Consider the following 51,664-nt stretch of genomic DNA (forward strand, 5'->3'; position numbering starts at 1 on the left):
GCGATGGGATTGATATTTATCTGCGGGAATTTATATTATGTTTCTGCAAAAATGTTTAAACTAAAATTTTTATTAAGGAAAGAGAGGATGTATGATTTTCAGAAAATATTTATATTCGTAATATAAATAAATTACCATTTGCTTAATTTGTCAAATGCTCTTGTATGTAAGACTTCACGCAACGTCTCCCCATCAGGAAACGCCAGCTCCGGTGCAATCTCAAACAGCGGCCACAGCATAAATCCACGATTCTTCATATCGTAGTGCGGAACGGTCAGGCGTTCGGTATTTATCACTTCATTACCAAACAGCATGATATCGAGATCCAGCGTGCGTGGTCCCCAGCGTTCAGCTTTACGAACACGACCCTGTTGCAGTTCTATGCGCTGTGTATGGTTGAGTAACTCTTCCGGGGCGGGCGAAGTTTCAAGCGCCACGGCGGCGTTGAGGTAATCGGGTTGATCTTGCGGCCCCAGCGGTGGGGTGCGGTAAAACGAAGAAACGGCAAGAATGCGGCTTTCAGGGATATCGCCTAATGCTTTCAGGGCAGCATTGACCTGCTCCAGCGGAGAGGCCAGATTGCTGCCTATGGCAATATACGCCACTGTCATGTGGTACCCTCACGACGCGGTGCGCGTTTGCGTGGACGACGAGTACGACGACGCGGTGACGGTTCTTCATCCAGCTCGTTAAGCATCCCTTTTTGATCTGGTGGTGCGGAAACCTGGAACTCACCCCACCATTTCACCAGACGCTGCAGTTCAGCATTACGTTCAACTTCAGCTCGCAAGGCCAACAGGTCATAAGCCGCACGGAACTTAGGATGCTCCAGCAGTTTCCATGCGCGTTTACCCTGACGACGGGACATACGCAACTGCAACTGCCAGATATCGCGGGTTAACGTCGTCAGACGTTTCGGGATTGCCAGTGAACGGCAGGCTTCGTCCAGCACGTCGTTCATCGCCAGCGCGAAAGCGTCGTGATAGGTCAGGCCGCTTTCCTGGGCGATCTTCTGTGCCGTCTCCAGCAGTGGGTACCAGAACATGGCGGCAAACAAGAACGCCGGGTTCACGCGCATATCGTTATGGATACGCGTATCGGTATTCTTCAGCACCTGTTCAATGATCCGCTCCATCGGGCTGTCGCCATTTTCCGTGAAGTAGCGGGTAATGGTCGGGAACAGCGGCTGGAACAGATGATATTCACACAACAGCTTATAGGTTTCGTAACCGTAGCCCGCTTGTAGCAGTTTAAGCGATTCTTCAAACAGGCGTGCCGGTGGGATATCGTTCAGCAGGGTAGCGAGGCGAGGGATCGGTTCTGCGGTTTCCGGGCTGATGCGCATACCCAATTTGGCGGCAAAACGTACCGCGCGCAGCATACGTACCGGATCTTCACGGTAGCGCGTTTCCGGGTTACCAATCAGACGGATAACGCCGTCCTTCAGATCCTTCATACCGCCAACGTAATCACGGACGGTAAAATCCGCTACGCTGTAATACAGGCTGTTGATAGTGAAATCGCGGCGCTGGGCGTCTTCTTCGATGGAGCCGAAAATGTTGTCGCGCAGCAACATGCCGTTTTGCCCGCGTTGGGAGGTCGTGCGGTCGCTGACGTTACCTTCGTGGTGTCCACGGAAGGTCGCAACTTCGATAATCTCCGGGCCAAACATTACATGAGCCAGACGGAAACGGCGACCCACCAGGCGGCAGTTACGGAACAGTTTGCGCACCTGCTCAGGCGTGGCGTTAGTGGTTACGTCAAAATCTTTCGGCTTTTTGCCAAGTAACAGGTCGCGCACGCCGCCGCCAACCAGCCAGGCTTCGTATCCCGCTTTGTTGAGCCTGTACATTACCTTCAGGGCATTTTCACTGATATCTTTGCGGGAAATAGCATGCTGCTCACGCGGGATCACCGTCACCTGTGGACGGGCGACTGCCTGTTCAGCCTCGCTTTCCTCGCGGCTTAGCACCTTGCGGCAAAAATTAGCGACTCGGGTAAAAATAGTACACCTCGGTAGTGTCAAACATCATTCAGGACAAAAAAATAGCGGCTAATCATAGCTCAGCATGACGCATTTGAGAATGTTGAATTTACAATTGCCGACTCGGGCACGGCGGTCAGCATCCAGTTTTTGACGGCTGACTGAAGGATTTGCTCGACGCTGAAATCCTGCCAGTGTGCTTCTGCCTGCTGCCCCAGAAATTGAAGTGCCGCGATTAGTACCGGGCGTGGATCGCCTTTCGGCAACGCAGGCGCATGATTCTGCTTGGAAAGTTTAGCGCCTTGTGGATTAAGCGCCAGCGGCAGATGAATGTAATCTGGCACTTTCCAGCCAAAAAGCTGGTACAGCGAGATTTGCCTTACTGTTGGTTCAATCAGATCAGCCCCACGCACTATTTCTGTAACGCCCTGGAAATGATCATCAACCACAACAGCCAGGTTGTAGGCGAACAACCCATCACGGCGATGAATGATAAAATCTTCCCGTGCCAGTTTTTCGTCGGCGTGAATAATGCCTCGCAGCAGGTCAGTAAATTGCGTGACCGGATGCTGCTGGCGGATACGCACTGCGGCGTTGTCTGGTCCATGATGCAACACCCGGCAATGACCGTCGTAAATACCGCCAATGCTTTGAATACGCGCACGCGTACAGGTGCAGTAATAACTTAGTCCTTGTTCATGTAACCAGGCGAGTGCTTCACGATAGGCGTCGTGACGTTGCGATTGCCAGAGAACATCGCCGTCCCAGTGCAGACCGTAATGTTCCAGCTGGCGCAGGATAGTTTCTGCGGCACCGGGAACTTCACGAGGCGGGTCGATATCTTCTATGCGCACCAGCCAGCGACCTTGCCGGACGCGAGCCTGCAAATAGCTGCCGAGCGCGGCGATCAGAGAGCCAAAATGAAGCTCGCCGGAAGGAGAGGGGGCGAAGCGGCCAATATACTGTGTGTCTGTCATCTCTTTGAACAAAAAATAAGGCGGGAGCATTTCCCGCCTGTGGTAAACGTGATGGAACGGCTGTAATTAGCCAGCCATCTGTTTTTCGCGAATTTCAGCCAGCGTTTTGCAGTCGATGCACAGATCGGCTGTCGGGCGCGCTTCCAGACGGCGAATACCAATTTCAACACCGCAGGATTCGCAGTAGCCGAAATCTTCGTCTTCCACTTTTTTCAGCGTCTTCTCGATCTTTTTGATCAGCTTACGCTCGCGATCGCGGTTACGCAGTTCGAGGCTGAACTCTTCTTCCTGGGCTGCACGGTCTACCGGGTCCGGGAAGTTGGCTGCTTCATCCTGCATATGTGTAACGGTGCGATCGACTTCATCCCTGAGTTGATTACGCCATGCTTCCAGAATACGACGGAAGTGCGCCAGCTGGGCTTCATTCATATACTCTTCGCCCGGCTTCTCCTGATATGGTTCCACCCCAGCGATGGCGAGAATACTCAGGGACGATGTTTTACGGTTTTGCCCTTCTTGCATGTTGCTTCTCCTTAACACGCACTATCGATCCCCATGTTCGGGGGAAAAATGAGGCCGCTATAAATAGCAGATGCTTTTCCGGATAGCAATTATCTAAACGTAACACTTGACAACTGTGTGAGGAAAAGCGTATTTGCGCACGCGACCAGAATGTAAATTAACCAGTTACTTACTTTACTACAATGTAACCGGCAGTGATTTTTTAAGAGCCATGCCTTCAGCAGAAATTTCCGCTTTGTAAGCCAGAATTTCTACCCCCCTCTGTTGAGCTTCTGACAATAGTTGCGCGTATTTCTCATCGATGTGGCGCGCGGGTGAAAACCGTGTAATGGCTGAATGCAGCACGGCGAAAAAGATAACCGCACGCTGGCCTTCAGCCGCTACGCTCATCAACTCCCGAAGGTGTTTCTGACCTCGTTCAGTGACCGCATCGGGAAAATATCCCTGTTCGTTCTCCGCTAACGTAACCGATTTCACTTCAATATAGCAGTCTGGACGCGAATCCGCCTGCAACATAAAGTCAATACGGCTGCGTTCGGAGCCGTATTTTACTTCGCTTTTCAGCGAGCTATAGCCTGACAGTTCTGAAATTGATTCATTAAGGATAGCCTCTTTCGTCAACCTGTTAGCCCAAAGCGTATTGACGCAAATAAATGCGCCGCTCTGGCTTTGAGTTAATTCCCAGGTGTGTGGGTATTTCCGTTTGGTGTTGTCTGAAGTCGAATACCAGACGGTATCGCCAGGCGTTGCACAACCGGTCATCGCACCCGTATTCGGGCAGTGTAGCGTTAATTCGCGACCATCGGGTGTGATCACATCGGCTAAAAAACGTTTGTAACGCTGAATTAGCGTCGCGCGCTGTAGAGGGGGAGAAAATTCCATTGCGACAATCCTTGTTATTGCGTTAGCGCCCAGCGTTTTAGCGGCGTGTAGCGTGTGCGTCCACGGGCAAACGAGGAGGCGTAAAGGGTGAACTCCGTCACCGCATAAGACCAGTTAAAACCCGGCGGCGGGAATGTCACCGCCTCGCTGGCGTCGCGCAATAAGGTAATATGTGGATGAAACGGACGATTGCTTTGAAAACAACCGCTGCGGGCAGCCTGTGAACGGAGCATATTCGCCAGCTGGATTAAGCCGCGTGGAGGCTGACGCATCCCTAACCACACCACAAGCGAACGCAGCCATTGTCCGGCGTCATCAAGCGTGAGTGTGAAACCAGGTTGACGAATCCGTCCGGCTAAAAGAGAAAGCGCCTTCTCTTTCTCTGCGCTCACTTCGCCTAAAAATGCCAGAGTCAGATGCAAATTATCGGCGGCGACCGGACGTCCCGCCTCAGGTGGGAAGTGTGTGGCGCGCCAATGGATAATCTGTTCGCGGATTTCTGCAGGTAAGTCGATAGCAAAGAACAGACGTTGCGGTTCAGACATGTGAGGCACTCGGTTATGAATTACCGCGATGCTACAATGTGGCGCGAAGAATGTTAACCCTCTGGAGCGTTTTGTGTCGTCGTTGCCCGTTGCTGCCGTCTTACCTGAATTACTTACCGCTCTCGATTGTGCGCCGCAGGTATTATTAAGTGCGCCGACCGGGGCCGGGAAATCAACCTGGCTGCCGCTGCAACTGCTGGCGCATCCCGGCATTAACGGGAAAATTATCCTGCTGGAGCCGCGTCGTCTGGCGGCGCGTAACGTCGCGCAACGGCTGGCGGAGCTGCTTAACGAAAAGCTAGGCGATACCGTTGGCTACCGGATGCGTGCGCAAAACTGCGTCGGGCCGAATACCCGCCTGGAAGTGGTTACCGAAGGCGTGCTGACGCGGATGATCCAGCGTGACCCGGAACTGAGCGGTGTTGGATTGGTGATCCTTGATGAGTTTCATGAGCGCAGTTTGCAGGCGGATTTGGCGTTGGCGCTGTTACTCGATGTGCAACAAGGTCTGCGTGATGACCTTAAACTGCTGATTATGTCGGCTACGCTGGACAATGACCGCTTGCAGCAAATGCTGCCGGAAGCGCCCGTCGTCATCTCAGAAGGGCGCTCGTTTCCGGTTGAACGCCGTTATTTACCGCTGCCCGCGCATCAGCGTTTTGACGAAGCCGTTGCGGTAGCCACCGCCGAAATGGTGCGTCAGGAAAGTGGATCATTACTGTTATTTTTACCTGGCGTCGGAGAAATTCAGCGCGTGCAGGAACAACTGGCTTCGCGCATCGGCAGTGATGTGGTGCTCTGCCCGCTGTATGGCGCGTTGTCACTGAACGATCAGCGAAAAGCGATCCTCCCGGCACCGCAAGGGATGCGCAAAGTGGTGCTGGCGACCAATATTGCTGAAACCAGTTTAACCATCGAAGGTATTCGTCTGGTGGTGGATTGTGCCCAGGAGCGTGTGGCGCGCTTTGATCCGCGCACGGGGCTTACGCGGTTGATTACTCAACGCGTTAGTCAGGCATCCATGACGCAGCGTGCCGGGCGCGCCGGGCGTCTGGAGCCGGGTATCAGCCTGCATTTAATCGCCAAAGAACAAGCAGAACGCGCCGCGGCGCAAAGTGAGCCGGAGATCTTACAAAGCGATCTTTCCGGTTTGCTGATGGAATTACTGCAATGGGGATGCAGCGATCCGGCGCAGATGAGCTGGCTGGATCAACCGCCAACGGTGAATCTACTGGCCGCGAAACGCCTGTTACAAATGCTGGGGGCGCTGGAGGGTGAACGGCTTAGTGCGCAAGGGCAAAAAATGGCAGCGCTGGGTAACGATCCGCGTTTAGCGGCAATGCTGGTTAACGCAAAGAGCGATGACGAAGCTGCTACCGCGGCAAAAATTGCCGCCATTCTCGAAGAGCCGCCACGGATGGGCAATAGTGACCTGGGCGTGGCGTTTTCGCGCAATCAACCAGCCTGGCAGCAACGTAGTCAGCAACTGTTAAAACGCTTAAACGTACGCGGCGGTGAGGCAGACAGTTCGCTTATCGCGCCGCTACTTGCCGGGGCGTTTGCCGATCGCATTGCTCATCGCCGTGGGCAAGATGGACGCTATCAACTGGCAAACGGCATGGGAGCGATGCTCGATGCCGACGACGCGCTAAGCCGCCACGAATGGTTGATCGCACCGTTATTATTGCAGGGCAGCGCCTCGCCGGATGCGCGGATTTTACTGGCGCTACCGGTCGATATTGATGAATTAGTACAACGCTGTCCGCAGCTGGTGCAGCAATCTGACACCGTGGAATGGGATGACGCGCAAGGTACGCTGAAAGCCTGGCGTCGGCTACAAATCGGTCAGTTGACGGTGAAAGTGCAGCCGCTGGCGAAACCGTCAGAAGACGAGTTGCATCAGGCGATGCTTAATGGCATCCGTGATAAAGGTTTAAGCGTGCTCAACTGGACGGCGGAAGCGGAACAGCTACGCTTGCGTTTGTTATGCGCCGCAAAGTGGTTGCCGGAATATGACTGGCCAGCGGTTGATGATGAAAGTTTGTTGGCGACGCTGGAAACGTGGCTGCTGCCACATATGACCGGCGTACATTCACTACGCGGCCTGAAATCACTCGACATTTATCAGGCACTACGCGGATTACTTGATTGGGGAATGCAGCAACGTCTGGATAGTGAATTGCCTGCGCATTACACTGTGCCGACGGGAAGCCGGATCGCCATTCGTTATCATGAAGATAACCCGCCCGCGCTGGCGGTGAGAATGCAGGAGATGTTTGGTGAGGCCACTAATCCGACGATCGCCCAGGGGCGCGTGCCGCTGGTGCTGAAGTTGCTTTCCCCTGCCCAAAGGCCGCTGCAAATCACGCGTGATTTGGGGGCCTTCTGGAAAGGGGCGTATCGTGAGGTGCAAAAGGAGATGAAAGGGCGTTATCCCAAACACGTCTGGCCGGACGACCCGGCAAACACGGCACCGACGCGACGGACGAAAAAGTATTCGTAAGGTTGGTTTTCTCCCTCTCCCTGTGGGAGAGGGCCGGGGTGAGGGCATCAGCGCGCACGTTCACCCTCACCCTAATCCTCTCCCTCAAGGGAGAGGGGACCGATCGAGCACAAATTTTGAGAGATATCTTCTTCTGTCTTGTAACAGAAGAACAGAAAATCGGGCTTTTGCGCCTGAATATTGCGGAGAAAAAGCATGGCCGGGAATGACCGCGAGCCAATTGGACGCAAAGGGAAACCGACGCGTCCGGTCAAACAAAAGGTAAGCCGTCGTCGTTACGAAGATGACGATGATTACGACGATTATGATGACTATGAGGATGAAGAACCGATGCCGCGCAAAGGTAAGGGCAAAGGCAAAGGGCGTAAGCCTCGTGGCAAACGCGGCTGGCTATGGCTACTGCTAAAACTGGCTATCGTTTTTGCCGTGCTGATCGCCATTTACGGCGTTTATCTCGATCAAAAAATTCGTAGCCGTATTGATGGCAAGGTCTGGCAACTGCCCGCGGCAGTTTATGGCCGAATGGTCAACCTTGAACCAGATATGACCATCAGCAAGAACGAAATGGTGAAGCTGCTGGAGGCAACACAGTATCGTCAGGTGTCGAAAATGACCCGTCCTGGCGAATTTACCGTGCAGGCCAACAGCATTGAGATGATCCGCCGTCCGTTTGATTTCCCGGACAGTAAAGAAGGGCAGGTGCGTGCGCGTCTGACCTTTGATGGTGATCATCTGGCGACCATCGTCAATATGGAGAACAACCGTCAGTTCGGTTTCTTCCGTCTTGATCCGCGTCTGATCACCATGATCTCCTCGCCAAACGGTGAGCAGCGTTTGTTTGTGCCGCGCAGTGGTTTCCCTGATTTGCTGGTGGATACTTTGCTGGCGACAGAAGACCGTCATTTTTACGAGCATGATGGAATCAGTCTCTACTCCATTGGGCGTGCGGTGCTGGCAAACCTGACCGCAGGTCGCACGGTGCAGGGTGCGAGTACGCTGACGCAACAGCTGGTGAAAAACCTGTTCCTCTCCAGCGAGCGTTCTTACTGGCGTAAAGCGAACGAAGCTTACATGGCGCTGATCATGGACGCGCGTTACAGCAAAGACCGTATTCTTGAGCTGTATATGAACGAGGTGTATCTCGGTCAGAGCGGCGACAACGAAATCCGCGGCTTCCCGCTGGCAAGCTTGTATTACTTTGGTCGCCCGGTAGAAGAGCTAAGCCTCGACCAGCAGGCGCTGTTAGTCGGTATGGTGAAAGGGGCGTCCATCTACAACCCGTGGCGTAACCCGAAACTGGCGCTGGAGCGACGTAATCTGGTGCTGCGTCTGCTGCAACAGCAACAGATTATTGATCAAGAACTCTATGACATGTTGAGTGCCCGTCCGCTGGGGGTTCAGCCGCGTGGTGGGGTGATCTCTCCTCAGCCAGCCTTTATGCAGCTGGTGCGTCAGGAGTTGCAGGCAAAACTGGGCGATAAGGTAAAAGATCTCTCCGGCGTGAAGATCTTCACTACCTTTGACTCGGTGGCCCAGGACGCGGCAGAAAAAGCCGCCGTGGAAGGCATTCCGGCACTGAAGAAACAGCGTAAGTTGAGCGATCTTGAAACTGCGATTGTGGTCGTCGACCGCTTTAGTGGTGAAGTTCGTGCGATGGTCGGAGGTTCTGAGCCGCAGTTTGCGGGCTACAACCGTGCGATGCAGGCGCGTCGTTCGATTGGTTCCCTTGCAAAACCAGCGACTTATCTGACGGCTTTAAGCCAGCCGAAAATCTATCGCCTGAACACGTGGATTGCCGATGCGCCAATCGCGCTGCGTCAGCCGAATGGCCAGGTCTGGTCACCGCAGAACGATGACCGTCGTTATAGCGAAAGCGGCAGAGTGATGCTGGTGGATGCGTTGACACGTTCGATGAACGTGCCGACGGTAAATCTGGGGATGGCGCTGGGGCTGCCTGCGGTTACGGAGACCTGGATCAAACTGGGCGTACCGAAAGATCAGTTGCATCCGGTTCCGGCAATGCTGCTGGGGGCGTTGAACTTAACGCCAATCGAAGTGGCGCAGGCATTCCAGACCATCGCCAGCGGTGGTAACCGTGCACCGCTTTCTGCACTGCGTTCGGTAATCGCGGAAGATGGTAAGGTGCTGTATCAGAGCTTCCCGCAGGCAGAACGCGCTGTTCCGGCGCAGGCGGCGTATCTGACACTATGGACCATGCAGCAGGTGGTACAACGTGGTACGGGTCGTCAGCTTGGGGCGAAATACCCGAACCTGCATCTGGCAGGGAAAACAGGGACTACCAACAATAACGTAGATACCTGGTTTGCAGGCATTGACGGCAGCACGGTGACCATCACCTGGGTAGGCCGTGATAACAACCAGCCGACCAAACTGTATGGAGCCAGCGGGGCAATGTCGATTTATCAGCGTTATCTGGCTAACCAGACGCCAACGCCGCTGAATCTTGTTCCGCCAGAAGATATTGCAGATATGGGCGTGGACTACGACGGCAACTTTGTTTGCAGCGGTGGCATGCGTGTCTTGCCGGTCTGGACCAGCGATCCGCAATCGCTGTGCCAGCAGAGCGAGATGCAGCAGCAGCCGTCAGGCAATCCGTTTGATCAGTCTTCTCAGCCGCAGCAACAGCCGCAACAGCCGCAACAGCAACCTGCTCAGCAAGAGCAGAAAGACAGCGACGGTGTAGCCGGTTGGATCAAGGATATGTTTGGTAGTAATTAACATCTAAGCGTGAAATACCGGATGGCGAGTTGCCATCCGGTAAAATAACATCCCATCTAAGATATTAACCCTTTCTTTTCATCTGGTTGTTTATTAACCCTTCAGGAACGCTCAGATTGCGTACCGCTTGCGAACCCGCCAGCGTTTCGAATATTATCTTATCTTTATAATAATCATTCTCGTTTACGTTATCATTCACTTTACATCAGAGATATACCAATGGCGCGTTCCAAAACTGCTCAGCCAAAACACTCACTGCGTAAAATCGCAGTTGTAGTAGCCACAGCGGTTAGCGGCATGTCTGTTTATGCACAGGCAGCGGTTGAACCGAAAGAAGACACTATCACCGTTACCGCTGCACCTGCGCCGCAAGAAAGCGCATGGGGGCCTGCTGCAACTATTGCGGCGCGGCAGTCAGCTACCGGCACTAAAACCGATACGCCGATTCAAAAAGTGCCACAGTCTATTTCTGTTGTGACCGCCGAAGAGATGGCGCTGCATCAGCCGAAGTCGGTAAAAGAAGCGCTTAGCTACACGCCGGGTGTCTCTGTTGGTACGCGTGGCGCATCCAACACCTATGACCACCTGATCATTCGCGGTTTTGCGGCAGAAGGCCAAAGCCAAAATAACTATCTGAATGGCCTGAAGTTGCAGGGCAACTTCTATAACGATGCGGTCATTGACCCGTATATGCTGGAACGCGCTGAAATTATGCGTGGCCCGGTTTCCGTGCTTTACGGTAAAAGCAGTCCTGGCGGTCTGTTGAATATGGTCAGCAAGCGTCCGACCACCGAACCGCTGAAAGAAGTTCAGTTTAAAGCCGGTACTGACAGCCTGTTCCAGACTGGTTTTGACTTTAGCGATGCGTTGGATGATGACGGTGTTTACTCTTATCGCCTGACCGGTCTTGCGCGTTCTGCCAATGCCCAGCAGAAAGGGTCAGAAGAGCAGCGTTATGCTATTGCACCGGCGTTCACCTGGCGTCCGGATGATAAAACCAATTTCACCTTCCTTTCTTACTTCCAGAACGAGCCGGAAACCGGTTATTACGGCTGGTTGCCGAAAGAGGGAACCGTTGAGCCGCTGCCGAACGGTAAGCGTCTGCCGACAGACTTTAATGAAGGGGCGAAGAACAACACCTATTCTCGTAATGAGAAGATGGTCGGCTACAGCTTCGATCACGAATTTAACGACACCTTTACTGTGCGTCAGAACCTGCGCTTTGCTGAAAACAAAACCTCGCAAAACAGCGTTTATGGTTACGGCGTCTGCTCCGATCCGGCGAATGCTTACAGCAAACAGTGTGCGGCATTAGCGCCAGCGGATAAAGGCCATTATCTGGCACGTAAATACGTCGTTGATGATGAGAAGCTGCAAAACTTCTCCGTTGATACCCAGTTGCAGAGCAAGTTTGCCACTGGCGATATCGACCACACCCTGCTGACCGGTGTCGACTTTATGCGTATGCGTAATGACATCAACGCCTGGTTTGGTTACGACGACTCTGTGCCACTGCTCAATCTGTACAATCCGGTGAATACCGATTTCGACTTCAATGCCAAAGATCCGGCAAACTCCGGCCCTTACCGCATTCTGAATAAACAGAAACAAACGGGCGTTTATGTTCAGGATCAGGCGCAGTGGGATAAAGTGCTGGTCACCCTAGGCGGTCGTTATGACTGGGCAGATCAAGAATCTCTTAACCGCGTTGCTGGGACGACCGATAAACGTGATGACAAACAGTTTACCTGGCGTGGTGCTGTTAACTACCTGTTTGATAATGGTGTAACACCTTACTTCAGCTATAGCGAATCGTTTGAACCTTCTTCGCAAGTTGGGAAGGATGGTAATATTTTCGCACCGTCTAAAGGTAAGCAGTATGAAGTCGGCGTGAAATATGTACCGGAAGATCGTCCGATTGTAGTTACTGGTGCCGTGTATAATCTCACTAAAACCAACAACCTGATGGCGGACCCTGAGGGTTCCTTCTTCTCGGTTGAAGGTGGCGAGATCCGCGCACGTGGCGTAGAAATCGAAGCGAAAGCGGCGCTGTCGGCGAGTGTTAACGTAGTCGGTTCTTATACTTACACCGATGCGGAATACACCACCGATACTACCTATAAAGGCAATACGCCTGCACAGGTGCCAAAACACATGGCTTCGCTGTGGGCTGACTATACCTTCTTTGACGGTCCGCTTTCAGGTCTGACGCTGGGCACCGGTGGTCGTTATACTGGCTCCAGCTATGGTGATCCGGCTAACTCCTTTAAAGTGGGAAGTTATACGGTCGTGGATGCGTTAGTGCGTTATGATCTGGCGCGAGTCGGCATGGCGGGCTCCAACGTGGCGCTGCATGTTAACAACCTGTTCGATCGTGAATACGTCGCCAGCTGCTTTAACACTTATGGCTGCTTCTGGGGCGCAGAACGTCAGGTCGTTGCAACCGCAACCTTTCGTTTCTAATTTCTCTTTTGGGGCACGGATTTCCGTGCCCATTTCACAAGTTGGCTGTTATGCAGGAATACACGAATCATTCCGATACCACTTTTGCACTGCGTAATATCTCCTTTCGTGTGCCTGGGCGCACGCTTTTGCATCCGCTGTCGTTAACCTTTCCTGCCGGGAAAGTGACCGGTCTGATTGGTCACAACGGTTCTGGTAAATCCACTCTGCTCAAAATGCTTGGTCGTCATCAGCCTCCGTCAGAAGGGGAGATTCTTCTTGATGCCCAGCCGCTGGAAAGCTGGAGCAGCAAAGCGTTTGCCCGCAAAGTGGCTTATTTGCCGCAGCAGCTTCCTCCGGCAGAAGGGATGACCGTGCGTGAACTGGTGGCGATTGGTCGTTACCCGTGGCATGGCGCGCTGGGGCGCTTTGGTGCGGCAGATCGCGAAAAGGTCGAGGAAGCTATCTCGCTGGTTGGCTTAAAACCGCTGGCGCATCGGCTGGTCGATAGTCTCTCTGGCGGCGAACGTCAGCGGGCGTGGATCGCCATGCTGGTGGCGCAGGATAGCCGTTGTCTGTTGCTCGACGAACCGACTTCGGCGCTGGATATCGCCCACCAGGTTGATGTGCTGGCGCTGGTGCACCGTTTAAGTCAGGAACGTGGCCTGACGGTCATTGCCGTGTTGCACGATATCAATATGGCGGCACGCTACTGTGATTATCTGGTCGCCCTGCGCAGTGGTGAAATGATTGCTCAGGGAACGCCTGCGGAAATTATGCGTGGCGAAACCCTCGAAATGATTTATGGCATCCCGATGGGTATTTTGCCGCATCCGGCGGGTGCTGCACCTGTGAGTTTTGTTTATTGATGAGCGGCTTACCTCTTATTTCGCGCCGTCGACTGTTAACGGCGATGGCGCTTTCTCCGTTGTTATGGCAGATGAATACCGCCCACGCGGCGGCTATTGACCCCAATCGTATTGTGGCGCTGGAGTGGTTGCCGGTGGAATTACTGCTGGCGCTCGGCATCGTGCCTTACGGCGTGGCGGATACCATCAACTATCGCCTGTGGGTCAGCGAACCACCATTGCCGGACTCAGTGATTGACGTCGGTTTGCGTACAGAACCTAACCTTGAACTGCTGACCGAAATGAAACCGTCGTTTATGGTCTGGTCGGCAGGATATGGCCCTTCATCAGAAATGCTGGCACGTATTGCGCCGGGTCGCGGATTTAACTTCAGTGACGGCAAACATCCGTTGGCGATGGCGCGTAAATCGCTGACGGAAATGGCAGATTTACTTAACCTGCAAAGCGCAGCGGAAACGCATTTAGCGCAATACGAAGACTTTATCCGCAGCATGAAACCCCGCTTTGTGAAGCGTGGTGCACGCCCGTTACTGCTGACGACGCTTATCGATCCGCGCCATATGCTGGTCTTCGGTCCAAACAGCTTGTTCCAGGAAATTCTCGATGAGTACGGCATCCCAAATGCCTGGCAAGGGGAAACCAACTTCTGGGGCAGTACCGCCGTCAGTATCGATCGTCTGGCAGCGTATAAAGACGTTGATGTGCTCTGTTTTGATCACGACAACAGCAAAGACATGGATGCGCTAATGGCAACCCCGCTGTGGCAGGCCATGCCGTTTGTCCGTACAGGGCGCTTTCAGCGCGTACCCGCAGTCTGGTTTTATGGTGCAACGCTTTCGGCAATGCACTTTGTGCGTGTTCTGGATAACGCCATCGGAGGTAAAGCGTGAGTAAACGAATTGCGCTTTTCCCGGCGTTATTGCTGGCGCTGTTAGTGATTGTCGCTACGGCGCTCACCTGGATGAACTTCTCACAGGCGCTGCCGCGCAGTCAGTGGGCGCAGGCCGCCTGGTCGCCGGATATTGACGTCATCGAGCAGATGATTTTTCACTACAGCTTGTTGCCGCGTCTGGCGATTTCGCTGCTGGTGGGCGCGGGCCTGGGGCTGGTGGGCGTGCTGTTTCAGCAAGTACTGCGTAACCCGCTGGCGGAACCGACGACGTTGGGCGTTGCAACAGGCGCGCAACTGGGGATTACCGTCACCACGCTCTGGGCGATCCCTAGCGCGATGGCGAGCCAGTTTGCTGCGCTGGCAGGGGCTTGCGTTGTTGGCTTAATTGTCTTTGGCGTCGCGTGGGGGAAACGGCTGTCGCCGGTAACGCTGATTCTCGCGGGGTTGGTAGTGAGCCTTTATTGCGGCGCAATCAATCAGTTACTGGTTATCTTCCATCATGACCAGTTGCAAAGCATGTTTCTGTGGAGCACTGGAACGCTGACGCAAACCGACTGGGGCGGTGTTGAGCGTTTATGGCCGCAGTTGCTGGGCGGTGTGATGCTGACGTTGCTGCTACTTCGTCCGTTAACCCTGATGGGGCTTGATGATGGCGTGGCGCGCAATCTCGGGCTGGCCTTGTCGCTTGCGCGTCTGGCGGCGCTGTCGCTGGCGATTGTCATCAGTGCGCTGCTGGTGAACGCTGTGGGGATTATCGGCTTTATCGGGTTGTTCGCGCCGCTGCTGGCAAAAATGCTGGGGGCGCGGCGTCTGCTGCCACGACTGATGCTGGCGTCGTTGATTGGTGCGCTGATCCTCTGGCTTTCCGATCAAATCATCCTCTGGCTGACTCGCGTGTGGATGGAAGTGTCCACCGGTTCGGTCACTGCGTTGATCGGTGCGCCGCTGCTACTGTGGCTGCTGCCGCGTTTACGCAGCATTAGCGCACCGGATATGAAGGTTAACGATCGTGTCGCGACTGAACGCCAACATGTGCTGGCGTTTGCCCTCGCGGGCGGCGTGCTGTTGTTGATGGCTGTGGTGGTGGCGCTGTCGTTTGGTCGTGATGCGCACGGCTGGACGTGGGCGAGCGGGGCGTTGCTCGAGGATTTAATGCCCTGGCGCTGGCCGCGAATTATGGCGGCGCTGTTTGCGGGCGTCATGCTGGCGGTAGCGGGCTGTATTATTCAGCGACTGACCGGCAACCCGATGGCAAGCCCGGAAGTGCTGGGGATTAGCTCCGGCGCGGCGTTTGGTGTGGTGTTAATGCTGTTTCTGGTACCGGGTAATGCCTTTGGCTGGCTGTTACCCGCAGGCAGTCTCGGGGCGGCGGTGACGCTGTTGATCATTATGATCGCCGCCGGACGCGGTGGATTTTCCCCACACCGCATGTTACTGGCGGGGATGGCGTTAAGTACCGCGTTCACCATGCTTTTGATGATGTTGCAGGCAAGTGGTGACCCGCGAATGGCGCAAGTGCTGACCTGGATTTCCGGTTCGACCTACAACGCGACCGATGCTCAGGTCTGGCGCACCGGAATTGTGATGGTGATTTTGCTGGCGATTACTCCGCTGTGCCGCCGCTGGCTGACCATTTTACCGCTGGGTGGTGATACCGCGCGGGCGGTAGGGATGGCGCTGACGCCGACGCGAATTGCGCTGCTGCTGTTAGCGGCTTGCCTGACGGCGACCGCGACGATGACTATTGGACCGTTGAGTTTTGTTGGTTTAATGGCACCGCATATTGCGCGGATGATGGGCTTTCGACGGACGATGCCACACATCGTAATTTCGGCGCTGGTGGGTGGTTTACTGCTGGTGTTCGCTGACTGGTGTGGGCGGATGGTGCTGTTTCCATTCCAGATCCCGGCGGGGCTGCTGTCGACCTTTATCGGTGCGCCATATTTTATCTATTTGCTGAGAAAGCAGAGCCGTTAATAGAATGCCTCGCCCGGTGGGCGAGGCAAAATTATCACAACTTCGCGAACACCCGACGTGCAGCATCGATAGTGTTATTGATATCTTCCATGCTGTGCGCCACAGACATAAAGCCCGCTTCAAACGCTGACGGTGCCAGGTAAACACCTTCATCCAGCATCATATGGAAGAAACGCTTAAAACGCTCGACGTCACAGGCCATCACATCCTGATAGCACGTCACGGACTCGGCGTCGGTAAAGAAGATACCGAACATACCACCGACGTGGTTAACGACCAGCGGAATTCCCGCTTCTTCTGCCGCTTCCAGCAGACCTTCTGCCAGACGTGTTGTCAGCTCATCCAGCGTTTCGTGAATGCCCGGCTGCGCGACTTCATTCAGACAGGCGAAACCCGCTGCCATCGCAATCGGGTTACCGGAAAGCGTACCCGCCTGATAGACCGGACCTGTCGGGGCCAGCGCATCCATTACATCACGACGACCACCGAATGCGCCTACCGGCATTCCACCGCCGATGATTTTTCCGAGGCAGGTTAAATCTGGCACTACGCCGAAATAATCCTGTGCGCCAGCTAGCGCTACGCGGAAACCGGTCATCACTTCATCGATGATCAGCAACGCGCCAAATTCGTCGCACAGCGCACGCAGACCTGGCAGGAACTCTGGCAGCGGCGGAACACAGTTCATATTGCCTGCCACCGGCTCGACGATAATACAGGCAATCTCTTGCGGGTATTGCTCAAACGCGGCGCGTACAGAGGCCAGATCGTTATAAGTACAGGTTAAGGTATGTTTGGCGAAATCTGCCGGAACGCCCGGCGAGTTTGGCTGGCCTAACGTGAGTGCGCCAGAACCGGCTTTCACCAGCAGGCAGTCAGCGTGACCGTGGTAACAACCTTCAAATTTAATGATTTTGTCGCGACCGGTAAAACCACGGGCCAGGCGGATGGCGCTCATCGTCGCCTCGGTGCCGGAGTTCACCATGCGCACCATATCCATGGTCGGGACCAGTTCGGTCACCAGTTGCGCCATTTTCACTTCCATTTCGGTCGGTGCACCAAAGCTTAAACCACGCTCGGCGGCTTCAATCACGGCATTGCGGATCGCCGGATGGTTATGGCCCAGCACCATCGGCCCCCAGGAACCGACATAATCGATATAGGCTTTGCCATCAACATCGTACAGATAAGCGCCGTCCGCTTTTTCGATAAACAGTGGAGTGCCGCCCACGCCAGTAAAGGCGCGAACAGGGGAGTTCACACCGCCAGGGATCAGCTCGCGCGCTGCGCTGTAAAGATTTTCAGACTTACTCATGGAGGGTTCCTGATTCGTAGAAAAAGTGAATGGCTGCTATTCTATGTTATTCATAACAAGTTAAATACTCGTCAAACATCAGGCTGCTTGTACTGGTGCAATCCTGATTTCTTAGAGTATAAAAGTTTTGTGCATTTGAAACATTACGCTTTGCAAAGGATTTTCATGGAACGTGCGAGTAAAATACCGTCATCTTATTTGTATGACCAATAAGTGATCATTGGATGAAAACTGATACTCCCTCTTTAGAAACACCGCAGGCCGCGCGCCTGCGACGCAGACAACTGATTCGCCAACTTCTTGAGCGCGATAAAACCCCGTTAGCCATTTTGTTTATGGCGGCAGTCGTCGGCACACTTGTCGGGCTGGCTGCGGTTGCTTTTGACAAAGGTGTCGCCTGGTTGCAGAACCAACGTATGGGGGCGCTGGTACATACTGCTGATAATTATCCGCTACTGTTAACCGTCGCTTTTCTCTGTTCGGCGGTGCTGGCGATGTTCGGCTACTTTTTGGTGCGCAAATACGCGCCCGAAGCAGGGGGATCGGGGATCCCGGAAATTGAAGGGGCGCTGGAAGATCAACGTCCTGTTCGCTGGTGGCGTGTATTGCCGGTGAAATTCTTTGGCGGGCTGGGGACACTCGGCGGAGGCATGGTGCTAGGGCGCGAAGGACCAACCGTGCAGATCGGCGGCAATATCGGTCGCATGGTGCTTGATATTTTCCGCCTGAAAGGTGATGAAGCTCGCCATACGCTGCTGGCAACCGGTGCTGCTGCGGGGCTGGCTGCGGCCTTTAACGCGCCGCTGGCGGGTATTTTGTTTATTATCGAAGAGATGCGTCCGCAGTTTCGCTATACGTTAATTTCGATTAAAGCGGTATTTATTGGCGTCATTATGTCGACCATTATGTACCGGATTTTTAATCATGAAGTTGCGTTGATTGACGTCGGTAAACTTTCTGATGCGCCGCTTAATACGCTGTGGCTTTATCTGATCCTCGGTATTATTTTTGGCATTTTCGGCCCTATTTTTAATAAATGGGTGCTGGGGATGCAGGATTTGCTGCACCGTGTGCACGGCGGCAATATTACCAAATGGGTACTGATGGGGGGTGCGATTGGCGGTCTGTGTGGATTGCTGGGGTTTGTGGCACCAGCAACGTCGGGCGGCGGTTTTAACCTGATTCCTATCGCTACCGCGGGGAATTTCAGCATGGGAATGCTGGTGTTTATCTTCGTCGCTCGGGTCATTACCACCTTACTCTGCTTCTCTTCCGGCGCGCCGGGCGGTATTTTTGCCCCGATGCTGGCGCTGGGTACTGTGCTGGGAACCGCTTTCGGAATGGTTGCCGTTGAGCTGTTTCCGCAATATCACCTGGAGGCGGGGACGTTTGCTATTGCCGGAATGGGGGCATTACTGGCGGCATCTATTCGCGCGCCGTCAACGGGGATCATTCTGGTTCTGGAGATGACCGATAACTACCAGCTCATTTTGCCAATGATTATTACCGGTCTTGGCGCAACACTATTAGCGCAATTTACCGGCGGGAAACCTCTATACTCGGCGATTCTTGCGCGCACGCTGGCAAAACAGGAAGCTGAGCTACTGGCGCGAAGCAAGGCCGCATCAGCCAGCGAGAATACTTGAACGAAATACCAGGGTATTAGATAATGGCGATTATTATTGGGTTAGAATTTGCCCGATTGCCGATGTCGTTTGGAGCAAAATATGAGTGATGACGTAGCACTGCCGCTGGAGTTTACCGACGCAGCAGCCAACAAAGTTAAAAGCCTGATCGCTGACGAAGATAACCCGAATCTGAAATTACGCGTGTATATCACCGGTGGCGGTTGCAGCGGCTTCCAGTATGGTTTCACCTTTGATGATCAGGTGAACGAAGGCGATATGACCATCGAAAAACAGGGCGTTGGCCTGGTGGTTGATCCGATGAGCCTGCAATATCTGGTCGGCGGTTCCGTTGACTACACCGAAGGACTGGAAGGTTCTCGTTTCATCGTGACCAACCCGAACGCGAAAAGCACCTGCGGTTGCGGTTCTTCCTTTAGCATCTAATCTGTTGTTCATGTGCCGGATAAACTATCCGGCACATCTTCTCTCTTCAACGCCCATTCTCATCCAGCGCAAACGTCGGTAGCTTAAGATGCCAACGAATAGCCGCCAGCCGAATCAATAGCGTCACGACCATGCCCATCATACTGGCTGTTTCCAGTGGTACGGAAAATGTGTAATAAGCCGTAGCGTGGACAATACCGCCGATAATACAGGCAGTTGCGTAGATTTCTGTACGTAAAATCATGGGGATTTCGCGGGCCAGTACATCACGAATGATCCCGCCGCCAACGCCAGTAATGACGCCCATACAAACCGCGATTAACGGACCGGCTTCCGCATTAAAGGCTTTATTCACGCCAATGCCGACAAACACCGCCAGACCAACGGCGTCCAGCACCGGCAACATCCATTTTGGTAAGCGTCTTGGCTGGCGCACCAGCACGATGGTCAGCATGCTGGTGACCATGGCAACGACCAGATCGGTGGGATCTTTCACCCAAAATACCGGGCCGTGATCCAGCGCCATGTCGCGAATTGTTCCGTCGCCTACTGCGGTAACCACGCCCAGTACCAGAACACCAAAAGGGTCCATACGCAATTTTCCGGCTAACAAAACGCCGGAGATGGCAAATACCGCTGTGCCGACTATATCCAGCCAATAGACGAGCATTGTTCAATCCCCACTGAGCACCTGAAAAGGTCAGGCACTAATCTACCTGTGAAAGCGCATTACAGAGCTGTTGTGCTGCGAGGATAATACGTGGGCTTGCACGTTCAAACCAGTCACTCGTGAGAGGAATAACGGGAATTTTGAGCTGTTCACCCCAGTATTGTTTGATTTTAGGAATTTGGTCCGGTCCGCCTGTAATGACAATCGCCTGTGGCGAGCGTGCTAACACCTGTTCGCGGCTAACTTGCGGCCAGGGAACCCGGCTGTCTTTAAAGATGTTTTCTCCGCCACAAACTTCGAGTACCTGGTTCTGAATCGACTCTTTTCCACTGGTAAATGGCGGATTAATGCCGAATTGCAGAAAAACACGTTTTCTAGGTTTATCAGCATATTGCGCTTTCAATTGCACGTACTGATCCAGCAGGGATTGCGCGGCTTGTTCGGCCTTGTCTGGTTGCGGACTCCAGGGGGCCAGTTGACGTAACGCATTGGCAATTTGTTCAATGCTTGTCGCATCGACCCACATCACTTTTATTCCCAGCGAAGCCAGCTGGTCAACCTGCCGCTCGGCATTACCTCCACGCCAGGCAATCACCAGATCGGGTTTCAGCGCGACAATGCGTTCCAGATTCATCCCCTGCCAGGTGGAAACCTGCTCAATCTTTTGCGCTTGTGGAGGATAGTCGGAATAGCTGCTGACCCCAACCGGCGTGATCCCGGCGGCAAAGGTAAGTTCAGTGTTGGCGGGAGAAAGCGTGATGACGCGCGGCGCGGCGTTGAGCCACAGTGGCGCGAGAAAAGACAGGGCGACCAGCGCCCTGAACAGTGATTTAGCCATGTGCCAGTTTCTGCACCAGTGACTCAACCATCAGGCTGGACTGTTTAGCGGCAACAGCCAGGAACTCATCGAAGCTAAGATGAGACTGTTGATCGGCCACGTCGGAGATGGCGCGTACGACAACAAACGGGACGTTGAAATTGTGGCAGACATGGGCGATTGCCGTCGCTTCCATCTCTACAGCAATGGCCTGTGGGAAGTTGTGGCGGATTTTCGCCAGACCAACAGAACCGTTGATGAAAGCGTCGCCGCTAACAATCAGGCCACGTACAGCGTTAAGATTCAGTTCGGCAATGCAGGCCTCAGCGGCAGCGATCAGTTTATCGTCAGCTTTAAAGCCTGCCGGACAGCCTGGTAACTGACCGTATTCATAACCAAATGCCGTGACATCCGCGTCGTGATAACGCGCTTCGTCCGAGACAACGATATCGCCCACTTTCAGCGTTGGTGCCAGGCCACCGGCAGAACCGGTGTTAATAATCACATCTGGCTTGCAGTGTTCCAACAGCAGAGTGGCACCCAGCGCCGCAGCGACTTTACCGATGCCCGATTTCAGAAGCGCAACCTCGGTTCCATTCAGTTGGCCGGTATAGATTTCGCAACCGCCGAGACTGATAGTTTGACGGTTTTCGATTTTGTCACGCAGCAGCGTAACTTCTTCTTCCATTGCACCAATGATGCCGATTTTCATAGATTTACTCGCGATAAGCCCGATTTGAAGGCATAGTTTACCATGCGCTTACGGGGAAGCGTATTTCTCACGCGGGAGAGGACATGGCACAGATTGATTTCCGAAAAAAAATAAACTGGCATCGTCGTTACCGTTCACCGCAGGGCGTTAAAACCGAACATGAGATCCTGCGGATCTTCGAGAGCGATCGCGGGCGTATCATCAACTCTCCGGCAATTCGTCGTCTGCAACAAAAGACCCAGGTTTTTCCACTGGAGCGCAATGCCGCCGTGCGCACGCGTCTTACCCACTCGATGGAAGTCCAGCAGGTGGGACGCTACATCGCCAAAGAAATTTTAAGCCGTCTGAAAGAGCTTAAATTGCTGGAAGCATACGGCCTGGATGAACTGACCGGCCCCTTTGAAAGCATTGTTGAGATGTCATGCCTGATGCACGATATCGGCAATCCGCCGTTTGGTCATTTTGGCGAAGCAGCGATAAATGACTGGTTTCGCCAACGTTTGCACCCGGAAGATGCCGAAAGCCAGCCTCTGACTGACGATCGCTGCAGCGTGGCGGCACTACGTTTACGGGACGGGGAAGAACCGCTTAACGAGCTGCGGCGCAAGATTCGTCAGGACTTATGTCATTTTGAGGGGAATGCACAAGGCATTCGTCTGGTGCATACATTGATGCGGATGAATCTCACTTGGGCACAGGTTGGCGGTATTTTAAAATATACCCGTCCGGCGTGGTGGCGTGGCGAAACGCCTGAGACACATCACTATTTAATGAAAAAGCCGGGTTATTATCTTTCTGAAGAAGCCTATATTGCCCGGTTGCGTAAAGAACTTAATTTGGCGCTTTACAGTCGTTTTCCATTAACGTGGATTATGGAAGCTGCCGACGACATCTCCTATTGTGTGGCAGACCTTGAAGATGCGGTAGAGAAAAGAATATTTACCGTTGAGCAGCTTTATCATCATTTGCACGAAGCGTGGGGCCAGCATGAGAAAGGTTCGCTCTTTTCGCTGGTGGTTGAAAATGCCTGGGAAAAATCACGCTCAAATAGTTTAAGCCGCAGTACGGAAGATCAGTTTTTTATGTATTTACGGGTAAACACCCTAAATAAACTGGTACCCTACGCGGCACAACGATTTATTGATAATCTGCCTGCGATTTTCGCCGGAACGTTTAATCATGCATTATTGGAAGATGCCAGCGAATGCAGCGATCTTCTTAAGCTATATAAAAATGTCGCTGTAAAACATGTGTTTAGCCATCCGGATGTCGAGCAGCTTGAATTGCAGGGCTATCGGGTCATTAGCGGATTATTAGAGATTTATCGTCCTTTATTAAGCCTGTCGTTATCAGGCTTTACTGAACTGGTAGAAAAAGAACGGGTGAAACGTTTCCCTATTGAGTCGCGCTTATTCCACAAACTCTCGACGCGCCATCGGCTGGCCTATGTCGAGGCTGTCAGTAAATTACCGTCAGATTCTCCTGAGTTTCCGCTATGGGAATATTATTACCGTTGCCGCCTGCTGCAGGATTATATCAGCGGTATGACCGACCTCTATGCGTGGGATGAATACCGACGTCTGATGGCCGTAGAACAATAACCAGGCTTTTGTAAAGACGAACAATAAATTTTTACCTTTTGCAGAAACTTTAGTTCGGAACTTCGGGCTATAAAACGAATCTGAAGAACACAGCAATTTTGCGTTATCTGTTAATCGAGACTGAAATACATGAAAAAAACCACATTAGCACTGAGTGCACTGGCTCTGAGTTTAGGTTTGGCGTTATCTCCGCTCTCTGCAACGGCGGCTGAGACTTCTTCAGCAACGACAGCCCAGCAGATGCCAAGCCTTGCACCGATGCTCGAAAAGGTGATGCCTTCAGTGGTCAGCATTAACGTAGAAGGTAGCACAACCGTTAATACGCCGCGTATGCCGCGTAATTTCCAGCAGTTCTTCGGTGATGATTCTCCGTTCTGCCAGGAAGGTTCTCCGTTCCAGAGCTCTCCGTTCTGCCAGGGGGGCCAGGGCGGTAATGGCGGCGGCCAGCAACAGAAATTCATAGCGCTGGGTTCCGGCGTCATCATTGATGCCGATAAAGGCTATGTCGTCACCAACAACCACGTTGTTGATAACGCGACGGTGATTAAAGTCCAGCTGAGCGATGGTCGTAAGTTCGACGCGAAGATGGTTGGCAAAGATCCGCGCTCTGATATCGCGCTGATCCAAATCCAGAACCCGAAAAACCTGACCGCAATTAAGATGGCGGATTCTGATGCACTGCGCGTGGGTGATTACACCGTAGCGATTGGTAACCCGTTTGGTCTGGGCGAGACGGTAACTTCCGGGATTGTCTCTGCGCTGGGGCGTAGCGGCCTGAATGCTGAAAACTACGAAAACTTCATCCAGACCGATGCAGCGATCAACCGTGGTAACTCCGGTGGTGCGCTGGTTAACCTGAACGGCGAACTGATCGGTATCAACACCGCGATCCTCGCACCGGACGGCGGCAACATCGGTATCGGTTTTGCTATCCCGAGTAACATGGTGAAAAACCTGACCTCGCAGATGGTGGAATACGGCCAGGTGAAACGCGGTGAGCTGGGTATTATGGGGACTGAGCTGAATTCCGAACTGGCGAAAGCGATGAAAGTTGACGCCCAGCGCGGTGCTTTCGTAAGCCAGGTTCTGCCTAATTCCTCCGCTGCAAAAGCGGGCATTAAAGCGGGTGATGTGATCACCTCACTGAACGGTAAGCCGATCAGCAGCTTTGCCGCACTGCGTGCTCAGGTGGGTACTATGCCGGTGGGCAGCAAACTGACCCTGGGCTTACTGCGCGACGGTAAGCAGGTTAACGTGAACCTGGAACTGCAGCAGAGCAGCCAGAATCAGGTTGATTCCAGCTCCATCTTCAACGGCATTGAAGGCGCTGAGATGAGCAACAAAGGCAAAGATCAGGGCGTGGTAGTGAACAACGTGAAGACGGGCACTCCGGCTGCGCAGATCGGCCTGAAGAAAGGTGATGTGATTATTGGTGCGAACCAGCAGGCAGTGAAAAACATCGCTGAACTGCGTAAAGTTCTCGACAGCAAACCGTCTGTGCTGGCACTGAACATTCAGCGCGGCGACAGCACCATCTACCTGTTAATGCAGTAATCTCCCTCAACCCCTTCCTGAATACGGGAAGGGGTTCTCCTTACAATCTGTGAACTTCGCCACAACTCCATACATCTTCATCATCCTTTGGGCATTTGCACAATGCCGTACGTTACGTACTTCCTTATGCTAAGCCGTGCATAACGGAGGACTTATGGCTGGCTGGCATCTTGATACCAAAATGGCGCAGGATATCGTGGCACGTACCATGCGCATCATCGATACCAATATCAACGTAATGGATGCCCGCGGGCGAATTATCGGCAGCGGCGATCGTGAGCGTATTGGTGAATTGCACGAAGGTGCATTGCTGGTACTTTCACAGGGACGAGTCGTCGATATCGATGACGCGGTAGCACGTCATCTGCACGGTGTGCGGCAGGGGATTAATCTACCGTTACGGCTGGAAGGTGAAATTGTCGGCGTAATTGGCCTGACAGGTGAACCAGAGAATCTGCGTAAATATGGCGAACTGGTCTGCATGACGGCTGAAATGATGCTGGAACAGTCGCGGTTGATGCACTTGTTGGCGCAGGATAGCCGTTTGCGGGAAGAACTGGTGATGAACCTGATTCAGGCAGAGGAGAATACTCCCGCACTTCTGAATGGGCGCAACGGCTGGGGATCGATCTCAATCAACCGCGAGTGGTGGCTATTGTTGAGGTCGACAGCGGTCAGCTTGGCGTGGACAGCGCAATGGCGGAGTTACAACAACTGCAAAACGCGCTGACTACGCCCGAGCGTAATAATCTGGTGGCGATTGTCTCGCTAACCGAAATGGTGGTGTTGAAACCGGCGTTGAACTCTTTTGGGCGCTGGGATGCAGAAGATCATCGTAAGCGAGTTGAACAACTGATTACCCGCATGAAAGAGTACGGCCAGCTGCGTTTTCGCGTTTCACTGGGCAACTATTTTACCGGTCCTGGCAGTATTGCCCGATCCTATCGTACGGCGAAAACGACGATGGTGGTGGGTAAACAGCGGATGCCAGAAAGTCGCTGCGATTTTTATCAGGATCTGATGTTACCTGTGTTACTCGACAGTTTGCGTGGCGACTGGCAGGCCAACGAACTGGCGCGACCACTGGCGCGGCTGAAAGCGATGGACAATAACGGCTTGCTGCGACGAACGCTGGCGGCGTGGTTTCGCCACAATGTGCAACCGCTGGCAACGTCAAAGGCGTTGTTTATTCATCGTAATACCCTGGAGTATCGGCTTAATCGTATATCGGAACTGACCGGGCTTGATTTGGGCAATTTTGATGACAGGTTGCTGCTGTATGTGGCGTTACAACTGGATGAAGAGCGGTAGATTATGCGTTAAGGTTGAGGCGGCGCTGGCTCATTCCCCTCAGCCCGAAGGGGAGAGGGGAATGCCCGAGTTAACCGTCAATTCGGGATTATTTACGCGTTAGTTTTTCCAGATCGGCTTCAATCTCGCTGATCTTATTGGTTACGACTGACTCCAGGTGACGTAAGTCGTCGAGGATCTTACGCTTAAGATCAACTTCGCTGCGGTCACGCTGACAGATTTGATCAAGCTCATCAATGATATACCGTAGATTCGGGCTGATTTCCTGGACTTCTTTATAACCCTGACCCACACCATCAGCGACGACCGTTTTACGCTGACGCGGATATTTAAACTTAACGCTCTTGGCGAAAAACTCGCCTTTGTCTTTCTGGAAATAGATTTTCAGAATATCGTTGTTGGCTTCCTGCCGGAGGCTGTAACGATCAATTTCTTCAGGATTGGTAATACCCAGACTTTTCAGATTGTCGTACATAGCGTTACCTCAAAATGAGTCAGTAAATTGTGCTTATTTTAGCATTTGGCTTGGCCCACCCGGCTCGACTGTGATCGCAGAAAGCCTTTTTCTTCCAGACTTCTATCATGGCGTAAAAATCAAAAAATTACCTGCTTTATTGTGGCGATATTCCATGGGATGGATTAGCACATTTATCTTCGTTTTGCGAATTACATGACAGTCCGAAACAAGATGAAAAAGTATTTAAAAAAGGGGGAGGAAGAATGAGTAGGACGAATTATTCTGAGCCAGAAAGCATACGGGCAGCATCATGCTGCCCGTATATGTACTCTTAATCGATGGTACGCAGCAGTTCGTTAATGCCGACTTTGCCGCGAGTTTTCGCGTCAACTTTCTTAACGATAACCGCACAGTAGAGGCTGTATTTGCCATCTTTTGATGGCAGATTACCTGAAACAACCACAGACCCCGCCGGAACGCGACCGTAGTGGATTTCGCCGGTTTCACGGTCGTAAATACGGGTGCTCTGACCAATGTATACGCCCATAGAGATGACGGAACCTTCTTCGACAATCACCCCTTCAACCACTTCAGAGCGTGCGCCAATGAAGCAGTTATCTTCAATAATGGTCGGGTTAGCCTGCAGCGGCTCCAGCACGCCGCCGATGCCCACGCCACCGGAAAGGTGGACGTTTTTACCAATCTGCGCACAAGAACCGACGGTCGCCCAGGTATCAACCATGGTGCCTTCATCAACATATGCGCCGATGTTAACGTAAGACGGCATCAGCACGGTGTTACGGGCAATAAACGCACCCTGACGTACCGCCGCTGGTGGCACAACGCGGAAGCCTTCTTTCTGGAAACGTGCTTCGTCGTAGTCGGCGAATTTCATCGGCACTTTGTCGAAGTAGCGGCTTTCTGCCCCTTCGATCACCTGATTATCATTAATACGGAAAGAGAGCAGCACCGCTTTTTTCAACCACTGATGCGTCACCCACTGACCGTCAATTTTTTCCGCTACACGCAGTGCGCCGGAATCCAGCAGGGCGATCACCTGATTTACCGCTTCGCGGGTAACGGTGTCTGCATTGGCTGGCGTGATCTCGGCACGGCGTTCAAAAGCGGTTTCAATAATGTTCTGTAACTGCTGCATTGTTAAACTCTTTTCATATCAGTAAACACATCACCCTTTATCGTTTGGATTGAGGGCCTCTGTCAACCGCTGATGCACTTCCTGCTGCAACTCGTTATTAAGCGCACGCCGGTCAGCGGTGGCAATTATGAATAAATCTTCTACTCGCTCGCCAATGGTTGTAATTCGGGCACCATGAAGCGAAATTCCCAGATCGGCAAAAATTTTCCCGACTCGCGCCAGCAGTCTAGGTTGGTCGAGGGCGATCAGTTCGAGGAACGATTTGCGGTCGGTATGGGTCGGCAAAAACGTTACTTCGGTTTCAACAGTAAAATGGCGTAATTTGGCGGGTTGGCGACGGGGCTGCGGTGGCTGCCAGCTACTTTGCGTCAGCACCTGCTCCAGACCAAACCGAATAACCTCATGGCGATCTGCGGACAGCGGGCTGCCATCGGGTTCCAGCACGATAAAGGTATCCATCGCCATACCGTCGCGAGTGGTGAAAATTTGTGCGTCGTGAACACTTAAATTGCGGCGGTCTAATTCGGCACAGACGGCGGCAAACAGATAGGGGCGGTCCGGGCTCCAGATAAAAATCTCGGTGCCTCCACGCGTAGCCTGCGGGCTAAGCAATACCAGCGGTTTGCTTAAATCATACTGTAATAAATGGCGGGCATGCCAGGCCAGTTGATTTGGGCTATGGCGGACAAAATAGTTAGCACGACAGCGTGACCAAATTTGGTGCAGCGCCTCTTCGTCGATGTTATCCATGCGCAGTAGTGCCAGTGCCTGGAGTTGGTGATGGCGAACCCGTTCGCGCATATCCGGCGTGTTTTGCATTCCGCGTCGTAGCTGCTTTTCGGTGGCAAAATAGAGTTCGCGCAACAGACTTTGCTTCCAGCTATTCCACAGCGTTTCGTTGGTGGCGCAAATGTCAGCCACTGTCAGGCATACCAGATAGCGCAGACGATTTTCCGTTTGAACTTCTTCGGCAAACTGCTTGATGACTTCAGGGTCCTGAATATCGCGGCGTTGTGCTGTCACCGACATCAGCAAGTGCTGGCGAACCAGCCAGGCAACCAGCTGTGTTTCGCGTGAGTTCAGCCCGTGGAGTTCTGCAAAATGCACTACATCCTGAGCACCGAGAATGGAGTGGTCGCCGCCGCGTCCTTTGGCGATATCGTGAAACAGCGCGGCGATGAAAATCAGCTCAGTTGACGGCAGGCGCGGCCAGACGTCCACACACAACGGATGGCGCTGGCGCGTTTCTTCACTGGCAAAACTCTCCAGTTTCAGCATCACGCGGATAGTATGTTCATCCACCGTGTAGGCGTGGAACAGATCAAACTGCATCTGCCCGACGATATGCGACCATTGCGGCATATACGCGCCGAGCACGCTATGGCGATGCATTGGCAATAGCCCGCGCCGCACCGCTCCGGGGTGACGCAGAATGCTCAAAAACAGTTTTCGTGCTTGCGGAATATTACACAGCGGTTGTTGCAGATGGCGACGGGCATGGCGTAACTGGCGCAGCGTGGTGGAGTAAATGCCGGTGATCGCACTGTTGCGCACCATGGTGTAGAACATACGCAAGATGGCTTCCGGCTGGCGCATAAATAGTGTTTCATCACGCAGGTCGATTAGCGTACCGCGTAGCTGAAACTCATCGTCGAGTGGACGTGGTTTTTCGTCGGCGGGAAGGGCGAGGATGGCTTCATCGAACAGTTGCAGCAGCATCTGGTTGAGTTCACTGACGCGGCGTGTAACGCGGAAGTAATCCTTCATCATCCGCTCGACCGGTTCGTTGCCTTCACCACTGTAATTCAGACGCTGAGCGACGCTAAGTTGGCGATCGAATAACAGACGATTATCGTAACGGCTGACGACCAGATGCAGGGCAAAGCGAATACGCCACAGTATATGCAGACATTCGTTTAATTCCGCCCGCTCCGCTGAGGTTAAGAAGCCAAACCCGACCATTTCATCCAGCGATGTTGCGCCAAAATGACGGCGGGCCACCCATTGCAGAGTGTGAATATCGCGCAAGCCGCCAGGGCTACTTTTGATGTCTGGTTCAAGGTTGTAGCTGGTGCCATGGTAACGCTGATGGCGCTGGTTCTGTTCTTCAACTTTCGCTGCGTAGAACTTGTCGGAAGGCCAGAATCCTTCGCTAAAAATATGTTTTTGCAGTTCGAGGAAGAGCGCAACATCGCCAATTAATAAGCGGGATTCGATTAAATTGGTGGCGACGGTTAAATCCGATAACCCTTCCAGCATGCACTCTTCAAGCGTGCGCACACTATGACCGACTTCCAGCTTTACATCCCAGAGCAGCGTTAACAGCTCGCCCACTTTTTGCGCCTGATCGTCCGGGAGCTTTTTACGGCTTAAAATCAGTAAATCGATGTCAGAAAGTGGATGCAGCTCGCCACGACCGTAGCCACCGACGGCAACCAATGCCAGGTCGGCAATCTGGCTGAATCCCGCTTCAATCCATAATCGTTGCAGGAGCTGGTCTATGAACTCGGTACGTGCCTCAATCAACTGTTCTGCAGAGATCCCATTGTCAAAGGCATCACCCAGCCAACGCTGGAAAGTATCGATATGGGCTTTTATCCCACAGACGGTTAATTCATCACGGGGCCAGGCGCATGGATTTTGCGGTTGACCGGGCAGGGTGGAGAGAGCGGTGTTTGCGTACTGTTCTGGAAGGGTATTCATTGTGCGCCACCCATAAGATTAAATTATCGCATTAAAAAAGCCGGCATTCGCCGGCTTCATCTTATTCGTCGTGCGAGATTATCGCCGGGATGGTGTCATCCTTGCGTAGCGTCAAAATTTCGCAGCCGTTATCAGTCACCACAATAGTATGCTCATATTGTGCAGACAAGCTGCGATCTTTGGTTTTTACCGTCCAGCCATCTTTCATGGTGCGGATCTCTTTTTTACCCGCGTTGACCATTGGCTCAATGGTGAACGTCATCCCCGGTTTCAGCACGACGTTGGTTTCACGGGAGTCATAGTGCAGCACCTGCGGTTCTTCATGGAAGCCGCGACCAATACCGTGTCCGCAATATTCACGAACGACGGAGAAGCCTTCTGCTTCGACAAATTTCTGAATCGCCGCACCGATTTCGCGCAGATTAATGCCTGGTTTTACCATGCGTAGCGCCAGGTACAGGCTTTCTTGCGTGATGCGGCACAGGCGTTCGCCCATGATGGTCGGCTTACCGACGATAAACATTTTCGAGGTATCGCCGTGGAAACCATCTTTGATTACGGTGACATCAATGTTAACGATATCGCCATCTTTCAGCAGCTTAGCATCGTCCGGGATACCGTGGCACACCACTTCATTAATAGAGATGCAAACGGATTTCGGATAGCCGTGATAGCCGAGGCAGGCAGAAACCGCGTGTTGTTCATTAACAATGTAATCATTACAGATGCGATCCAGCTCGCCGGTGCTGACGCCCGGTTTAACATACGGTTCGATCATCTCCAGCACTTCGGCAGCCAGTCGGCCAGCGACGCGCATTTTTTCGATATCTTCTGGGGTCTTGATTGAGATAGCCATTAATTCTGTCCATCAGCGTCGGTGATACCGACAATATATATGTAAGTGCCGTCAATGGTATCACACCCGGGCAAATTGAGAATCATTCTGAATTTCGCCAAACGTGCCACTGAAGGTTTTCTATAATAGAAAATTCGACGTCTGATGCTGTACACAGCGCCAACAATTATTGGTGTCCACGACGTATTTGTGGTATAAAGCGCGCCGGACTTCCGATCCATTTCGTATACACAGACTGGACGGAAGCGACAATCTCACTTTGTGTAACAACACACACGTATCGGCACATATTCCGGGGTGCCCTTTGGGGTCGGTAATATGGGATACGTGGAGGCATAACCCCAACTTTTATATAGAGGTTTTAATCATGGCAACTGTTTCCATGCGCGACATGCTCAAGGCTGGTGTTCACTTCGGTCACCAGACCCGTTACTGGAACCCGAAAATGAAGCCGTTCATCTTCGGTGCGCGTAACAAAGTTCACATCATCAACCTTGAGAAAACTGTACCGATGTTCAACGAAGCTCTGGCTGAACTGAACAAGATTGTTTCTCGCAAAGGTAAAATCCTTTTCGTTGGTACTAAACGCGCTGCAAGCGAAGCGGTGAAAGACGCTGCTCTGAGCTGCGACCAGTTCTTCGTGAACCATCGCTGGCTGGGCGGTATGCTGACTAACTGGAAAACCGTTCGTCAGTCCATCAAACGTCTGAAAGACCTGGAAATTCAGTCTCAGGACGGTACTTTCGACAAGCTGACCAAGAAAGAAGCGCTGATGCGCACTCGTGAGCTGGAGAAACTGGAAAACAGCCTGGGCGGTATCAAAGACATGGGCGGTCTGCCGGACGCTCTGTTTGTAATCGATGCTGACCACGAACACATTGCTATCAAAGAAGCAAACAACTTGGGTATTCCGGTATTTGCTATCGTTGATACCAACTCTGATCCGGACGGTGTTGACTTCGTTATCCCGGGTAACGACGACGCAATTCGTGCTGTGACCCTGTACCTGGGAGCTGTTGCTGCAACCGTACGTGAAGGCCGTTCTCAGGATCTGGCTTCCCAGGCGGAAGAAAGCTTCGTAGAAGCTGAGTAATAAGGCTTGATAACTCCCCCAAAATAGTTCGAGTTGCAGAAAGGCGGCAAGCTCGAGAATTCCCGGGAGCTTACATCAGTAAGTGACCGGGATGAGCGAGCGAAGACAACGCATCTGCGGCGCGAAATATGAAGGGGGAGAGCCCTTATAGACCAGGTAGTACACGTTTGGTTAGGGGGCCTGCATATGGCCCCCTTTTTCACTTTTATATCTGTGCGGTTTAATGCCGGGCAGATCACATCTCCGAGGATTTTAGAATGGCTGAAATTACCGCATCCCTGGTAAAAGAGCTGCGTGAGCGTACTGGCGCAGGCATGATGGATTGCAAAAAAGCACTGACTGAAGCTAACGGCGACATCGAGCTGGCAATCGAAAACATGCGTAAGTCCGGTGCTATTAAAGCAGCGAAAAAAGCAGGCAACGTTGCTGCTGACGGCGTGATCAAAACCAAAATCGACGGCAACTACGGCATCATTCTGGAAGTTAACTGCCAGACTGACTTCGTTGCAAAAGACGCTGGTTTCCAGGCGTTCGCAGACAAAGTTCTGGACGCAGCTGTTGCTGGCAAAATCACTGACGTTGAAGTTCTGAAAGCACAGTTCGAAGAAGAACGTGTTGCGCTGGTAGCGAAAATTGGTGAAAACATCAACATTCGCCGCGTTGCTGCGCTGGAAGGCGACGTTCTGGGTTCTTATCAGCACGGTGCGCGTATCGGCGTTCTGGTTGCTGCTAAAGGCGCTGACGAAGAGCTGGTTAAACACATCGCTATGCACGTTGCTGCAAGCAAGCCAGAATTCATCAAACCAGAAGACGTATCCGCTGAAGTGGTAGAAAAAGAATACCAGGTACAGCTGGATATCGCGATGCAGTCTGGTAAGCCGAAAGAAATCGCAGAGAAAATGGTTGAAGGCCGCATGAAGAAATTCACCGGCGAAGTTTCTCTGACCGGTCAGCCGTTCGTTATGGAACCAAGCAAAACTGTTGGTCAGCTGCTGAAAGAGCATAACGCTGAAGTGACTGGCTTCATCCGTTTCGAAGTGGGTGAAGGCATCGAGAAAGTTGAGACTGACTTTGCAGCAGAAGTTGCTGCGATGTCCAAGCAGTCTTAATTATCAAAAAGGAGCCGCCTGAGGGCGGCTTCTTTTTGTGCCCATCTTGTAAATTCAGCTAACCCTTGTGGGGCTGCGCTGAAAAGCGACGTACAATGTCGCTAGTATTAATTCATTTCAATCGTTGACAGTCTCAGGAAAGAAACATGGCTACCAATGCAAAACCCGTCTATAAACGCATTCTGCTTAAGTTGAGTGGCGAAGCTCTGCAGGGCACTGAAGGCTTCGGTATTGATGCAAGCATACTGGATCGTATGGCTCAGGAAATCAAAGAACTGGTTGAACTGGGTATTCAGGTTGGTGTGGTGATTGGTGGGGGTAACCTGTTCCGTGGCGCTGGTCTGGCGAAAGCGGGTATGAACCGCGTTGTGGGCGACCACATGGGGATGCTGGCGACCGTAATGAACGGCTTGGCAATGCGTGATGCACTGCACCGCGCCTATGTGAACGCTCGTCTGATGTCCGCTATTCCATTGAATGGCGTGTGCGACAGCTACAGCTGGGCAGAAGCTATCAGCCTGTTGCGCAACAACCGTGTGGTGATCCTCTCCGCCGGTACAGGTAACCCGTTCTTTACCACCGACTCAGCAGCTTGCCTGCGTGGTATCGAAATTGAAGCCGATGTGGTGCTGAAAGCAACCAAAGTTGACGGCGTGTTTACCGCTGATCCGGCGAAAGATCCAACCGCAACCATGTACGAGCAACTGACTTACAGCGAAGTGCTGGAAAAAGAGCTGAAAGTCATGGACCTGGCGGCCTTCACGCTGGCTCGTGACCATAAATTACCGATTCGTGTTTTCAATATGAACAAACCGGGTGCGCTGCGCCGTGTGGTAATGGGTGAAAAAGAAGGGACTTTAATCACGGAATAATTCCCGTGATGGATAAATAAGGGTAAGATTCCGCGTAAGTATCGCGGGGGCGTAAGTCTGGTTATAAGGCGTTATTGTTGCAGGCAGTTTGGTCACGGCCAGCGCGCAGCAACCGGAGCGTACAAAAGTACGTGAGGATGGCGAGCACTGCTCGGGGCCAAAATGGCAAATAAAATAGCCTAATAATCCAGACGATTACCCGTAATATGTTTAATCAGGGCTATACTTAGCACACTTCCACTGTGTGTGACTGTCTGGTCTGACTGAGACAAGTTTTCAAGGATTCGTAACGTGATTAGCGATATCAGAAAAGATGCTGAAGTACGCATGGACAAATGCGTAGAAGCGTTCAAAACCCAAATCAGCAAAATACGCACGGGTCGTGCTTCTCCCAGCCTGCTGGATGGCATTGTCGTGGAATATTACGGCACGCCGACGCCGCTGCGTCAGCTGGCAAGCGTAACGGTAGAAGATTCCCGTACTCTGAAAATCAACGTGTTTGATCGTTCAATGTCTCCGGCCGTTGAAAAAGCGATTATGGCCTCCGATCTCGGCCTGAACCCGAACTCTGCGGGTAGCGACATCCGTGTTCCGCTGCCGCCGCTGACGGAAGAACGTCGTAAAGATCTGACCAAAATCGTTCGTGGTGAAGCAGAACAAGCGCGTGTTGCAGTACGTAATGTGCGTCGTGACGCGAACGACAAAGTGAAAGCACTGTTGAAAGATAAAGAGATCAGCGAAGACGACGATCGCCGTTCTCAGGACGATGTACAGAAACTGACTGATGCTGCAATCAAGAAAATTGAAGCGGCGCTGGCAGACAAAGAAGCAGAACTGATGCAGTTCTGATTTCTTGAACGACAAAAACGCCGCTCAGTAGATCCTTGCGGATCGGCTGGCGGCGTTTTGCTTTTTATTCTGTCTCAACTCTGGATGTTTCATGAAGCAACTCACCATTCTGGGCTCGACCGGCTCGATTGGTTGCAGCACGCTGGACGTGGTGCGCCATAATCCCGAACACTTCCGCGTAGTTGCGCTGGTGGCAGGCAAAAATGTCACTCGCATGGTAGAACAGTGCCTGGAATTCTCTCCCCGCTATGCCGTAATGGACGATGAAGCGAGTGCGAAACTTCTTAAAACGATGCTACAGCAACAGGGGAGCCGCACCGAAGTCTTAAGTGGGCAACAAGCCGCTTGCGATATGGCAGCGCTTGAGGAGGTTGATCAGGTGATGGCAGCCATTGTTGGTGCTGCTGGGCTGTTACCTACGCTTGCTGCGATCCGCGCGGGTAAAACCATTTTGCTGGCCAATAAAGAATCACTGGTTACCTGCGGACGTCTGTTTATGGACGCCGTAAAGCAGAGCAAAGCGCAATTGTTACCGGTCGATAGCGAACATAACGCTATTTTTCAGTGTTTACCGCAACCTATCCAGCATAATCTGGGATACGCTGACCTTGAGCAAAATGGCGTGGTGTCCATTTTACTTACCGGGTCTGGTGGCCCTTTCCATGAGACGCCATTGCGCGATTTGGCAACAATGACGCCCGATCAAGCTTGCCGTCATCCGAACTGGTCGATGGGACGTAAAATTTCTGTCGATTCGGCTACCATGATGAACAAAGGTCTGGAATACATTGAAGCGCGTTGGCTGTTTAACGCCAGCTCCAGCCAGATGGAAGTGCTGATTCACCCGCAGTCAGTGATTCACTCAATGGTGCGCTATCAGGACGGCAGTGTTCTGGCGCAGCTGGGGGAACCGGATATGCGTACGCCAATTGCCCACACCATGGCATGGCCGAATCGCGTGAACTCTGGCGTGAAGCCGCTCGATTTTTGCAAACTAAGTGCGTTGACATTTGCCGCACCGGATTATGAGCGTTATCCATGCCTGAAACTGGCGATGGAGGCGTTCGAACAAGGCCAGGCAGCGACGACAGCATTGAATGCCGCAAACGAAATCACCGTTGCTGCTTTTCTTGCGCAACAAATCCTCTTTACGGATATCGCTGCGTTGAATTTATCCGTACTGGAAAAAATGGATATGCGCGAACCACAATGTGTGGACGATGTGTTATCTGTTGATGCGAACGCGCGTGAAGTCGCCAGAAAAGAGGTGATGCGTCTCGCAAGCTGAGGATAATCCGGCTACAGAGAGTCGCGCTATTTGTTAGCGTAGGGCTTCAGTGATATAGTCTGCGCCATCTGATCGTAAGTAGTTGGCTTTATAAGGTCAGGTATGCCGTGGTTTTACACGGCTTTTTTTGTATAGGCTTCAGTATTCCTGAGTACCGTAAACCCTGTCAGGGAATAAAAAACGCGTGATGTTGTCTGCTACTCAACCACTTAGCGAAAAATTGCCAGCGCATGGCTGCCGTCATGTTGCGATCATTATGGACGGCAATGGTCGCTGGGCAAAAAAGCAAGGGAAGATTCGTGCCTTTGGGCATAAAGCCGGGGCAAAATCCGTCCGCCGGGCTGTCTCTTTTGCGGCCAACAACGGTATTGAGGCGTTAACGCTGTATGCCTTTAGTAGTGAAAACTGGAACCGACCAGCGCAGGAAGTCAGTGCGTTAATGGAACTGTTTGTGTGGGCGCTCGATAGCGAAGTAAAAAGTCTGCACCGACATAACGTGCGTCTGCGTATTATTGGCGATACCAGTCGTTTTAACTCGCGTTTGCAAGAACGTATTCGTAAATCTGAAGCGCTAACAGCCGGAAATACCGGTCTGACGCTGAATATTGCGGCGAACTACGGTGGACGTTGGGATATAGTCCAGGGAGTCAGGCAACTGGCTGAAAAGGTGCAGCAAGGAAACCTGCAACCAGATCAGATAGATGAAGAGATGTTAAACCAGCATGTCTGTATGCATGAACTGGCCCCTGTAGATTTAGTAATTAGGACTGGGGGAGAGCATCGCATTAGTAACTTTTTGCTTTGGCAAATTGCCTATGCCGAACTTTACTTTACAGATGTTCTCTGGCCCGATTTCGATGAACAAGACTTTGAAGGGGCGTTAAATGCCTTTGCTAATCGAGAGCGTCGTTTCGGCGGCACCGAGCCCGGTGATGAAACAGCCTGATGGGGGTCGCTTTTGCTGAAGTATCGCCTGATATCTGCTTTTGTGTTAATACCCGTCGTCATCGCGGCGTTGTTTCTGTTGCCGCCGGTGGGGTTCGCCATTGTAACGCTGGTGGTCTGCATGCTGGCAGCGTGGGAATGGGGACAGCTTAGCGGTTTTACCACTCGTTCGCAGCGAGTATGGTTGGCGGTGTTATGCGGGTTATTGTTGGCGCTGATGCTTTCTCTGTTGCCGGAATATCACCGAAATATTCATCAACCGCTGGTTGAAATCTCACTTTGGGCTTCGTTGGGTTGGTGGATTGTCGCGCTATTGCTGGTGCTGTTTTACCCAGGTTCCGCAGCAATCTGGCGTAACTCTAAAACATTGCGCCTTATTTTTGGCGTGCTAACCATTGTTCCCTTCTTCTGGGGCATGCTGGCGTTACGGGCCTGGCACTATGACGAGAATCATTACAGTGGCGCAATATGGCTGCTCTATGTCATGATCCTGGTATGGGGCGCTGACTCCGGCGCATATATGTTTGGCAAATTGTTTGGTAAACATAAGCTGGCACCGAAGGTTTCTCCGGGTAAAACCTGGCAAGGCTTTATAGGTGGACTCGCTACTGCAGCGGTAATCTCATGGGGTTATGGCATGTGGGCGAATCTCGACGTCGCTCCCGTCACCTTACTCATTTGCTCTATTGTCGCAGCGTTAGCCTCAGTGCTCGGCGATCTGACCGAGAGTATGTTTAAGCGTGAAGCAGGAATTAAGGACAGCGGTCATTTAATTCCAGGACACGGTGGTATTTTAGATCGTATTGATAGCCTGACGGCTGCGGTACCGGTCTTTGCTTGCTTGTTGTTACTGGTATTCAGGACGCTTTAACGGAAGGTAATATGCTGAGTTTTCTCTGGGATTTGGCTTCGTTCATCGTTGCACTGGGTGTACTTATCACCGTGCATGAATTTGGTCATTTCTGGGTTGCCCGGCGTTGTGGTGTTCGCGTTGAGCGTTTCTCAATAGGGTTTGGTAAGGCGCTCTGGCGGCGAACTGATAAGCTCGGCACCGAATATGTTATCGCCCTGATCCCGTTGGGCGGTTATGTCAAAATGCTGGATGAGCGCGCAGAACCGGTCGTTCCGGAACTCCGCCACCATGCCTTCAATAATAAATCTGTCGGCCAACGAGCGGCGATTATTGCCGCAGGTCCGGTTGCAAACTTCATTTTTGCTATCTTTGCCTACTGGCTGGTTTTTATTATTGGTGTGCCTGGCGTACGTCCGGTGGTTGGCGAAATAGCAGCCAATTCGATAGCTGCGGAAGCACAAATTGCACCAGGTACGGAACTAAAAGCCGTAGATGGTATCGAAACGCCTGATTGGGATGCCGTGCGTTTGCAGTTGGTCGATAAAATTGGCGATGAAAGCACCACCATTACAGTAGCGCCATTTGGCAGCGACCAACGGCGGGATGTAAAGCTCGATTTACGTCACTGGGCGTTTGAGCCTGATAAAGAAGATCCGGTATCTTCGCTGGGGATTCGTCCTCGTGGGCCGCAAATTGAACCTGTACTGGAAAATGTGCAGCCAAACTTGGCGGCAAGCAAGGCAGGTTTGCAAGCAGGCGACAGGATCGTTAAAGTCGATGGTCAGCCCTTAACGCAGTGGGTGACCTTTGTGATGCTTGTCCGGGATAACCCGGGTAAATCCTTAGCGTTAGAAATCGAAAGGCAGGGGAGTCCCTTGTCTTTGACATTAATCCCGGAGAGTAAACCGGGTAATGGTAAAGCGATTGGTTTTGTCGGTATTGAGCCGAAAGTCATTCCTTTGCCAGATGAGTATAAAGTTGTACGCCAGTATGGGCCGTTCAACGCCATCGTCGAAGCCACGGACAAAACGTGGCAGCTGATGAAGCTGACGGTCAGTATGCTGGGAAAATTGATCACCGGTGATGTGAAACTGAACAACCTCAGTGGGCCGATCTCTATCGCCAAGGGGGCTGGGATGACAGCGGAACTCGGGGTAGTTTATTACCTGCCGTTTCTTGCGCTTATTAGCGTGAACTTAGGGATAATTAACCTGTTTCCGTTGCCCGTACTTGACGGGGGGCATCTGCTGTTCCTTGCGATCGAAAAGATCAAGGGCGGACCGGTATCCGAGCGGGTTCAAGACTTTTGTTATCGCATTGGCTCGATTCTGCTGGTGCTGTTAATGGGGCTTGCACTTTTCAATGATTTCTCTCGGTTATGAGAGTTAGTTAGGAAGAACGCATAATAACGATGGCGATGAAAAAGTTGCTCATAGCGTCGCTGCTGTTTAGCAGCGCCACCGTATACGGTGCTGAAGGGTTCGTAGTGAAAGATATTCATTTCGAAGGCCTTCAGCGTGTCGCCGTTGGTGCGGCCCTCCTCAGTATGCCGGTGCGTACAGGCGACACGGTTAATGATGAAGATATCAGTAATACCATTCGCGCTCTGTTTGCTACCGGCAACTTTGAGGATGTTCGCGTCCTTCGTGATGGTGATACCCTTCTGGTTCAGGTAAAAGAACGTCCGACCATTGCCAGCATTACTTTCTCCGGTAACAAATCGGTGAAAGATGACATGCTGAAGCAAAACCTCGAGGCTTCTGGTGTGCGTGTGGGCGAATCCCTCGATCGCACCACCATTGCCGATATCGAGAAAGGTCTGGAAGACTTCTACTACAGCGTCGGTAAATATAGCGCCAGCGTTAAAGCTGTCGTGACCCCGCTGCCGCGCAACCGTGTTGACCTAAAACTGGTGTTCCAGGAAGGTGTGTCAGCTGAAATCCAGCAAATTAACATTGTTGGTAACCATGCTTTCACCACCGACGAACTGATCTCTCATTTCCAACTGCGTGACGAAGTGCCGTGGTGGAATGTGGTAGGCGATCGTAAATACCAGAAACAGAAACTGGCGGGCGACCTTGAAACCCTGCGCAGCTACTATCTGGACCGCGGTTATGCCCGTTTCAACATCGACTCTACCCAGGTCAGTCTGACGCCAGATAAAAAAGGTATTTACGTCACGGTGAACATCACCGAAGGCGATCAGTACAAGCTTTCTGGCGTTGAAGTGAGCGGCAACCTTGCCGGGCACTCCGCTGAAATTGAGCAGCTGACTAAGATCGAGCCGGGCGAGCTGTATAACGGCACCAAAGTGACCAAAATGGAAGATGACATTAAAAAGCTTCTCGGTCGCTATGGTTATGCCTATCCGCGCGTACAGTCGATGCCTGAAATTAACGATGCCGACAAAACCGTTAAATTACGCGTGAACGTTGATGCGGGTAACCGTTTCTACGTGCGTAAGATCCATTTTGAAGGTAACGATACCTCGAAAGATGCCGTCCTGCGTCGCGAAATGCGTCAGATGGAAGGTGCATGGTTGGGGAGCGATCTGGTCGATCAGGGTAAGGAGCGTCTGAATCGTCTGGGCTTCTTTGAAACTGTCGATACCGATACCCAACGTGTTCCGGGTAGCCCGGACCAGGTTGATGTAGTCTACAAGGTGAAAGAACGTAACACTGGTAGCTTCAACTTCGGGATTGGTTACGGTACTGAAAGTGGCGTGAGCTTCCAGGCTGGCGTGCAACAGGATAACTGGTTAGGTACAGGTTATGCTGTTGGTATCAACGGGACCAAAAACGATTACCAGACCTATGCTGAACTGTCGGTAACCAACCCGTACTTCACCGTAGATGGCGTAAGCCTCGGTGGTCGTCTCTTCTATAATGACTTCCAGGCAGATGACGCCGACCTGTCCGACTATACCAACAAGAGTTATGGTACAGACGTGACGTTGGGCTTCCCGATTAACGAATATAACTCGCTGCGTGCAGGTCTGGGTTATGTACATAACTCCCTGTCCAACATGCAGCCTCAGGTTGCGATGTGGCGTTATCTGTACTCTATGGGTGAACATCCGAGCACCTCTGATCAGGATAACAGCTTCAAAACGGACGACTTCACGTTCAACTATGGTTGGACCTATAACAAGCTTGACCGTGGTTACTTCCCGACAGATGGTTCACGTGTCAACCTGACCGGTAAAGTGACCATTCCTGGATCGGATAACGAATACTACAAAGTGACGTTAGACACGGCGACTTATGTGCCGATCGATGACGATCACAAATGGGTTGTTCTGGGTCGTACCCGCTGGGGTTATGGTGATGGTTTAGGCGGCAAAGAGATGCCGTTCTACGAGAACTTCTATGCCGGTGGTTCCAGCACCGTGCGTGGCTTCCAGTCCAATACCATTGGTCCGAAAGCAGTTTACTTCCCGCATCAGGCCAGTAATTATGATCCGGACTATGATTACGAATGTGCGACTCAGGACGGCGCGAAAGACCTGTGTAAATCGGATGATGCTGTAGGCGGTAACGCCATGGCGGTTGCCAGCCTCGAGTTCATCACCCCGACGCCGTTTATTAGCGATAAGTATGCTAACTCGGTTCGTACTTCATTCTTCTGGGATATGGGTACCGTTTGGGATACAAACTGGGATTCCAGCCAATATTCTGGATATCCGGACTATAGTGATCCAAGCAATATCCGTATGTCTGCAGGTATCGCATTACAATGGATGTCCCCATTGGGGCCGTTGGTGTTCTCCTACGCCCAGCCGTTCAAAAAGTACGATGGAGACAAGGCAGAACAGTTCCAGTTTAACATCGGTAAAACCTGGTAAGTGTTCTCCACAAAGGAATGTAGTGGTAGTGTAGCGATGACTTTAGGCGATCAATATAAGATCGCCGGGCCACGCAAAGAACTGCACCCTCCGGTGCAAATGGGATGGTAAGGAGTTTATTGTGAAAAAGTGGTTATTAGCTGCAGGTCTTGGTTTAGCACTGGCAACTTCTGCTCAGGCGGCTGACAAAATTGCAATCGTCAATATGGGCAGCCTGTTCCAGCAGGTAGCGCAGAAAACCGGTGTTTCTAACACGCTGGAAAATGAGTTCAAAGGCCGTGCCAGCGAACTGCAGCGTATGGAAACCGATCTGCAGGCTAAAATGAAAAAACTGCAGTCCATGAAAGCGGGCAGCGATCGCACCAAACTGGAAAAAGACGTGATGGCTCAGCGCCAGACTTTTGCTCAGAAAGCGCAGGCTTTTGAGCAGGATCGCGCACGTCGTTCCAACGAAGAACGCGGCAAACTGGTTACTCGTATCCAGACTGCTGTGAAATCCGTTGCCAACAGCCAGGATATCGATCTGGTTGTTGATGCAAACGCCGTTGCTTACAACAGCAGCGATGTAAAAGACATCACTGCCGACGTACTGAAACAGGTTAAATAAGTAATGCCTTCAATTCGACTGGCTGATTTAGCGCAGCAGTTGGATGCAGAACTACACGGTGATGGCGATATCGTCATCACCGGCGTTGCGTCCATGCAATCTGCACAAACAGGTCACATTACGTTCATGGTTAACCCAAAATACCGTGAGCATTTAGGCTTGTGCCAGGCGTCCGCGGTTGTCATGACCCAGGACGATCTTCCTTTCGCGAAAAGTGCCGCGCTGGTAGTGAAGAATCCCTACCTGACTTACGCGCGCATGGCGCAAATTTTAGATACCACGCCGCAGCCCGCGCAGAACATTGCACCCAGTGCGGTGATCGACGCGACGGCGAAGCTGGGTAACAACGTATCGATTGGCGCTAACGCGGTGATTGAGTCCGGCGTTGAACTGGGCGATAACGTGATTATCGGTGCCGGTTGCTTCGTAGGTAAAAACAGCAAAATCGGTGCAGGTTCGCGTCTCTGGGCGAACGTAACCATTTACCATGAGATCCAGATCGGTCAGAATTGCCTGATCCAGTCCGGAACAGTGGTAGGCGCAGACGGCTTTGGTTATGCCAACGATCGTGGTAACTGGGTGAAGATCCCACAGATTGGTCGCGTAATTATTGGCGATCGCGTGGAGATCGGTGCCTGCACAACCATCGATCGCGGCGCGCTGGATGACACTGTTATTGGCAATGGCGTGATCATTGATAACCAGTGCCAGATTGCACATAACGTCGTGATTGGCGACAATACGGCGGTTGCCGGTGGCGTCATTATGGCGGGCAGCCTGAAAATTGGTCGTTACTGCATGATCGGCGGAGCCAGCGTAATCAACGGGCATATGGAAATATGCGACAAAGTGACGGTTACGGGCATGGGTATGGTGATGCGTCCCATCACTGAACCAGGCGTCTATTCCTCAGGCATTCCGCTGCAACCCAACAAAGTCTGGCGCAAAACCGCTGCACTGGTGATGAACATTGATGACATGAGCAAGCGTCTGAAATCGCTTGAGCGCAAGGTTAATCAACAAGACTAACGTTCCATCTTTTGTTCGCCAAACTTTACGGCCTGTCTCATTCTTACGATTGCGGCAGGCCGTGTTATTATTGTCGTTTCTTATATTTTGACAGGAAGAGTATCTTGACTACTAACACTCATACTCTGCAGATTGAAGAGATTTTAGAACTTCTGCCGCACCGTTTCCCGTTCTTACTGGTGGATCGCGTGCTGGATTTTGAAGAAGGTCGTTTTCTGCGCGCAGTAAAAAATGTCTCTGTCAATGAGCCATTCTTCCAGGGCCATTTCCCTGGAAAACCGATTTTCCCGGGTGTGCTGATTCTGGAAGCAATGGCACAGGCAACAGGTATTCTGGCGTTTAAAAGCGTAGGAAAACTGGAACCGGGTGAGCTGTACTACTTCGCTGGTATTGACGAAGCGCGCTTCAAGCGCCCGGTCGTGCCTGGCGATCAAATGATCATGGAAGTCACTTTCGAAAAAACGCGCCGCGGCCTGACCCGTTTTAAAGGGGTTGCTCTGGTCGATGGTAAAGTAGTTTGCGAAGCAACGATGATGTGTGCTCGTAGCCGGGAGGCCTGATACGTGATTGATAAATCCGCCTTTGTGCATCCAACCGCCATTGTGGAAGAGGGCGCGTCAATTGGCGCGAACGCACACATTGGTCCTTTTTGTATCGTTGGACCCCATGTCGAAATTGGTGAGGGTACCGTACTGAAATCTCACGTTGTCGTGAATGGTCATACTAAAATTGGCCGCGATAATGAGATTTATCAGTTTGCCTCCATCGGCGAAGTTAACCAGGATTTGAAATATGCTGGCGAACCGACCCGTGTGGAAATCGGCGATCGTAACCGCATTCGCGAAAGCGTCACCATTCATCGTGGCACAGTCCAGGGCGGTGGATTGACGAAGGTGGGCAGCGACAACTTACTGATGATCAACGCGCACATTGCGCACGATTGTACGGTAGGTAACCGCTGTATTCTCGCCAACAACGCAACGCTGGCGGGTCACGTATCGGTTGACGACTTCGCGATCATCGGCGGCATGACCGCAGTCCATCAGTTCTGCATCATTGGTGCGCATGTGATGGTTGGCGGCTGCTCCGGTGTGGCGCAGGACGTCCCTCCTTATGTCATTGCGCAGGGTAACCACGCAACGCCGTTCGGTGTCAATATCGAAGGGCTGAAGCGCCGCGGATTCAGCCGTGAGGCGATTACCGCTATCCGCAATGCGTATAAGCTAATTTATCGTAGCGGTAAAACGCTCGATGAAGTGAAACCGGAAATTGCTGAACTAGCGGAAACATATCCGGAAGTGAAAGCCTTTACCGATTTCTTTGCACGCTCAACGCGCGGTCTGATTCGTTAATGACTGACCAGCGTCCATTAACGATTGCCCTGGTCGCCGGAGAAACCTCCGGCGATATCCTGGGGGCCGGTTTAATCCGCGCTCTGAAAGAACGTGTGCCCAACGCCCGCTTTGTTGGTGTTGCCGGGCCACGAATGCAGGCTGAAGGCTGCGAAGCCTGGTACGAAATGGAAGAACTGGCGGTGATGGGCATTGTTGAAGTGCTCGGTCGTCTGCGTCGCTTACTGCATATTCGTGCCGATCTGACAAAGCGTTTTGGCGAACTGAAGCCAGATGTTTTTGTTGGTATTGATGCGCCCGACTTCAATATTACTCTTGAAGGTAACCTCAAAAAGCAGGGTATCAAAACCATTCATTACGTCAGTCCATCCGTCTGGGCGTGGCGACAGAAACGCGTTTTCAAAATAGGCAGAGCCACCGATCTGGTGCTCGCATTTCTGCCTTTCGAAAAAGCGTTTTATGACAAATACAATGTACCGTGCCGCTTTATCGGTCATACCATGGCTGATGCCATGCCGTTAGATCCAGATAAAAATGGTGCCCGTGATGTGCTGGGGATCCCTTACGATACCCACTGTCTGGCATTGTTGCCGGGCAGCCGTGGTGCAGAAGTCGAAATGCTTAGTGCCGATTTCTTGAAAACTGCCCAGCTTTTGCGCCAGACATATCCGGATCTCGAAATCGTGGTGCCGCTGGTGAATGCCAAACGCCGCGAGCAGTTTGAACGCATCAAAGCTGAAGTCGCGCCAGACCTGTCGGTTCATTTGCTGGATGGAATGGGCCGTGAGGCGATGGTCGCCAGCGATGCGGCACTACTGGCGTCGGGGACGGCAGCCCTGGAGTGTATGCTGGCGAAATGCCCGATGGTGGTGGGATATCGCATGAAGCCTTTTACCTTCTGGTTGGCGAAGCGGCTGGTGAAAACTGATTATGTCTCGCTGCCAAATCTGCTGGCGGGCAGAGAGTTAGTCAAAGAGTTATTGCAGGAAGAGTGTGAGCCGCAAAAACTGGCTGCGGCGCTGTTACCGCTGTTGGCGAACGGGAAAACCAGCCACGCGATGCACGATACCTTCCGTGAACTGCATCAGCAGATCCGCTGCAATGCCGATGAGCAGGCGGCACAAGCCGTTCTGGAGTTAGCACAATGATCGAATTTGTTTATCCGCACATGCAGCTGGTTGCGGGTGTGGATGAAGTCGGACGCGGGCCGTTAGTTGGCGCGGTCGTCACCGCTGCGGTGATCCTTGACCCGGCGCGCCCGATTGCCGGGCTGAATGATTCCAAAAAGCTGAGCGAAAAACGCCGTCTGGCGCTCTATGAAGAGATCAAAGAGAAAGCGTTGAGCTGGAGTCTGGGCCGCGCGGAACCCCACGAAATCGACGAGCTGAACATTCTTCATGCGACCATGCTGGCGATGCAGCGTGCCGTCGCTGGGCTGCATATTGCGCCGGAATATGTGTTGATTGATGGTAACCGCTGCCCGAAATTACCGATGCCTGCGATGGCTGTGGTGAAAGGGGATAGCCGCGTACCAGAAATCAGTGCCGCGTCTATCCTGGCGAAAGTGACGCGTGACGCCGAAATGGCGGCGCTGGATATTGTTTTCCCGCAATATGGTTTTGCCCAACATAAAGGGTATCCAACCGCTTTTCATCTGGAAAAACTGGCTGAATATGGCGCGACTGAACATCATCGTCGCAGCTTTGGGCCTGTCAAACGCGCACTGGGACTTGCGTCCTGATTCTTGTGTCGAGATTAAGTAAACCGGAATCTGAAGATGTCTGAACCACGTTTCGTACACCTGCGGGTGCACAGCGACTACTCGATGATCGATGGCTTGGCCAAAACCGCACCGCTGGTAAAAAAGGCGGCGGCGTTGGGTATGCCAGCACTGGCGATCACCGATTTCACCAACCTTTGCGGTCTGGTGAAGTTCTACGGAGCGGGACATGGCGCAGGGATTAAGCCTATCGTCGGGGCAGATTTTAATGTCCAGTGCGACCTGCTGGGTGATGAGTTAACCCACCTGACGGTACTGGCGGCGAACAATACCGGCTATCAGAATCTGGCGTTGCTGATCTCAAAAGCGTATCAGCGCGGGTACGGTGCCGCCGGGCCGATCATCGATCGCGACTGGCTTATCGAATTAAACGAAGGGTTGATCCTTCTTTCCGGCGGGCGCATGGGCGACGTCGGACGCAGTCTTTTGCGTGGTAACAGCGCGCTGGTAGATGAGTGTGTCGCGTTTTATGAAGAACACTTCCCGGATCGCTATTTTCTCGAGCTGATCCGCACCGGCAGGCCGGATGAAGAAAGCTATCTGCACGCGGCGGTGGAACTGGCGGAAGCGCGCGGTTTGCCCGTCGTGGCGACTAACGATGTGCGCTTTATCGACAGCAGCGACTTTGACGCACACGAAATCCGCGTCGCGATCCACGACGGCTTTACCCTCGACGATCCTAAACGCCCGCGTAACTATTCGCCGCAGCAATATATGCGTAGCGAAGAGGAGATGTGCGAGCTGTTTGCCGACATCCCAGAAGCCCTTGCCAACACCGTTGAGATCGCCAAACGCTGTAACGTAACTGTGCGTCTTGGTGAATACTTCCTGCCGCAGTTCCCGACCGGGGACATGAGCACCGAAGATTATCTGGTCAAGCGTGCAAAAGAAGGCCTGGAAGAGCGTCTGGCATTTTTATTCCCTGACGAGGAAGAACGTCTTAAACGCCGCCCGGAATATGACGAACGTCTGGAGACTGAACTTCAGGTTATCAACCAGATGGGCTTCCCGGGCTACTTCCTCATCGTTATGGAATTTATCCAGTGGTCGAAAGATAACGGCGTACCGGTAGGGCCAGGCCGTGGCTCCGGTGCGGGTTCACTGGTGGCCTACGCGCTGAAAATCACCGACCTCGATCCGCTGGAATTTGACCTGCTGTTCGAACGTTTCCTTAACCCGGAACGTGTCTCCATGCCTGACTTCGACGTTGACTTCTGTATGGAGAAACGCGATCAGGTTATCGAACACGTGGCGGACATGTACGGTCGTGATGCGGTATCGCAGATTATCACCTTCGGTACGATGGCGGCGAAAGCGGTGATCCGCGACGTAGGCCGCGTGCTGGGGCATCCGTACGGCTTTGTCGACCGTATCTCGAAACTGATCCCGCCCGATCCGGGGATGACGCTGGCGAAAGCGTTTGAAGCCGAGCCGCAGCTGCCGGAAATCTACGAAGCGGATGAAGAAGTTAAGGCGCTGATCGACATGGCGCGCAAACTGGAAGGGGTCACCCGTAACGCCGGTAAGCACGCCGGTGGGGTGGTTATCGCGCCGACCAAAATTACCGATTTTGCGCCGCTTTATTGCGATGAAGAGGGCAAACATCCGGTCACCCAGTTTGATAAAAGCGACGTTGAATACGCCGGACTGGTGAAGTTCGACTTCCTTGGTTTGCGTACGCTCACCATCATCAACTGGGCGCTGGAGATGATCAACAAGCGGCGGGCGAAGAATGGCGAGCCACCGCTGGATATCGCCGCGATCCCGCTGGATGACAAGAAAAGCTTCGACATGCTGCAACGCTCGGAAACCACGGCGGTATTCCAGCTTGAATCGCGCGGCATGAAGGACCTGATCAAGCGTCTGCAACCTGACTGCTTCGAAGATATGATCGCACTGGTGGCACTGTTCCGCCCTGGTCCGTTGCAGTCAGGGATGGTGGATAACTTTATCGACCGTAAACATGGTCGTGAAGAGATCTCCTATCCGGACGTGCAGTGGCAGCATGAAAGCCTGAAATCGGTACTGGAGCCAACCTACGGCATTATCTTGTATCAGGAACAGGTCATGCAGATTGCCCAGGTGCTTTCTGGTTATACCCTCGGTGGCGCGGATATGCTGCGCCGTGCGATGGGTAAGAAAAAGCCGGAAGAGATGGCTAAGCAGCGTTCTGTATTTGCTGAAGGTGCAGAAAAGAACGGAATCAACGCCGAACTGGCGATGAAAATCTTCGACCTGGTGGAGAAATTCGCGGGTTACGGATTTAACAAATCGCACTCTGCGGCCTATGCTTTGGTGTCATATCAAACGTTATGGCTGAAAGCGCACTATCCGGCGGAGTTTATGGCGGCGGTAATGACCGCCGATATGGACAACACCGAGAAGGTGGTGGGCCTGGTGGATGAGTGCTGGCGGATGGGGCTGAAAATCCTGCCACCAGATATAAACTCCGGTCTTTACCATTTCCACGTCAACGACGACGGCGAAATCGTGTATGGTATTGGCGCCATCAAAGGGGTAGGTGAAGGTCCGATTGAGGCCATCATCGAAGCCCGTAATAAAGGCGGCTACTTCCGCGAACTGTTTGATCTCTGCGCCCGTACCGACACCAAAAAGTTAAACCGGCGGGTGCTGGAAAAACTGATCATGTCCGGGGCGTTTGACCGTCTTGGGCCACACCGCGCGGCGCTGATGAACTCGCTGGGTTATGCGTTAAAAGCGGCAGATCAACACGCGAAAGCGGAAGCTATCGGTCAGGCCGATATGTTCGGCGTGCTGGCCGAAGAGCCGGAACAAATTGAACAATCCTACGCCAGCTGCCAACCGTGGCCGGAGCAGGTGGTATTAGATGGGGAACGTGAAACGTTAGGCCTGTACCTGACCGGACACCCTATCAACCAGTATTTAAAAGAGATTGAGCGTTATGTCGGAGGCGTAAGGCTGAAAGACATGCACCCGACAGAACGTGGTAAAGTCATCACGGCTGCGGGGCTCGTTGTTGCCGCGCGGGTTATGGTCACCAAGCGCGGCAATCGTATCGGTATCTGCATGCTGGATGACCGTTCCGGGCGGCTGGAAGTGATGTTGTTTACTGACGCCCTGGATAAATACCAGCAATTGCTGGAAAAAGACCGCATACTTATCGTCAGCGGACAGGTCAGCTTTGATGACTTCAGCGGTGGGCTTAAAATGACCGCTCGCGAAGTGATGGATATTGACGAAGCCCGGGAAAAATATGCTCGCGGGCTTGCTATCTCGCTGACGGACAGGCAAATTGATGACCAGCTTTTAAACCGACTCCGTCAGTCTCTGGAACCCCACCGCTCTGGGACAATTCCAGTACATCTCTACTATCAGAGGGCGGATGCACGCGCGCGGTTGCGTTTTGGCGCGACGTGGCGTGTCTCTCCGAGCGATCGTTTATTAAACGATCTCCGTGGCCTCATTGGTTCGGAGCAGGTGGAACTGGAGTTTGACTAATACAGGAATACTATGAGTCTGAATTTCCTTGATTTTGAACAGCCGATTGCAGAGCTGGAAGCGAAAATCGATTCTCTGACTGCGGTTAGCCGTCAGGATGAGAAACTGGATATTAACATCGATGAAGAAGTGCATCGTCTGCGTGAAAAAAGCGTAGAACTGACGCGTAAAATCTTCGCCGATCTCGGTGCATGGCAGATTGCGCAACTGGCACGCCATCCGCAGCGTCCTTATACCCTGGATTACGTTCGCCTGGCATTTGATGAATTTGACGAACTGGCTGGCGACCGTGCGTATGCAGACGATAAAGCTATCGTCGGTGGTATCGCCCGTCTCGATGGTCGTCCGGTGATGATCATTGGTCATCAAAAAGGTCGTGAAACCAAAGAAAAAATTCGCCGTAACTTTGGTATGCCAGCGCCAGAAGGTTACCGCAAAGCACTGCGTCTGATGCAAATGGCTGAACGCTTTAAGATGCCTATCATCACCTTTATCGACACCCCGGGGGCTTATCCTGGCGTGGGCGCAGAAGAGCGTGGTCAGTCTGAAGCCATTGCACGCAACCTGCGTGAAATGTCTCGCCTTGGCGTACCGGTAGTTTGTACGGTTATCGGTGAAGGTGGTTCTGGCGGTGCGCTGGCGATTGGCGTGGGCGATAAAGTGAATATGCTGCAATACAGCACCTATTCCGTTATCTCGCCGGAAGGTTGTGCGTCCATTCTGTGGAAGAGCGCCGACAAAGCGCCGCTGGCGGCTGAAGCGATGGGTATCATCGCTCCGCGTCTGAAAGAGCTGAAACTGATCGACTCCATCATCCCGGAACCGCTGGGCGGCGCTCACCGTAACCCGGAAGCGATGGCGGCATCGTTGAAAGCGCAACTGCTGGCGGATCTGGCCGATCTCGATGTGTTAAGCACTGAAGATTTAAAAAATCGTCGTTATCAGCGCCTGATGAGCTACGGTTACGCGTAATTCGCAAAAGTTCTGAAAAAGGGTCACTTCGGTGG

General features: G+C 52.5%; 43 protein-coding genes and 1 pseudogene. 30 read left to right on the forward strand and 14 right to left on the reverse strand.

The window, feature by feature from the left end:
- Positions 1-131: 131 nt before the first annotated feature.
- The 6 genes from folK to thpR form a co-directional block, all read right to left on the reverse strand.
- Positions 132-611 carry a 2-amino-4-hydroxy-6-hydroxymethyldihydropteridine diphosphokinase gene (folK, locus tag ACUU1M_RS03150; RefSeq protein WP_000215147.1) on the reverse strand — a complete coding sequence of 160 codons (480 nt, stop codon included), beginning with the start codon at positions 609-611 and terminating at the stop codon, positions 132-134.
- The gene (gene pcnB, locus ACUU1M_RS03155; RefSeq protein ID WP_203401281.1) at positions 608-2,005 is read right to left on the reverse strand and encodes a polynucleotide adenylyltransferase PcnB; all 1,398 of its coding nucleotides are present in this window, start codon (positions 2,003-2,005) and stop codon (positions 608-610) included. The genes folK and pcnB overlap by 4 nt, the downstream gene beginning before the upstream one ends.
- Before the next feature lie 59 nt (positions 2,006-2,064).
- Positions 2,065-2,961 (reverse strand): tRNA glutamyl-Q(34) synthetase GluQRS, encoded by an 897-nt coding sequence (gene gluQRS / locus ACUU1M_RS03160; protein WP_000132720.1) that lies wholly within the window; start codon positions 2,959-2,961, stop codon positions 2,065-2,067.
- A gap of 66 nt (positions 2,962-3,027) precedes the next feature.
- On the reverse strand, positions 3,028-3,483 hold the full coding sequence (dksA, locus tag ACUU1M_RS03165; protein WP_001155227.1) for an RNA polymerase-binding protein DksA: 456 nt from the start codon (positions 3,481-3,483) through the stop codon (positions 3,028-3,030).
- A gap of 177 nt (positions 3,484-3,660) precedes the next feature.
- Complete coding sequence (gene sfsA, locus ACUU1M_RS03170; RefSeq protein ID WP_000396044.1) at positions 3,661-4,365, reverse strand: DNA/RNA nuclease SfsA; 705 nt, start codon at positions 4,363-4,365, stop codon at positions 3,661-3,663.
- 14 nt (positions 4,366-4,379) lie between these two features.
- A complete protein-coding gene (thpR, locus tag ACUU1M_RS03175) occupies positions 4,380-4,910 on the reverse strand; it encodes an RNA 2',3'-cyclic phosphodiesterase (protein ID WP_001294694.1) in 531 nt (176 codons plus the stop codon).
- A gap of 73 nt (positions 4,911-4,983) precedes the next feature.
- On the opposite strand from thpR, the gene hrpB reads away from it, so the two are divergent.
- From hrpB to fhuB, 6 genes are all read left to right on the forward strand, one after another.
- On the forward strand, positions 4,984-7,413 hold the full coding sequence (gene hrpB, locus ACUU1M_RS03180) for an ATP-dependent helicase HrpB (RefSeq protein ID WP_005072644.1): 2,430 nt from the start codon (positions 4,984-4,986) through the stop codon (positions 7,411-7,413).
- A gap of 195 nt (positions 7,414-7,608) precedes the next feature.
- Positions 7,609-10,152: a bifunctional glycosyl transferase/transpeptidase gene (gene mrcB, locus ACUU1M_RS03185; RefSeq protein WP_000918165.1), complete on the forward strand. Its 2,544-nt coding sequence runs from the start codon at positions 7,609-7,611 to the stop codon at positions 10,150-10,152.
- Positions 10,153-10,371: 219 nt separating this feature from the next.
- On the forward strand, positions 10,372-12,615 hold the full coding sequence (gene fhuA / locus ACUU1M_RS03190) for a ferrichrome porin FhuA (RefSeq protein ID WP_000124420.1): 2,244 nt from the start codon (positions 10,372-10,374) through the stop codon (positions 12,613-12,615).
- Between the two features lie 50 nt (positions 12,616-12,665).
- Complete coding sequence (gene fhuC, locus ACUU1M_RS03195) at positions 12,666-13,463, forward strand: Fe3+-hydroxamate ABC transporter ATP-binding protein FhuC (RefSeq protein WP_001158930.1); 798 nt, start codon at positions 12,666-12,668, stop codon at positions 13,461-13,463.
- On the forward strand, positions 13,463-14,353 hold the full coding sequence (gene fhuD / locus ACUU1M_RS03200; protein ID WP_000015992.1) for a Fe(3+)-hydroxamate ABC transporter substrate-binding protein FhuD: 891 nt from the start codon (positions 13,463-13,465) through the stop codon (positions 14,351-14,353). Before fhuC ends, fhuD begins: the two co-directional genes overlap by 1 nt.
- Positions 14,350-16,332 (forward strand): Fe(3+)-hydroxamate ABC transporter permease FhuB, encoded by a 1,983-nt coding sequence (fhuB, locus tag ACUU1M_RS03205; RefSeq protein WP_000044076.1) that lies wholly within the window; start codon positions 14,350-14,352, stop codon positions 16,330-16,332. The genes fhuD and fhuB overlap by 4 nt, the downstream gene beginning before the upstream one ends.
- Before the next feature lie 34 nt (positions 16,333-16,366).
- On the opposite strand, the gene hemL is transcribed toward fhuB, so the two are convergent.
- Complete coding sequence (hemL, locus tag ACUU1M_RS03210; RefSeq protein WP_000045282.1) at positions 16,367-17,647, reverse strand: glutamate-1-semialdehyde 2,1-aminomutase; 1,281 nt, start codon at positions 17,645-17,647, stop codon at positions 16,367-16,369.
- 165 nt (positions 17,648-17,812) lie between these two features.
- On the opposite strand from hemL, the gene ACUU1M_RS03215 reads away from it, so the two are divergent.
- The 4 genes from ACUU1M_RS03215 to erpA are packed head-to-tail and all read left to right on the forward strand — an operon-like array spanning position 17,813 to position 19,719.
- Positions 17,813-17,860 (forward strand): hypothetical protein, encoded by a 48-nt coding sequence (locus ACUU1M_RS03215; protein WP_213078291.1) that lies wholly within the window; start codon positions 17,813-17,815, stop codon positions 17,858-17,860.
- 11 nt (positions 17,861-17,871) lie between these two features.
- Entirely contained in the window at positions 17,872-19,293 is a 1,422-nt protein-coding gene (gene clcA / locus ACUU1M_RS03220) for a H(+)/Cl(-) exchange transporter ClcA (RefSeq protein ID WP_000845397.1), read from the forward strand.
- A 23-nt stretch (positions 19,294-19,316) separates the two neighbouring features.
- The gene (gene yadW / locus ACUU1M_RS03225) at positions 19,317-19,382 is read left to right on the forward strand and encodes a small protein YadW (protein ID WP_128567298.1); all 66 of its coding nucleotides are present in this window, start codon (positions 19,317-19,319) and stop codon (positions 19,380-19,382) included.
- Complete coding sequence (gene erpA / locus ACUU1M_RS03230; RefSeq protein WP_001295564.1) at positions 19,375-19,719, forward strand: iron-sulfur cluster insertion protein ErpA; 345 nt, start codon at positions 19,375-19,377, stop codon at positions 19,717-19,719. The genes yadW and erpA overlap by 8 nt, the downstream gene beginning before the upstream one ends.
- Positions 19,720-19,765: 46 nt before the next feature.
- Here the strand turns inward: erpA and ACUU1M_RS03235 are convergent, their stop codons facing one another.
- From ACUU1M_RS03235 to mtnN, 3 genes are read right to left on the reverse strand one after another with little or no spacing between them, the layout of a single operon-like run.
- Positions 19,766-20,389, reverse strand: coding sequence for a TRIC cation channel family protein (locus ACUU1M_RS03235; RefSeq protein WP_000964211.1), 624 nt, complete (start codon positions 20,387-20,389; stop codon positions 19,766-19,768).
- Positions 20,390-20,426: 37 nt separating this feature from the next.
- Entirely contained in the window at positions 20,427-21,227 is an 801-nt protein-coding gene (gene btuF, locus ACUU1M_RS03240) for a vitamin B12 ABC transporter substrate-binding protein BtuF (RefSeq protein ID WP_005072660.1), read from the reverse strand.
- Entirely contained in the window at positions 21,220-21,918 is a 699-nt protein-coding gene (mtnN, locus tag ACUU1M_RS03245) for a 5'-methylthioadenosine/S-adenosylhomocysteine nucleosidase (RefSeq protein WP_000689844.1), read from the reverse strand. Before mtnN ends, btuF begins: the two co-directional genes overlap by 8 nt.
- Positions 21,919-22,001: 83 nt before the next feature.
- Between mtnN and dgt the strand changes: the two genes are divergently transcribed.
- The 3 genes and pseudogenes from dgt (at position 22,002) to cdaR (ending at position 26,384) form a co-directional block, all read left to right on the forward strand.
- Complete coding sequence (gene dgt / locus ACUU1M_RS03250) at positions 22,002-23,519, forward strand: dGTPase (protein ID WP_000057071.1); 1,518 nt, start codon at positions 22,002-22,004, stop codon at positions 23,517-23,519.
- Between the two features lie 129 nt (positions 23,520-23,648).
- Complete coding sequence (gene degP / locus ACUU1M_RS03255) at positions 23,649-25,073, forward strand: serine endoprotease DegP (RefSeq protein WP_000753938.1); 1,425 nt, start codon at positions 23,649-23,651, stop codon at positions 25,071-25,073.
- 154 nt (positions 25,074-25,227) lie between these two features.
- A pseudogene (gene cdaR, locus ACUU1M_RS03260) lies at positions 25,228-26,384 on the forward strand (DNA-binding transcriptional regulator CdaR).
- Between the two features lie 88 nt (positions 26,385-26,472).
- Here cdaR and ACUU1M_RS03265 read toward each other — a convergent pair.
- The 4 genes from ACUU1M_RS03265 to map all read right to left on the reverse strand — a co-directional run bounded on the left by ACUU1M_RS03265 (position 26,473) and on the right by map (position 31,556).
- Positions 26,473-26,859 (reverse strand): DUF3461 family protein, encoded by a 387-nt coding sequence (locus ACUU1M_RS03265; protein ID WP_000272188.1) that lies wholly within the window; start codon positions 26,857-26,859, stop codon positions 26,473-26,475.
- Between the two features lie 313 nt (positions 26,860-27,172).
- On the reverse strand, positions 27,173-27,997 hold the full coding sequence (dapD, locus tag ACUU1M_RS03270; RefSeq protein ID WP_001186650.1) for a 2,3,4,5-tetrahydropyridine-2,6-dicarboxylate N-succinyltransferase: 825 nt from the start codon (positions 27,995-27,997) through the stop codon (positions 27,173-27,175).
- 30 nt (positions 27,998-28,027) lie between these two features.
- Positions 28,028-30,700 carry a bifunctional uridylyltransferase/uridylyl-removing protein GlnD gene (gene glnD / locus ACUU1M_RS03275; protein ID WP_001094601.1) on the reverse strand — a complete coding sequence of 891 codons (2,673 nt, stop codon included), beginning with the start codon at positions 30,698-30,700 and terminating at the stop codon, positions 28,028-28,030.
- Between the two features lie 61 nt (positions 30,701-30,761).
- Positions 30,762-31,556: a type I methionyl aminopeptidase gene (gene map, locus ACUU1M_RS03280; protein ID WP_001018194.1), complete on the reverse strand. Its 795-nt coding sequence runs from the start codon at positions 31,554-31,556 to the stop codon at positions 30,762-30,764.
- A 367-nt stretch (positions 31,557-31,923) separates the two neighbouring features.
- On the opposite strand from map, the gene rpsB reads away from it, so the two are divergent.
- From rpsB to accA, 17 genes are all read left to right on the forward strand, one after another.
- The gene (gene rpsB, locus ACUU1M_RS03285; protein WP_000246887.1) at positions 31,924-32,649 is read left to right on the forward strand and encodes a 30S ribosomal protein S2; all 726 of its coding nucleotides are present in this window, start codon (positions 31,924-31,926) and stop codon (positions 32,647-32,649) included.
- 257 nt (positions 32,650-32,906) lie between these two features.
- Positions 32,907-33,758 carry a translation elongation factor Ts gene (tsf, locus tag ACUU1M_RS03290; RefSeq protein WP_000818114.1) on the forward strand — a complete coding sequence of 284 codons (852 nt, stop codon included), beginning with the start codon at positions 32,907-32,909 and terminating at the stop codon, positions 33,756-33,758.
- Positions 33,759-33,904: 146 nt separating this feature from the next.
- Positions 33,905-34,630, forward strand: a complete 726-nt coding sequence (gene pyrH, locus ACUU1M_RS03295) for a UMP kinase (RefSeq protein ID WP_000224573.1) — start codon at positions 33,905-33,907, stop codon at positions 34,628-34,630.
- Positions 34,631-34,921: 291 nt separating this feature from the next.
- Positions 34,922-35,479, forward strand: a complete 558-nt coding sequence (gene frr, locus ACUU1M_RS03300) for a ribosome recycling factor (protein ID WP_000622418.1) — start codon at positions 34,922-34,924, stop codon at positions 35,477-35,479.
- Positions 35,480-35,570: 91 nt separating this feature from the next.
- Complete coding sequence (gene ispC / locus ACUU1M_RS03305) at positions 35,571-36,767, forward strand: 1-deoxy-D-xylulose-5-phosphate reductoisomerase (protein WP_000811935.1); 1,197 nt, start codon at positions 35,571-35,573, stop codon at positions 36,765-36,767.
- Between the two features lie 187 nt (positions 36,768-36,954).
- A complete protein-coding gene (ispU, locus tag ACUU1M_RS03310; protein WP_001295562.1) occupies positions 36,955-37,713 on the forward strand; it encodes a (2E,6E)-farnesyl-diphosphate-specific ditrans,polycis-undecaprenyl-diphosphate synthase in 759 nt (252 codons plus the stop codon).
- Between the two features lie 12 nt (positions 37,714-37,725).
- Positions 37,726-38,583 carry a phosphatidate cytidylyltransferase gene (gene cdsA / locus ACUU1M_RS03315; protein WP_000922454.1) on the forward strand — a complete coding sequence of 286 codons (858 nt, stop codon included), beginning with the start codon at positions 37,726-37,728 and terminating at the stop codon, positions 38,581-38,583.
- An 11-nt stretch (positions 38,584-38,594) separates the two neighbouring features.
- On the forward strand, positions 38,595-39,947 hold the full coding sequence (rseP, locus tag ACUU1M_RS03320) for a sigma E protease regulator RseP (RefSeq protein ID WP_005072676.1): 1,353 nt from the start codon (positions 38,595-38,597) through the stop codon (positions 39,945-39,947).
- A 29-nt stretch (positions 39,948-39,976) separates the two neighbouring features.
- Positions 39,977-42,409, forward strand: coding sequence for an outer membrane protein assembly factor BamA (gene bamA, locus ACUU1M_RS03325; RefSeq protein WP_137564165.1), 2,433 nt, complete (start codon positions 39,977-39,979; stop codon positions 42,407-42,409).
- A gap of 121 nt (positions 42,410-42,530) precedes the next feature.
- Positions 42,531-43,016: a molecular chaperone Skp gene (skp, locus tag ACUU1M_RS03330; protein ID WP_000758956.1), complete on the forward strand. Its 486-nt coding sequence runs from the start codon at positions 42,531-42,533 to the stop codon at positions 43,014-43,016.
- A gap of 3 nt (positions 43,017-43,019) precedes the next feature.
- Entirely contained in the window at positions 43,020-44,045 is a 1,026-nt protein-coding gene (gene lpxD, locus ACUU1M_RS03335) for a UDP-3-O-(3-hydroxymyristoyl)glucosamine N-acyltransferase (protein WP_001139282.1), read from the forward strand.
- A 104-nt stretch (positions 44,046-44,149) separates the two neighbouring features.
- A complete protein-coding gene (gene fabZ / locus ACUU1M_RS03340; protein WP_000210739.1) occupies positions 44,150-44,605 on the forward strand; it encodes a 3-hydroxyacyl-ACP dehydratase FabZ in 456 nt (151 codons plus the stop codon).
- Between the two features lie 3 nt (positions 44,606-44,608).
- Positions 44,609-45,397 (forward strand): acyl-ACP--UDP-N-acetylglucosamine O-acyltransferase, encoded by a 789-nt coding sequence (gene lpxA, locus ACUU1M_RS03345; protein WP_000565966.1) that lies wholly within the window; start codon positions 44,609-44,611, stop codon positions 45,395-45,397.
- The gene (gene lpxB, locus ACUU1M_RS03350) at positions 45,397-46,545 is read left to right on the forward strand and encodes a lipid-A-disaccharide synthase (protein WP_000132066.1); all 1,149 of its coding nucleotides are present in this window, start codon (positions 45,397-45,399) and stop codon (positions 46,543-46,545) included. The genes lpxA and lpxB overlap by 1 nt, the downstream gene beginning before the upstream one ends.
- The gene (rnhB, locus tag ACUU1M_RS03355) at positions 46,542-47,138 is read left to right on the forward strand and encodes a ribonuclease HII (protein WP_000569398.1); all 597 of its coding nucleotides are present in this window, start codon (positions 46,542-46,544) and stop codon (positions 47,136-47,138) included. Before lpxB ends, rnhB begins: the two co-directional genes overlap by 4 nt.
- A gap of 36 nt (positions 47,139-47,174) precedes the next feature.
- A complete protein-coding gene (gene dnaE, locus ACUU1M_RS03360; RefSeq protein ID WP_001294741.1) occupies positions 47,175-50,657 on the forward strand; it encodes a DNA polymerase III subunit alpha in 3,483 nt (1,160 codons plus the stop codon).
- 12 nt (positions 50,658-50,669) lie between these two features.
- Positions 50,670-51,629 carry an acetyl-CoA carboxylase carboxyl transferase subunit alpha gene (gene accA / locus ACUU1M_RS03365; protein WP_000055741.1) on the forward strand — a complete coding sequence of 320 codons (960 nt, stop codon included), beginning with the start codon at positions 50,670-50,672 and terminating at the stop codon, positions 51,627-51,629.
- Positions 51,630-51,664 lie beyond the last annotated feature (35 nt).

The sequence above is a fragment of the Shigella sp. SIG6 genome (genome assembly GCF_053555815.1).

What these genes read in the sequence shown, in the direction of transcription:
- ACUU1M_RS03265 (WP_000272188.1), bottom strand. Translation starts at nt 26,859, where the DNA reads ATGTACGACAATCTGAAAAGTCTGGGTATTACCAATCCTGAAGAAATT.
- gluQRS (WP_000132720.1), bottom strand. Translation starts at nt 2,961, where the DNA reads ATGACAGACACACAGTATATTGGCCGCTTCGCCCCCTCTCCTTCCGGC.
- sfsA (WP_000396044.1), bottom strand. Translation starts at nt 4,365, where the DNA reads ATGGAATTTTCTCCCCCTCTACAGCGCGCGACGCTAATTCAGCGTTAC.
- ispC (WP_000811935.1), top strand. Translation starts at nt 35,571, where the DNA reads ATGAAGCAACTCACCATTCTGGGCTCGACCGGCTCGATTGGTTGCAGC.
- thpR (WP_001294694.1), bottom strand. Translation starts at nt 4,910, where the DNA reads ATGTCTGAACCGCAACGTCTGTTCTTTGCTATCGACTTACCTGCAGAA.
- clcA (WP_000845397.1), top strand. Translation starts at nt 17,872, where the DNA reads ATGAAAACTGATACTCCCTCTTTAGAAACACCGCAGGCCGCGCGCCTG.
- pyrH (WP_000224573.1), top strand. Translation starts at nt 33,905, where the DNA reads ATGGCTACCAATGCAAAACCCGTCTATAAACGCATTCTGCTTAAGTTG.
- fhuA (WP_000124420.1), top strand. Translation starts at nt 10,372, where the DNA reads ATGGCGCGTTCCAAAACTGCTCAGCCAAAACACTCACTGCGTAAAATC.
- ACUU1M_RS03235 (WP_000964211.1), bottom strand. Translation starts at nt 20,389, where the DNA reads ATGCTCGTCTATTGGCTGGATATAGTCGGCACAGCGGTATTTGCCATC.
- degP (WP_000753938.1), top strand. Translation starts at nt 23,649, where the DNA reads ATGAAAAAAACCACATTAGCACTGAGTGCACTGGCTCTGAGTTTAGGT.
- hemL (WP_000045282.1), bottom strand. Translation starts at nt 17,647, where the DNA reads ATGAGTAAGTCTGAAAATCTTTACAGCGCAGCGCGCGAGCTGATCCCT.
- folK (WP_000215147.1), bottom strand. Translation starts at nt 611, where the DNA reads ATGACAGTGGCGTATATTGCCATAGGCAGCAATCTGGCCTCTCCGCTG.
- fhuC (WP_001158930.1), top strand. Translation starts at nt 12,666, where the DNA reads ATGCAGGAATACACGAATCATTCCGATACCACTTTTGCACTGCGTAAT.
- dnaE (WP_001294741.1), top strand. Translation starts at nt 47,175, where the DNA reads ATGTCTGAACCACGTTTCGTACACCTGCGGGTGCACAGCGACTACTCG.
- accA (WP_000055741.1), top strand. Translation starts at nt 50,670, where the DNA reads ATGAGTCTGAATTTCCTTGATTTTGAACAGCCGATTGCAGAGCTGGAA.
- lpxB (WP_000132066.1), top strand. Translation starts at nt 45,397, where the DNA reads ATGACTGACCAGCGTCCATTAACGATTGCCCTGGTCGCCGGAGAAACC.
- dapD (WP_001186650.1), bottom strand. Translation starts at nt 27,997, where the DNA reads ATGCAGCAGTTACAGAACATTATTGAAACCGCTTTTGAACGCCGTGCC.
- map (WP_001018194.1), bottom strand. Translation starts at nt 31,556, where the DNA reads ATGGCTATCTCAATCAAGACCCCAGAAGATATCGAAAAAATGCGCGTC.
- rnhB (WP_000569398.1), top strand. Translation starts at nt 46,542, where the DNA reads ATGATCGAATTTGTTTATCCGCACATGCAGCTGGTTGCGGGTGTGGAT.
- fhuD (WP_000015992.1), top strand. Translation starts at nt 13,463, where the DNA reads ATGAGCGGCTTACCTCTTATTTCGCGCCGTCGACTGTTAACGGCGATG.
- rseP (WP_005072676.1), top strand. Translation starts at nt 38,595, where the DNA reads ATGCTGAGTTTTCTCTGGGATTTGGCTTCGTTCATCGTTGCACTGGGT.
- lpxD (WP_001139282.1), top strand. Translation starts at nt 43,020, where the DNA reads ATGCCTTCAATTCGACTGGCTGATTTAGCGCAGCAGTTGGATGCAGAA.
- mtnN (WP_000689844.1), bottom strand. Translation starts at nt 21,918, where the DNA reads ATGAAAATCGGCATCATTGGTGCAATGGAAGAAGAAGTTACGCTGCTG.
- ispU (WP_001295562.1), top strand. Translation starts at nt 36,955, where the DNA reads ATGTTGTCTGCTACTCAACCACTTAGCGAAAAATTGCCAGCGCATGGC.
- erpA (WP_001295564.1), top strand. Translation starts at nt 19,375, where the DNA reads ATGAGTGATGACGTAGCACTGCCGCTGGAGTTTACCGACGCAGCAGCC.
- mrcB (WP_000918165.1), top strand. Translation starts at nt 7,609, where the DNA reads ATGGCCGGGAATGACCGCGAGCCAATTGGACGCAAAGGGAAACCGACG.
- btuF (WP_005072660.1), bottom strand. Translation starts at nt 21,227, where the DNA reads ATGGCTAAATCACTGTTCAGGGCGCTGGTCGCCCTGTCTTTTCTCGCG.
- bamA (WP_137564165.1), top strand. Translation starts at nt 39,977, where the DNA reads ATGGCGATGAAAAAGTTGCTCATAGCGTCGCTGCTGTTTAGCAGCGCC.
- dksA (WP_001155227.1), bottom strand. Translation starts at nt 3,483, where the DNA reads ATGCAAGAAGGGCAAAACCGTAAAACATCGTCCCTGAGTATTCTCGCC.
- tsf (WP_000818114.1), top strand. Translation starts at nt 32,907, where the DNA reads ATGGCTGAAATTACCGCATCCCTGGTAAAAGAGCTGCGTGAGCGTACT.
- rpsB (WP_000246887.1), top strand. Translation starts at nt 31,924, where the DNA reads ATGGCAACTGTTTCCATGCGCGACATGCTCAAGGCTGGTGTTCACTTC.
- glnD (WP_001094601.1), bottom strand. Translation starts at nt 30,700, where the DNA reads ATGAATACCCTTCCAGAACAGTACGCAAACACCGCTCTCTCCACCCTG.
- dgt (WP_000057071.1), top strand. Translation starts at nt 22,002, where the DNA reads ATGGCACAGATTGATTTCCGAAAAAAAATAAACTGGCATCGTCGTTAC.